Consider the following 57115-nt stretch of genomic DNA (forward strand, 5'->3'; position numbering starts at 1 on the left):
GGCTTGCGGAGCTGCTACGGTCACTGCGATCGGACCATCTCACCATCCTGATCGTCGAGCATGACATGGAGTTCGTGATGTCGCTGGTCGACCGCATCGTGGTGCTCGATTTCGGCTCCAAGCTTTGCGAAGGCGCGCCCGCCGCGATCCGCAGCGACGCGCGGGTGCAAGAGGCCTATCTCGGAGGCGTCGCGTGAGCGAGATGTTTTCGATGCGCGATGTGACCGTCTGCTACGACAATGTCGAAGCGGTCCGCAACGTCACGCTGTCGGTCGAGGAAGGACAGATCGTCACCGTGATCGGCCCGAACGGCGCCGGCAAGACCACGCTGCTGATGGCTGCGATCGGCCTGCTCGCTTCGCGCGGCCGCCTCGTCTTTCAGGGCAACGACATCGGCAGGATGTCGGTTGAGGACCGCGTCGAGCGCCGGCTCTGCCTCGTCCCGGAAAAGCGCGAGCTGTTCTCCGACATGTCGGTCGCCGACAATCTCCTGCTCGGCTCCTACAGCCTGCGCGACCGCTCCGGCGTGCAGAAGACGCTGGACGAAGTCTACGACCGCTTCCCCCGCCTGAAGGAGCGGCAGCGCCAGGCCGCCGGCACCCTCTCCGGCGGCGAGCGCCAGATGCTGGCGCTCGGCCGCGCGCTGATGGCGAAGCCGAAATTGCTGATGCTCGATGAACCCAGCCTCGGCCTCGCACCGCTGATCGTGCGCGAAATCTTTCGCACCATCGCCTCGCTGCGCGAGCTCGGCGTCTCGATCCTGCTGGTCGAGCAGAACGCCCGCGCCGCGCTGGAGACCGCCGACTACGGCTATGTGCTCGAGACCGGCGAGATCGTGCAGTCCGGCCCCGCCAGGGATCTGATCCACGATAAGAGGCTGATCACGGCCTATCTCGGCGGGCATTGAAGCCGGTCCGACCAGACCAGTCGAAAACAACCCCATGCACAGTAGCCTGTGACAGCCATATCAATGGCTTAGTCACCAGCTTACGGATTTTACGAAATTGACTTGCTCCGCCGGGCAAAACAGTGGCATGATGTCATCATCGCCGCTCAGGCTTGTTCGCACGCAACAACGGCGGCTCGACACAGGGGCCATTGTGGCGAGGCTCACATGTTTAGCACATCCTCATCACGCGCTACCTCGACCTATTTTGAACGCCTGACGCGAGCCGGCCAACGGATCAAGGCGGCCGCAAGCTTGGTGGCGTTCGCGCTGGTCGCCGCGCTCGTGGCTGCAAGTTTGAATGCCACGTTTGGAGATACGCCGGCCGCACGAGGCCTTTCGCAACCGGGCCTTCAGCGCATCGGTGACTATCTACGACATGAGATCGCGATCAGTAAAATTCCCGGCGCGATCCTGTTGATCCAGCAGCACGGAAAGCCGGTCTACTACGAAAAATTCGGCCTGCGCGACGTCGCAACCAAGGTGCCGATGACGGATGACACCATCTTTCGGTACTATTCGATGTCGAAACCGATCACATCGGTTGCCGCGCTGATGCTGGTCGACGACGGCAAGCTGTCGTTGGATGACCCCCTCTCCAAGTACATTCCTGCCTTTGCCGATGTAAAGGTCGGCGTGGAAAAGCCCGACGCGACTGGAAAGCCGGTGTTTACGCTGGAACCGCTCAAGCGCCCGATCACCATACGCGATCTGATGCGACAGACTTCCGGTATCACTTACGGGTTTTACGGCGACGGCCCCGTGCAAAAACTCTATCGGCAGGCCGACCTTTACGGCGGCGATTTTGACAACGCCGAGTTCGCTGCGCGCCTGGCGAACCTGCCGCTCGCCGAGCAGCCGGGCACGAGGTGGACCTATAGCCATTCCGTCGATGTGCTCGGGAGGGTGATCGAGGTGGTTTCGGGGCAATCGCTGTTTCAGTTCGAGAAGGAGCGGCTGCTGGATCCCCTTGGCATGAGCCATACCGCGTTCTTTGTCGCGGACGAGGCGAAGCGCCCGCTGGTTGCCCAGTTCCTGCCGGATGACCTGATAGAACCGCCCATTGCCGGAATCAGGGACCCGATGGTGCATAGGCGCTGGGAATCCGGCGGAGCCGGAATGGTCGGGACGACCGGCGACTACGCGCGCTTTGTGCAGATGCTCTTGAATGGCGGCACGGTCGACGGACGACGCTATCTGAAGCCGGAGACGGTGGCCCTGATGACGTCGGACCAAATCGGTCCCGGGAGCGGAATCGCACCCGCCGATATCTATTTTCTGGCAGTCCACGCCGGATTCGGGTTGGGGGTTGCCGTGCTCACATCGCCGCAACCGAAGAGGCCGTGGCCGCCAGGCATCTATGGATGGGACGGCGTGGCCGGCACCTTCTTCTTTGTAGATCCGAACGACGATCTGTTCGCGCTGTGCATGATGCAGTCACCGTCGCAGCGCGGGCGGATCGAGACGGAGTTGGCGCCGCTGATTTTCGACGCGATGGTGAGGTAGGTTTGCCAAAGCTTGATCGACTTCAGGGACTGATTGCGATTGCCGTTAGCCGGCGATGCATCGGCCCTACCTCGGGTTGCCCGTCACTCCTTGGCCGCTCAGGCGAGACGATAGGCATAGGCTTCCCCTTGCATTGAATGAGCGGTATCGGCCATTTGCGAAGTTGCGCCTCGTCTGCCGGAGGTCCGCTAATTGCACCCGAGCGGACCAGATTTGCTCAACCTGAGTTCTTCCCATTTTGACCCCAAGCGGACATGGGAAGAGTCTGCACGGCTCTTCTACCAAGCGCTCGCATACCTAGTGGGCGGAGACGAAGCCCATTGACGCTCCCCTCGTACTCCCCATTAGGCAGACGCAGATCCAACTCAAGTCCGTTTTAAACCGCTCGGAAACCAAACGTTTCGGCCCGCTTGCGCAATACGACCACCGGGCCTGCAGTGAGATCGCCGCAACTTGGGTAGGTCATCGGGATCTACTCGACGCCGTGGCCAAATCGCGACAGGTCAGGTCCAAGCGACAGGCCGTCGGAACGGCCGCAAGAGTGCCTCTGCAATTGGCGCGGCCTGTGCTACAATCACCGGTGGCTACTGAGCAAAATGATCTCGCGATCCGAAAGAATGGGCAGCATGATCGCGCCGCGTAAACTTGTTGCAGTGCTGTCGGCAGACGTCGCCGGATATACCACGCTTATGGAGGCGGCTGAGGAAGACACTCATTCCCGGCTGATGCAGATTCTCTCGGAATTCGTTGAGCCAAAAATTGCCGATCATCGAGGTCGCATCGTTAAGAACACAGGAGATGGCTTTCTCGCGACATTCGATAGTGCAAAAGCAGCCGTGGACTGTGCTGTCGAAATCCAGAAATCAGTCGCTCGGACGTCTGCTACGGTCAGCTCACCACCGATCTTGTTCCGGATGGGCATCAATCTGACCGAAGTCATAGTCGAAGCTAACGATATTTTTGGCGACGGTGTGAATCTCGCTGCCCGGTTGCAGGCGAGTGCTGAACCGGGTGGGATCCTGCTGACTGCTGCCGTTGCCGAACACGTGCGCACCGAGAAGCAGCTAAGCTTGACCGATCTCGGCGAGCTCAAGCTCAAGAACATGAATCGACTGGTACGCGCATTCGGAATCGCTGCTGCCGGTCGCGTCCAGTCTCCTGTTGCGAAACTGACGGCGCTCCCCGATGATCGTCCGTCTCTGATTGTATTACCTTTTCAACTCGAACCCAACAGCGCCGAAGATGCCTGGTTTGCCGAGGGCATCATTGAAGGCATCATTCATATCCTGTCCGGCATCGAAAATCTGTTTGTGATCTCGCGCGGCACTAGCCTGGCGTATGCCGGAATGGCTGTCGATCCACGTGCAGTCGGACGACAGCTCGGCGTGCGCTATGCGCTGAGCGGAGTCGTGCAGCGCGCCAAGGGTCGGCTACGGGTCTTCACTGAGCTCTCTGACGCGTCAACCGGCAGGCTTGTGCGCTCGGATCGTAGGGACGGCATGCTGGGCGATATGTTCGAGATGCAGGATCGCATTGCGAGCGAGGTCGTCACTGCCATCGCACCGGCGGTGCGCGGACGCGAGCTCGCGCGCGCGATGCGCAAGCCTCCGGACAGCCTTACCGCTTATGACCTGCTGCTGCGAGCGCTTGACCTGCTATACCGACTGCAACCCGAAACCTTTGATCGCGCCCGTGGATTTTTGCAGCAGGCCATGGCGGACGATCCCGGCTATGGCCCCGCCTACTCCCATGCCGCCACATGGCACATGTTTCGAATAGGTCAGGGCTGGAGCACCAACAGCGCAGTCGATGCCGAAGAGGCACGCAGATGCGCAGCTGCCGCGCTCGAGCGCGACCCCAATGACCCCGTTGCGTTGGCAATCCACGGCCAGATGCTATCGTTCACCCAGCGCGATTACGCGACTGCACTGAATTTCCTCGACCGGGCAATCGCGGCCAGTCCGAGCTGTCACATGGCCTGGACACTTAGCAGCACGACCGCGGGCTGGATCGCCGATGGAAAACGAGCGGTGGAACACGCCACGCGGGCCATGCAACTGTCGCCGCTCGATCCGTTCGCGTTTTTTACCGAGCACATGCTGTCGCAAGGTCATTACATCAATGGCGACTACCAGCAGGCGATCGCGTGGGGACAGCGGGCAGTCGCCCACAACTCGATGCTCACTTCGAATCTGCGAACTCTCGCAGCCGCGCTAGTCGCGTACGGCGACCTCGATGCCGCGCGGGAGATTGCGCGCCGGATTCTCGCACTCGATCCGAATTTCAGCCTGATGACTTTCGCCGCACGCTCCCCGATGTCGGCGAAGGTTCTGGAGAGCCATGTACCGCGGCTGAGGGCGGCGGGCTTACCCGATTAGGAACGTCAACTCATTTTTCAACCGGAGAAAGGGCAGATCAGATGGCCGGAAATATGGGCGACATGGGCGATATGGGCGACATGGGCGACATGGGCGACACCGGCAATTCAGGTGGCAGCTCCGGCGGCGGCGTTGGTCGACTGCCAGACCGCATCGATCTACCGTTCGTCACTGAAAGAGCGAGCGAAGTATGGGCGTACGACTCGGGAGCGAAGAAATGGACGCAGACCGGAACTGACGTTTCATTGACGGATATCCGGGTCGACATCGCGCAATGGCTTGAAACTGATTGGGCTGCCAAGTGGAAGGCTTGGCTCATCCTCGCTGACTTTGCAAAGACCGGCTGGGCCACAACGATCGATCTCACGGGAGTGCTCTGGTTGCCAGCAAATCAGGCGAGAGAATTGCAGGACCTTATCAGAGCGGCCGAGGACGAACGCGCTGATGCACTGGGCGAAATCCTCGCACAGCACACCTCCTACGCCGATTTTATGGCATACTTCGTTCTGTTGCTGAAGATCACGCCCCGAACCCACCCGAAGACCTTCTTGCTAATGCACATCGCGGGCATAGTCGGCATTCTCGTCTCTATGTATTTCAAACAGAACCCTGGCGGCGGGAGGTATCCACGCGCCCGCCCCTCCCAAATCTGTCCGGCGCTGATGCCGCCGGTCGCCATTCCCGGCCATCCGTCGTTTCCAAGCGGCCACGCCACGCAATCGATGCTGATGGCGCTGTGTCTCAGCGAGGCGAGCAAGAACCGCAAGGATGCCGCAGGAAACAAAGGAGTCTGGGCGCCGCTGTTACAGGGATTGTCGCGCCGGATCGCGCGCAATCGCGAGATCGCGGGTCTGCACTTCGCAAGCGACTCGACTGCGGGATTCGAACTTGCCCGGCAAACCTTTGCCGCGCTCCTGGCCGTTCCATCGTTCAAAAAAGTGCTGGATGATGCCACCACCGATGAATGGAGTTAGGACGATGGCGGTGCAGCCTCCCAAGTTGGAAGTCAAGGAACCAGTAACTTTGCCGCATGCCGGGTTTGATCCGCTGACGGCCACGCCGGCCGAACTGGATTATTACTGGCTGCCGGCAAAGCCGGATCCCGTTACTCAGCCCGAACTCTACGAGCACTGGAGCGAAATGATGTCGCCGGCGCCTGCCTTCGTCGCGGCACAGTCGCAGCCGCCGCCGTTCCCATTCGCCACCTCAGTGCCCGAGCCACTGCACCACAATCGCCTCCGCAGCAGGTTGCAGAACAGCCGCAACTGGTCCGGCGCCTATCTCTCTTCAAATCATGCGAACCGCTTCACACGTGTAGTCGGGCGCTGGACCGTCCCGCAGATCAGACCTGGGGTGCGGGCCAAACAAGAGCCCGCCGGGCTCGCCTTCAAGTGTTCGATCTGGATCGGCCTCGACGGCAAAAAGCGCTGGACAGAGTCGATGCCTCAGGTCGGGTCGGGTCATAAGGTCCAAGATGGGGGAGTTGGCGAGAGCCACGAGCTATGGTGGCAGTGGTGGCATCGCGACTCGCCTGCCGTGAGTGACTATCTGCCTTGGACCATCAAGGGCGTCCCGATCAGCGCCGGGGATCTGATTCTCTGCAGCCTCAACGTTAGTTCGACGGATCCGAAGACTGTCAGGCTGCACGTCGTCAATCGCACCAGCGGGATATTCGCGACGGTGCAGCTCAAGCGGGAACCGGTACTAGGCTCGACGGCAGAATGGGTTGTCGAACGCCCCGGGGATTGGGCGACGCCGATTGGGATCAATAAAGACGGGCCGCTGTTCCCTTTGCCAAATTATGGCGAGGTGATCATCGACCGATGCGCAACTGAGCACGCCTTCCCGCCGGCGCAGCCGGCCTTTTTGCCGAGACTGATCCGCATGAAACAGAAATTTCAGCAGTTCAACCGCGTCGCCGTGATCTCAAATCCATCGGTCCGACGAGAACCGCCAGCGCGAATCCGAGTGAATTATCACGAACCGTAATTGTGAGGTAACCCTTGGTTGCGTACGATTGGCATCTCTCTTAATTGTTCGAGCGCTCCCAGGAACACGGCTACCGCATCGCACGAGCCAGCCGTCCAGCAGCGACCCCTGGGGGACAAAAACCTCGAGGTGGCGCTGTTGTGGGTTGCCGAAGAGATGGTTGTACGGCAGCGCCACAGATATTTCGTCTGCAACTCCCTGGAGTCCGGTTTTGGCCCCTTTCGGACGTGCCGTAACCAGTCAGTAGGGTCTGAAATGGGCGCCAAAGCCGACATCTGGCGATCGATCTGAAGTTTGCCGGACCGCAATTACGCCCCGTAATCCATCATCCCGCGCGTGGGTCACCCGTGGCGGGCAAGCTATCCGCGGACAAGCGTCACGCCCGTGACGAGACATAAAGCGCAAATTCGTCCGAGCATCGTGATTGGCTGTCGCGGCAAGCCGAAAAAGCCGAACTGGTCGAAGGCCAGCGAGCTCCGCAATTGGCCGCCGATGATGAGCGTTGCCCTGAGGTCACGCCAAGCCAAGTGTTGCGGCTAGTTACCCGCAGCTGCCACATCGTGGTAAGTTCGCAGGCGCCGATGCGGCATGCCAGCCCCTTGGAGCGCGCGATGCTTAGTACACGTTTCACCAGACTGGTGGGGTGCACGATCCCGATTCAGCTCGCCGGCATGGGATCGGTCGGCTCGCCTGAACTAGCCGCCGCCGTTTCCGAAGCCGGCGGTTTGGGAATGCTCGGAACCGCGCGTGGGGGCCTCAATCCAACGACGCTCGCCCCGCTTCTTCATCGCACGCAGGAACTGACCAGTCGCCCATTCGGCGTAAACTTCATTATCCGGCCGGGCGGCGCCCCTTCGCAATCCCGCGCGCGCGAGTGCGTCGAGCAAGCTGCCAAGATCAGCCGGGTTGTCGAGTTCTTCTACAGCGATCCGGACGCGGAGTTCGTCCAGATCGTCCATGACCATGGCGCGCTGGCATCGTGGCAAGTCGGGTCGGCCGACGAAGCCCGGAAGGCTGCAGCTGTCGGTTGCGATATGATCGTTGCGCAAGGGGTTGAGGCGGGCGGTCATGTTCGCGGCACGGTGGGGCTCGTGCATCTGTTGTGCGAGGTGCTTGACGCCGTGACCGAGATTCCCGTTCTCGCTGCCGGCGGCATCGGCACCGGCCGCGCCATGGCCGCTGCGCTCGCCGCCGGCGCGGCCGGCGTGCGTGTGGGAACACGCTTTGTCGCTGCCACAGAGGCCGATGTCCATCCCATCTACGTGGACGCACTTATCGCCGCGAGAGCCGAGGACAGCATCTATACGCGCACCTTCCACGTTGGATGGCCGGATGCTCCGCATCGCGTGTTGCGCTCCGCCATTGAAGCAGCTGAAGCGCTACAAGGCGACAGCACTGGAATCGTGACTAACATCGACGGTTCGCCCCGTGCCGTTCCACGCTTTGCCGCAACCGTGGCGGACAGAACCGCAACAGGGCATGTCGGTGCGATGGCCCTCTACGCCGGCCAGTCGGTCGGCGCTGTGAAGCGCATTATGCCGGCACGAGAAATCGTTCGCGAGCTGGCCGAGGAGGCAGGGGAATTTCTGCGCCGTCCCGTTGAACTTCACGGTGCTGAAACAAGCGGTCACTGACCTTTCCCGGCAATCGGACACTTCCGTCTCCGGCGCAGGCGGACGGCCGATCAGCTCGCTCCGGGCCCGGACACCACACCTGGGACAGGGAAGGTGCGGCACATCTCGACGCACTCTGACCTGAGGCGCGCGAGGACCGCATCGTCGCCGTTGGCCCGCAGCGCAGCCGCAATGAACTCGCCGATGCGACGCATTTCGGTCTCTCCCATGCCGCGCGTGGTCGCCGCCGGTGTCCCGAGGCGAACTCCACTCGGCCTGAGCGGCGGGCGCGGATCGTCTGGAATAACCTGCTTGTTCGTGGTGATGGCTATGGCGTCGAGCACCTCCTCGGCGGCTCGCCCGTCGAGTCCGACGGACGCTGCCGTATCGACGACCATCATGTGATTGTCGGTCCCGTCCGTCACCAGCTTCATGCCGCGCTCCATCAGTGTGTCGGCGAGAACCTTCGCGTTGCGCAAGACCTGCCGCGCGTAACCCTGGAAATCCGGGGTCGCCGCCCTTTTGAGCGTCACGGCAATCCCGGCCACGACATTCATGTGAGGTCCGCCCTGGAGACCTGGAAAGACGGACGCATCGATCCGCCCCGCAATTTCCCTCCGGCACAGGACGATCCCGCCTCGGGGGCCGCGCAGCGTCTTGTGCGATGTCGTTGTCATGACGTCGAAGCCGGCATCAAGCGGATTGCGCATGACATCAGCGGCAACCAATCCGCCATAATGGCTGACGTCAGCCATCGTGAGCGCGCCAACTTCGTCGGCAACGCTTTTGAAAGCGACATAGTCGAGGTCGCGCGGATAGGAGCTGTAGCCGCACAACACCATCTTCGGACGCGCTTCACGCGCAATTGCGCGCAATTCGTCGAAATCGATCGCGCCTGATGATGGGGTCGTCTTGTAGCGCATGAAGTTGAACAAACGCCCCATGTGGGACACCGGCGCGCCGTGGGTGAGATGACCGCCATGGGAAAGGTCCATGGCGAGAATGGTGTCGCCGGGGTTCAACAGGCCGAGATAGACGGCCTGATTCATCGGTGATCCCGAAAGCGGCTGAACGTTGGCGTGCTCGGCGCGAAACAGCGAGCAGGCCCGCTGCCGTGCGAGGTTCTCGATTTCGTCCGTATAGTGCTGGCCGCCGTAATATCTGCGTCCAGGATATCCCTCGGAATATTTGTTGGTGAAGACCGATCCGAGCAGTTCGAGCACCTCCGGATAGGTGTAATTCTCCGACGGAATCAGTTCGATGCCGTCCTGTTGACGGCGCTCCTCCCCCGCGAGGGCGGCGGCGATCTCAGAATCGTTGATCGACAGTTCGTTGCGAAATGAAGGCATGCTCGGGCTCCTCAACACGCTGTTGTTCCAGCAGATGGGTTGCCCAGGCGATCGGCGTCGGAACCATTCGCGCTTCACCGTGGTCGTTTCCACGTTAGCTCGCCAGTCGCGCGAACGGACGAATGAGCACGGGGCTCTTCGCAAAGGAAAGTTAGCCGACCTGCGAGCCGTCTGCAACTGCCAGCTCGTGCGGCCGCGGCTCACCCGTGGCGGACAAGCTATCCGCGTACGAGCGTCACGCCGGTGATGAGACACACAACGCCGATCCCTCGCAGAACCGTGATGGGCTGTCGCGGCAAGCCGAAGAAGCCGACCTGGTCGAAGGCCAGTGAGCTCAGCAATTGGCCGACGATGATGAGCGTTGCCACTGACGTGACGCCAAGCCGGGGCACCATGGCGATGCTGGTGGCAATGAACATCGCACCGAAGATGCCGCCCGTCCACGCCCTCCTAACTCGTAGAGGGACTACATCGCGGGAGAGCAGCCCGGCGGAGAAGGAACAAAGCCCAGGCGATCTCATTGGAAATCTACGGCTGAGCAGGATAGCCCCAAAAGCTGGATAAGAAACTATTCCTGGAGGAGCGTCCTCACGACGAAGGGAGCAACCAATGGATCACGAGCGAAAATCATCGGAAGCCGGAAAGCGGGCCGCTGAGGGCTTGCGCGAGGCAGCTGCCAAGGACGAAGCGAAACGCGAGAGCAAGACGGGGCAGGATCTCGCCAAGGGCGCTGATCGCTTCGAAGAACGCTCAAGAAGCTCCGACGGACGAAGCGCAGAAGACAAACAAAAAGGGTAGATGCCAGCGGCGGCCAGACCGCGACCCGTTTCTTTGGATCGTGGGGACTTTGACGCAGTTGTCGTCCCGAGGACGACGGGACGAGCATGGACCAGAAGATGCACAAACCAAGCGCGCGCTCGCAGCAATCGGCTCCGGGATTTGTCAGGGTACGCGGGGCGCGCGAGCACAATCTGAAGAATCTGGACGTCGACATTCCCCGGGACGCGCTGGTCGTGTTCACCGGCGTATCCGGCTCCGGAAAATCGTCTCTGGCATTCGGGACGCTGTATGCCGAGGCGCAACGGCGCTACCTGGAATCCGTGTCGCCCTACGCCCGTCGCTTGTTCCACCAGATGGCTGTGCCTGAGGTGGACGAGGTCGAAGGGCTGCCTCCGGCGGTGGCGCTGCAGCAGCAGCGGGGATCGTCGACCACGAGATCGAGCGTCGGCAGCGTCACGACGCTGTCGAACCTTTTGCGCATGCTCTATTCGCGCGCCGGCGACTATCCGAAGTCGCAACCTATGCTTTATGCCGAGTCGTTCTCGCCCAATTCAGCGGAAGGAGCCTGCCCGAAGTGCCATGGCCTCGGGCGCGTCTACGACGTGACCGAACGCTCGATGGTGCCCGACGATACCCTCACCATTCGCCAGCGCGCCGTCGCGGCGTGGCCGACCGCATGGCACGGCCAGAACCTGCGCGATATCCTGACGACGCTTGGCTACGACGTGGACAGGCCGTGGCGCGAGCTTCCGAAAAAGGACCGTGACTGGATTCTGTTCACGGACGAGCAACCCACGGTGCCGGTTTACGCCGGTTACGACGCCAAGGAGGTTCGGAGAGCGCTCCGGCGCAAGGAGGAGCCGAGCTATCAAGGCACTTTCACCGGCGCCCGTCGCTACGTCATGGAGACATTCGCCAATACGACCAGCGCGATGATGAAGAAGCGCGTGTCGCAATTCATGTTGAGCGCTGAATGCCCGCTTTGCCACGGCAAGCGTCTCAAGGCCGAGGCGCTCTCGGTCAAGTTTGCCGGAATGGATATTGCCGAGATGGCTCGCCTTCCGTTGAAGCAATTGGCGGTGCTGATGCGGCCATATTGCGACGGAAGCGCTGGCCGGCGGGACGACCACCCGGAGAAGGCGATCGTCGTGCAGCGGATTGCGCAGGATCTGAGCGCACGACTTGGCGTGCTGCTCGACCTCGGTCTCGGTTACCTGACCCTCGAGCGCAGTACGCCGACCTTGTCACCGGGCGAACTCCAGCGTCTGCGTCTGGCGACGCAGGTCCGCTCAAACCTGTTTGGGGTGGTCTATGTGCTCGATGAACCGTCCGCCGGGCTGCATCCCTCCGATACGGAAGCGCTGCTCCGGGCGCTCGACAAGTTGAAAGTGGGCGGAAACTCGCTCTTTGTGGTCGAGCATGAGCTGGACGTGGTGCGACACGCCGACTGGATCGTTGACGTTGGGCCCGACGCCGGTCGGCACGGCGGCCATATCCTTTACAGCGGCCCAATCGACGGATTGAAATCCGTCGAGACATCGTACACCGCAAGATACCTGTTTGGCCGAGTCCCACCACCACGGCAAAATCATCGCAATTCGCAGGGCTGGCTCAAGCTGAGCGGTGTCGAGCGCAACAATCTCAGGGGGATCGATGTCGCCTTTCCGCTGGGTGTGCTGACATCAGTCACTGGCGTATCCGGGTCTGGCAAGTCCAGCCTTGTCAGCCAGTTCCTCGTGGAGGCGCTGAGCAGCCACTTCGGGCAGTCCCACGCACCTGACGATGTCGGCGAAGACATCCTTCAGCGCGCGCCTGATGTCGCTTCCGGCGGCAAAATCACCGAAGGGCTTGATCGGTTGAAACGGTTGGTCGTGGTGGACCAGAAGCCGATCGGAAGGACTCCCCGGTCCAATCTGGCGACCTACACCGGACTTTTCGACGAGGTGCGAAAGCTGTTCGCGCAGACGAAAGATGCGCGACGGCATCGCTTCGACGCCGGCCGATTCTCTTTCAACCTTCCGAAAGGGCGTTGTCCGAACTGCCAGGGAGAAGGATTTGTCTGCGTCGAGCTATTGTTCCTGCCCAGCGTCTACGCACCATGTCCGGAGTGCCAGGGCTCGCGGTATAATCCGGATACGCTGAAGATCAAGCTCAAGGGCAAGTCGATCGCGGACGTTCTGGCAATGACCGTCGATGAGGCCCATGCGTTCTTCGTGGGCGACGTCCACATTGCGAGGTCGCTCGATGTGATCCGGCAAGTCGGGCTAGATTATATCCGTCTGGGCCAGCCGGCCACGGAGCTGTCCGGCGGAGAGGCACAACGGGTCAAGCTCGCCACTGAGCTCCAGCGCACCCAGCGAACGGGAAGCATCTATGTCCTGGACGAGCCGACCACCGGCCTGCATCCCTCGGATGTCGAGAAGCTGATTGTTCAGCTGAACGGACTGGTCGACGCCGGCAGCACCGTCATCGTCGTGGAGCACGACATGAGCGTCGTGGCTGCAAGTGATTGGGTGATCGACATCGGGCCAGGCGCCGGGGATGAGGGAGGACAGGTCGTCGCAGCCGGGCAGCCGCTGCAGATCGCGCAGCACCAAGCGAGCCGCACCGCGCCCTATCTGGCGCGAGCGCTGAAAGAATATCGGCTGCGATCACGAGGAGCAGCAGGAGCGACGGTCTCGCCACAATAGCTGACGAGCGCACTCCACGCGCGATCACCAAGAGGGACGGTCTCGACTGGCTCCGGTTGCGGTCCCGGCCCTTCTCGGAAGGTTCATGAGGCCTCACGGCTCACCCCGTGATCAACGGAGCCCGATGCAGCCAGTCATCGCTGTGCACTTGATCCAGCACGAATGTGGCGACGTCCTGTCGCGAGATGCTGCCGCCGTGGAAGCCGGAGAGATCCGTCAGGGCCCGCACCGCGCCGCCGCGGGGCTTGTCGTTCAGGATCGTCGGACGAACGAGGACCCAGTCGAGCCCGCTGTCCCTCACGATGGCCTCCTGCCTGTCCTTGTCGGCATACACCTTCTTCAGTAGCAGCGGGAAGATCACGCGATCGAACAGGAAGCCGCCATGCCCGCGGCTGTCGCCGGCGCCGATCCCCGTGATCGCAACCAGGCGAGCGACGTGCTCGGCCTTCATCGCCTGGACGAGCGCGCGCGTCGCGCTCGAGAGCATCGTCACGTCGCGGAAGGGGCTCGCCGGCGTTCCGAGCGCGCTGACGACGGCGTCCTGTCCCCTCAGGGCTTCGCGAAGCACCTTCGCCTCGCGCACGTCGCCGACGACGAGCCTGACGCCGTTCAGATCGCCGGCCTTCTGCGGTGACCGCACCAGCGCGGTGACCTGATGGCCGCGCGCCAGCGCCTGCGTGACGATCTGGCGTCCGGTGCCGCCGGTTGCGCCAAGAACCAGTATCTTCGTCGGTGACGTGTTCGCGTTGTTGTCGGTGTGGGTCGTCATTGTTGCCTCCAAATGCGGACTGATCGGGATCAAGATTGTTCGACGCGAAGGTGAATTGGTCAGAGCGTGCCGTCGGCGAGCAGCTCGCGGGTGCGCTTGAGCGTCGACAGCAGCGCGGCCCTGTAGCCTCTGTCGCTGTCGAACTGCGCCTGCTCGGCCTGCTCCTCGGGGCCATCAGGCTGCTTTCCGCGCAGGCCGAGATAGCAGTAGAATCTCAGCAGCAGCTCGCCGGCATCGTTCTCGACGATCTCGTTGATGATGGCGCCTTCACGCGGGCCGGTGGCCTGGAAGAACGTGACCTTGCTCTGCGGCTCGAGCGCGATGATCTCGCGCAGATCCGCGCCGGCGATGGTGGCTTCGCGCACGAAGTGCGTCGCGCTCTCCGCGACGACGTCGCAGCGCGTGCAGAGGCCGGGCGGCAGAAACAGGCGGGCGTCGCGCGCCTTGAGCTCCAGCCCTTTCCAGACCTGCTCGCGGCTCAGCCGGGTTTCGCCCTCGGGGTTCACGGCGACGGTGGCGGTCGAATAGATCATGACGATGGTCCTTGTTGCCGTGGTTGGCGTTCGGCGGCGACAGCTGCGCCGGCCGGGTTGGTGACCACGAAACTAGTGATCCAAAAGAATAGCGATAGCCGTTTATTTTGGACGCATCGTCTCACAGGTGGAACGGTCAGATTTCCAGGAGCAGCCGCGACACGGCGTTGCGCGCACGGCGCGTTTCAAGCGCGGCAGTTCGAAGAGAGAGTGCTCGGAAGCTGATCGGCGGCGCTCGGCTCGGAGGAGGTCGAGCCACGCGGCTGTCGCAGCCGGAATTTGACCTGGGTCAACGCCGAGAGCCGCCGATCGGCACATCATTCTCGCGTGGCCGCCGCATGCGATTGCTTGCGGTCGGCAAAGCTCAGTCTGCGATCTCACGGAGGAAACAAAGAGTTCCTCGAATTACTGGATCCAGGCAACGATGCGCTGATCCTCGCGCGCTCCGAGCTGGCCGAGATAGCCGACTTCAAGACCAAACGACAGGAGAACTCCTCATGAACAAGATGCTGGTTGCAGTTTTCGAAACCGAGGCTTCGGCATTCGAGGGCTTGAGCGCCCTGCGGGAGCTTCATCAGGAGGGCGACATCACTCTTTATGCCTCGGCGGTGATCGTCAAGGACAAGGCGGGCAAGAACGAGGTCAAGCGGGCGGCTGACCAGGGTCCGGTGGGCACGGCTGTCGGCCTGGTCACCGGGAGTCTCATCGGGCTTCTCGCCGGCCCCGCCGGACTGCTCGTCGGCGCCTCGCTGGGTGGCCTCGGCGGCCTGGCTTTTGATCTCGACAGCAGCGGCATCAGCGCGGCGTTTCTCGATGAAGTCTCGAAAGAGCTTTCGCCCGGAAAGGCGGCCGTGCTGGCCGACGTCGGGGAAACCTGGATGACGCCCGTGGATACGCGTCTGCACAAGCTTGGCGCGACCGTCTTCCGCCGCCTGCGCTCCGAGGTCATCGAGGATCAACTCATGCGCGAGAGCGCTGCGTTCCAGGCGGAACTGAAGGCATTGCAGGACGATCTCAAGCATACAGCCGCCGAAAACCGCGCGGCGATCCAAAAGGACATGGAGCAGGTCAAACTGCAGATCAACACAGTGCAAGAGCAGGCGAAGAAGCGACTTGATCAGGCTCGGGCCGAGACGGATGCGAGAATTCAGTCGCTGACGGAGCAGGCAAAGCAGGCCAGCGATCGCGCCAAGCGTCGCATCGACAAGCGCATCGCCGAGGTCAAGGCCGATTTCGACGTCCGCGCCAAGAAGCTCAACCAGGCGTGGACGTTGACCAGAGAGGCGCTGGCGGCCTAGGCGTGGGCTCCTCAGCTTGAAGGGCGCTCGGGTCAGACCGGGCGCCCGCAATCCCCTGAGCACCGCCAGGCTCGTCATGGTCCCGCCATGGCGAGGCGGAACTTCGTGCGCCTCTCGGCCGTCTGCCGAATCGCAGCAGTCTCGTTTCGCGATCGAGCACGTGCTAACCAGCACGCCCCGTCTTGCAAACGTGGACAGACGGCTCGCTCAAGGACACGCCATGAAAGCACCCGCAAATCTCGCCGAGAAGCTCGCAACCTTCACTGACCGGTTCTCCCCGCGCACGGTCGCGACCTATAACGACAATGACATCATGGTGGCCAAGCTCGAGGGGCCATTTCATTGGCACAAGCACGAGGATACGGACGACTTTTTTCTCGTGCTCTCAGGGACGCTGGATATCGAGCTGCGGGATCGCACCGTCACGCTCAACCCCGGCGAGGTTTTCGTCGTCCCCAAGGGCGTTGAGCACCGGCCCGTGGCGCGCGGCGAAGTGCACATCCTCCTGATCGAGCCGACGGGGACACCGAATTCCGGCGACAAGGCCACCGCGGCGCCTCGCATCCTGGTCTGATCAAGCCGCGCTCGCGATCAGAGCAATCGCCGCCGCGATCATCAGCGCGGCGGTGAGGCCATGGACGCCCAACGCCCTCGCCGCCGAGCCCCTCGCGGCGAAAATGAGCGACATGTCGCCGACAGGAATGATCGCTTCGATCAGAAGGACCAAACCGACCATTCGCGGGCCGCCCCACGCCATCAAGGCGAGCACGACCAGTCCCGAAACGACATCACGCACGCCCTTGAGACGAAGCCACCAGGCGACGTTCGGCCCTTGCTCGGGGAGCGGCAGGCCGAAACTCTGCGTCGCTCGCTGCGGATTGGCCAGATACATCAACCCGATGGCGATGATCCCGAGGGCTGCCAGCAACGCCACAGCGATTGAAAACCAGTACATCGACGCCTCCTTCTTTCATCGCAAGATAATCTAGCATTGTTAGTTTATCAAGTAACGCTATAATTCGGCGTCATCACGGTTTGGAGATCAGGGTCTTGGGTGTCGCCGAGAGGAAAACCAGAGAGCGGGCCGATCGGGAGCATCGCATCACCGCGGCTGCGCGGCTGATCGCCGAACGCGAGGGATGGAGTGCCGTCACGATCCGCCGTCTCGCCGACGAGATCGAATACAGCCAGCCGGTGGTCTATTCTCACTTCGAGAACAGGGACGCGATCGTGACCGCTGTCGCGCTCGAAGGGTTTGGCGAACTCGCCAAAGCGCTTCGGAAAGCCGCGCAGCGGTCGAGCGATCGTGCAAAAGCAATTGAGAATGTCGCAATCGCGTATCTCGCCTTTGCGCGCCAGCATCCCGCGCTCTACGAGGCGATGTTCACCCTGCCGACCATCCTCCGCTTCGCGGATGCCGACACCAGGCCGGAGTTGAAGGACGGTTTTGCGGCGCTGGCATCCGTCGTGGCGCCATCGAGGAGCGACGTCGAGGTCGCGACCGAGACGTTCTGGGCCGCTCTCCATGGGCTGGCCGAGCTCGAGCGGTCCGGCCGGATCAGAAAGAGTGCACGTGACCAGCGGATAGCGCTGGTCGTCCGCGGACTTCTTGATTCCTGAGCAAGGCAAACGAACCCGCGCAGCCAGGCGCAAGCGGCGGCGCGTAAATTAGTGATCCGGAATCTGGCCAAATACCTTTATCTTTTGGCAGACCGTCTCATGGGTGGACCTATGGATTTGCTTGCGCTTGCCGATTTCAACCTCGTTGCGCGACATGGAGGCTTCGGGAAAGCCGCCCGGGCCTCGGGACGGCCGAAGGCGACACTCTCTCGCCGGGTCTCCGAGTTGGAGAGCAGCCTTGACCTGCGCCTGTTCGAGCGCGGAGCGCGCACGGTGAAGCTCACCCAGGAAGGACGAGCGCTTCACGAGCGTACGGCGGCACTCCTCACCGATCTCGAACAGACGGCGGCGGCAATCGCCTCGGGCGGCGACAAGCCGCGCGGCCGGCTGCGGGTGAGCGCGCCTCTCTTGTTTTCGCAGACCGCGATGGGAAAGCTGGCGGCCGGTTTCGCGCTGAAATATCCTGATGTCCGGCTCGAGATCACGACGGAGGACCGCTCCGTCGACATGGTCGAGGAAGGCTATGATCTCGTGATCAGGGTCAATCCGGATCCGGATGAAACGCTGGTCGGGCGAATCCTGATGCGCGACCACCTGGTGGTGGTGGCGAGCCCCAAGCTGAAGCGCCCGAAGGCCGATCGCGCCGTTCCCACCGTGGTCCGTGGCGCAGGCGATCTGAACCCCGCCTGGGATGTGACTGCCCGAGGCCGGAAAGTTCGGATCACGACCGATCCGGTGCTTCGTCTGTCGTCGCTCATCATGGTGCGCGACGCTGCGCGCGCTGGCGTGGGCGCCGCGCGCCTTCCCGTGTCGCTGGTCAGTCGCGACCTTGGCGCCGGCAAGCTGGTCCATTGGGGCGATGTCGAGGGGCCGCCGATCGCGCTCTGGGCGCTCTATCCGTCGCGCCGATTGCTGAGCGCCCGGGTATCGGCCTTTCTGGATTTCCTCAAGGGCGGCTTCCCCTCGGGCACGCCCGAGGAGCTCGCCGCCTTCATCGATTAGGCGACCGGCCTGTCTTTGCGCACCACCCGCGTCAGCATCGGAAAATGCTTGTTGCCGCCCGCGAACGGCGGAAACTGCACGAAGTCCGCGCGCATGTGCTTGATCACGTCGGAGGCGAGTGCGTGCGCGAGGGCCGCCGGGCTGTCGAACACCAGCTTGTTGCGCTGCATGTGGTCGATGCGCTGCGACGGCAGGCGGTCGACCCAGTCGATGCGGGTGTAGATCTCGATCTGGCGGACATCAGGAAAGGTCCGCATGATCGGGGGGTGGTGCTCGAGATAATGCAGGTTCCAGGCGTTCATGTCCGCGGCCGGGCCGGGATAGTGCACGAGGTAGCTGCACGGCGTTGTCGTGTCCGGCGGATGCTCGGCGACGTCGACGGGAAACGCACGTGTCAGCATCACCTGGTGCGTGACATCGAGGCCAGTGAGGCCGGAGTGTCCGGCGCCTGTCGCGACGCTGGCCAGGATGCCGTCACGGCCCATCGCCGCCTCGCAGGCAAACAGGTCGGGAAAGCGCAGCTGAAGCGCAAACACGGGGCCTGAGCCGTCGGCCTTGTAGGGATGATCGACCGACTGTTCGAGCGGCGTGAACAGCATGGCCTCGGTCATCTCAGGGATCGATTTGACCAACTCCGCTACGGCGTCAACTTCGCGGGGATGAACGCGCCGTTCGCCCGTGGCATCCGAGAAGGTGATGAACAGCGAGATCATGCCGATGTTGCCTCGGCGCCCTCGCCCGCACTCACATGCGACACGAGCGCAGCTCTGATGTCATCGGGCCAAGGGATCGCATGATGGTCGACCAGGGAGGTCGCGGCAAGGATCTGCCGGGCGCGCCAGCGCGGGCCGTTCGCGCCCGATATGACGTGCTCCAGATGGAGCGACGATCCACCGACCTTGATGATGCGCAGGTTGAACGTCAGGAGATCGCCGAACATCGACGGCCGGGAGAAGTCGCAGGCGAGGTGCACCGTGGGCGTTCCGATCTTCCTGACCGTGATCAGCTCCGGCCATGGAAAACCGATTCTTGCCCAGAAATCCTCGACGACGCCGTTGAGCATGTTCAGGTAGGACGGGAAGTACGCGATCCCAGAGGGATCGCAGTCTCCGAACCTGAGCTCGCGCTCGAACGCAAAATTCGTCATCAGATCGCGACAACGGGATGCCTGAGGACACCGACGCCGTCGACCCCGGCCTCGACCACGTCGCCCGGCCACAGCCATTCCTGCGGGGTCATGCCGGCGCCGACGCCTTCCGGCGTCCCTGTTGCGATGATGTCGCCCGGCTCGAGCGTCATGCCCGACGAGATGTCCGAGATCAGCACCGGAATGTCGAAGATCATGTATTTGGTGTTGGAGTCCTGCTTCATCACGCCGTTCTTGGTCAGCCACAACCTGAGATCATGCGGATCGGCAATCTCGTCCGCGGTGACGATGCAGGGGCCGAACGGCGCATAGGTGTCCATGCCCTTGGAGAAGATCCACTGTCCGGCGCGGCGGTTATCGCGCGCGGAAATGTCGATCATCACGGAATAGCCGAACACGTGATCCATCGCCTTGTCGGTGGAGATGCGCGTTGCGGTCTTGCCGATGATGACGGCGAGCTCGACCTCCCAGTCGAGCTGCTGCGTCATCCTGGCATTATGCTGGATCGCACCGCCCGGACCGATCACAGAGGTCGGCGGCTTGGAGAAGACGACCGGCTGTTTCGGCAGGTCTTTGTCGGTGTCGAGTCTCTCTGCGGATTCGGCGACATGGGCCCGGTAGTTCAGCCCGATGCCAAAAATATTTTTCCGTGGGCGCGGGATCGGCGCCAGCAGCTTGACGTCCTCGACTGCAACCGCCGAGCCGGCCGGGAAGCGGCCATTGGCCACCTCCAGTGCATCCCGGAGCGCCGGCAGCAGCGTCACGCTGTTGTCGATGAACGCCAGCATATCGCTCGGCCACGTCACGCCGCCGGACGCACCGAGTTGCTCGACATCGACGACCAATCCGTTGACCAGCGCGCCGAGGCGCGCACCGCTGGAGCCCAAAGTGTAGGTGACGAGGCGCATGAAGGATTCGATCCGGCTGTTGTGGTTGAATTCTGCAAGGAGGTGTCAGGCCGCGACCGATTGGTAACCGCCATTGTCGCCATAGGCTTCTTCCCGGTAGAGCCCGAGGCCTTCGATCACGGGCAGATCGTTGAAGCAGAACAGGCAGGCATCCTCGCTCGCGGAGCCATTGCCGTGCTCGTGCCAGGCCCAGGAGGGAACGCAGAAGATGTCGCGCTCCTCCCATTCGAGCCGCTTGCCGCCGATGATGGAATAGCCGCGCCCCTTGGCGACCTGGTAGAGGAAGCTGCCGGTGTGCCGGTGCGACTTGGTTTTTTCGCCGGGCCGCAGCAGTTGCATGCTGGCTCCGATGGTCTGCATCACATGGCCGCCGGTGATCGGGTTGACGTAGTTCATGAGAGTGCCGTCGAAGGGCGAGCCGTCGGTCGCGGCGGCATATTTCTGCAAGGACTCGTAGGTCGGCTCCCACTCATATTTGAACATGGGCGAATAGCCCTTCGACCATGTCGAGCCGGCCGGGCGCAGGCCCGGATTGCCCCAGGTCTTGGTCATGTCGTCGACGGGATAGCCTGACGGCTCCTGCTGGATCTTGGGATGCACGACGAAGAAATTGGCTTCCAGCGCATTGACGAGCGGAATGTCGAGGCCGTCCTGCCAGATGCAGACCGAGCCGCCCGCTTCGACGCCATGCTCGTGCCAGGTGCCGTTCGGCGTCAGCACGAAATCCCGCGCGCCCAGCGTCATCTTGTGACCGTCGACGATGGTATAGGCACCCGCGCCTTCCATGATGAAGCGCAGCGCCGAGGCGGAATGGGCATGAGCGGTGGCGACCTCGCCGGGATGCATCACCTGCAATCCCGAATAGAGCCAGCCGACCGCAGCCGACACGTCGCGCCTTCCGGGATTGTTCAGGTAGATCACCCTCCGCCCGGCCTTCTCCGGCGAGACCAGTTCGACCGAGCGCAGCACGTGCTCGCGCAGATCCTTGTAGCGCCACAGCACCGGGACCGAGGCCGATTGCGGCGCCCACGGCTCGATCTTGTTGGCGACCGTCCACAGCGCGCCGGCTTCATACTTTTCGAGGTCCTTGTAATAGGCCTTCAGCTCGGGCGTATCCTCGACATTGGCCCGGCCGACCACGTTCTCGCGCATGCTGTCCTCCAAGTCCTATTCCGATCGCAGTGGGATCGGCACGAAACCCTGCGCCGCGGCGTCGCCCTCGCCGTCTGCGAGGCCCAGCGGCGCCAAAGGACGACGATTGACCCGCAGATCGAATACATCGAACCGGTTGTAGTGGCCGACGATGTCGTGCATCTGCTTCGGCTGGATGCAGCGATCGAGGTCGATGTCGGCGTAGACGATGCCCTCGTCGTCGATCAGCGGCGTGCCGACCACGCGGCCGTCAGGGCCGATGATGCCGGAGAATGCGCTGGACTTCCGCTGCAAACGCGCGCGCGCGTCGGGAACGACTGATACCATCGCGGCGATGATCTCCTCCGACACGGTCGAGCAGGAGACGATGGTAAAGATCTTGCCTTCGAAGGAATGAGCGATGGCGCGCAGCTTGATCGCCTCCGCCATGTCGTAGTCAGGCGGTGCGACCGGAAGCGAGATGTAGCTGGCGACGTGCACGAGCTCACCCTGGCCGAGCAGCGCAAAACGCGCGAGCGTGTTGGTGTTCTCGCCGCAGGCAAGGCCGCCGAGACGCCCGATCTCGGTATCATAGACGCGCAGGCTCGAGCCGTCACCGCCGGTCCAGGTCAGCTTCTCTGCCCAGGTCGGCACCAGCTTGCGATGCTTGCCAAGCAACGCGCCATCGGGCCCGATGAACACCAGAGTGTTATAGATCGCGCCGAGCGAGACCGGGCTGCGCTCGTTGACGCCGAGGACAACGTAGCAGCCGGTGTCGCGCGCGGCCTTCCGGACGATGTCGACCTCGGGCCCCGGCACCAGCACCGAGGCCTTGGCGAGCTTCTCGAACCACGCGCTGCCGGTGACGGGATCGGTGATCCAGTTCCAATAGGGATAGCCGGGCACAAACACTTCGGGGAACGCGACCAGCCTGGCGCCGTTGGCCGCCGCCTCACGCACCAGTGAGGCTGCCTTGTCGACGGTGGCGCTGGCATTGAGATAGACTGGTGAAGCCTGCACGGCGGCAGCTTTAAAGCGCGGCAGCTTCAGCATCGGCCCACCCCTGTCGCTGGCTCATGACCGCCTTGCCGGAAGAGCAGATACGCAGGCGTGGTCGCATGGCGCGCGTTGACTTACTTCACATGTAAACGTATGCTATCGCATATTTCTGGAGGGTGCAATGGCTGAACGTTCCTTTGCTCGCGAAGTCGAGGATCTCCGGCTCGGCGATGGCGACACCTTTCGCGGCGAAGGCATCCTCGCCATCACCAAGGCGCTGCTGCAATCGGGCGTCGCCTATGTCGGCGGCTACCAGGGCTCGCCGATCTCGCATCTGATGGACGTGCTCGCCGACGCCAAGGACGTGCTCGACGATCTCGGCGTGGTGTTCCAGAGTTCCGCCAATGAAGCCGCCGCCGCGGCGATGCTGTCCGCTTCGGTGATGTATCCGCTGCGCGGCGCGGTGGCGTGGAAATCCACCGTCGGCACCAACGTCGCCTCGGACGCGCTCGCCAATCTCGCCTCGGGCGGCGTCACCGGCGGCACCATGATCATCGTCGGCGAGGACTATGGCGAGGGCTCCTCCATCATGCAGGAGCGCACGCACGCGTTTGCGATGAAGTCGCAGATGTGGCTGCTCGATCCCCGCCCCGACCACGAATGCATCGTCAACCTGATCGAGAAGGGCTTTGAGCTCTCGGAGTTCTCGAACACGCCCGTGATGCTGGAGGTGCGCGTCCGCGCCTGTCACATGCACGGCAGCTTCGCCTGCAAGGACAATGTCCGGCCGGCGCATACCATCAAGGACGCGCTCAACAATCCCAAGCGCGACGTCAATCGTATCGTGCTGCCGCCGGCGGCCTATGAGCACGAGCAGGAGAAGATCAAGACGCGGATGCCCGCGGCGATCGGCTTCATCAGGGACAACAAGCTCAATGAATGGATGGGGCCGACGCAGGGCAAGGTCGGCATCATCATGCAGGGCGGCATGTACAACAATGTCATCCGCGCGCTGCAATATCTCGGCCTGTCGGACGCCTACGGCAATACGCAGGTGCCGCTCTACGTCATGAACGTCACCTACCCCGTGATCGACACGGAGGTCGCGGAATTCTGCACCGGCAAGGATGCGGTGCTGGTCGTCGAAGAGGGCCAGCCGGAATATCTGGAGCAGGCCATCAACACCGTGCTGCGGCGCAGGGACATCCAGGCGCGCGTCCATGGCAAGGACGTGCTGCCGATGGGCGGCGATTACACGGCGCAGGTGCTGCTCGGCGGCGTCAGGGAGTTCCTCGACAAGACCGAGCCGCGGCTGCTCGGCAACCGGCCGCCGGCGCCGGATGCCGCGCCCGTGCTCAGTCACCCCGCGGTCGAAAAGCTCAAGCAGGTGGTGCCGGCGCGCCCGCCCGGGCTCTGCACCGGCTGCCCGGAGCGGCCGATCTTCGCCGCGATGAAGCTGGTCGAGGAAGAGCTCGGCCAGCATCACGTCTCCGCCGATATCGGCTGCCATCTGTTCTCGATCCTGCCGCCGTTCAACATCGGCGCGACCACCATGGGCTTCGGCCTCGGCCCGGCCTCGACCTCGGCCTTCAACGTCAAGGCCGACAAGCGCTCGATCGCCGTGATGGGCGACGGCGGCTTCTGGCACAACGGGCTGACCAGCGGCATCGGCAATGCCGTGTTCAACAAGCATGAGGGCGTCTTCGTCATCGTCGACAACTACTACACCTCGGCGACCGGCGGTCAGGACATCCTGTCCTCGCGCGCGGTCAACAAGCGGCGCAAGACCAACAATTCGATCGTGCAGGCGGTGAAGGGCATCGGCGGCCAATGGGTGCGCCAGCTCGATCGCACCTATGATGTCGGCAAGATGCGCGACACGCTGAAGGAGGCGCTGACCACCAAGGAGGAAGGTCCCAAGGTCATCGTCGCCTCCTCCGAATGCATGCTGAACAAGCAGCGCCGCGTCAAGCCGCAGATCAGCAAGGCGATCAAGGACGGCGTGCGCATCGTCAAGGAGCGCTTCGGCGTCGACGAGGACGTCTGCACCGGCGACCATGCCTGCATCCGGCTCTCCGGCTGCCCGTCGCTGTCGGTGAAGCAGCTCGACGATCCCTTGCGCGATGATCCGGTCGCTGCGATCGACAATTCCTGCGTCGGCTGCGGCAATTGCGGCGAGGTCTCCGAGGCCGCCGTGCTCTGCCCGTCGTTCTATCGCGCCGATGTGATTCACAATCCGACCGGCTGGGACAAGTTCAAGTCGAAGGTCGCGATGAGCGTGATCAGCTGGCTGCAGCGACGGCGTAACCGCCGGCGGCCGGCGCTCGAGGCACTGGCATGAGGGACGAGACGGTCCGGCTGGCCCTGCCCGCTTCAGGCGAAGCGACCGAGCGGCCGATCTCGATCGCCATCGTCGCGATGGGCGGCCAGGGCGGCGGCGTGCTGACCGACTGGATCGTGCAGCTTGCCGAGAACCATGGCTGGGTCGCGCAATCGACCTCGGTGCCCGGCGTCGCCCAGCGCACCGGCGCCACGATCTACTATATCGAGGCGATGCCGCCGCTCGATGGCCGCAAGCCGATCCTGTCGCTGATGCCGACCCCCGGCGATGTCGACGTGGTGATGGCGGCGGAGTTCATGGAGGCGGGCCGGTCGATCCTGCGCGGCCTGGTGACGCCTGACCGTACCACGCTGATCGCGTCCAACCACCGCTCGTTCGCGGTCGGCGAGAAGATCGCGCCGGGCAACGGCATCGCCGACAGCGGCGCCGTCACCGGCGCCATCGGGATTGCGGCGAAGACCGAGATCATCTTCGACCTCAATGCGCTGGCGATCACCCATGGCAGCGTCATCTCGGCGGCGATGTTCGGCGCGCTCGCCGCGGCCGATGTGCTGCCGTTCAGCCGCGACAGCTATCTCGACGTGATCCGCGCCGGCGGCAAGGGCGCCAGGGCCAGCGTCGAGACCTTCGAGGCCGCCTTCGAGCGCGTCAAGACCGGCCCGGCCGAGCTAGCAGCACCGGCGCAAGCCAAGCCGGCCAATAAGACGACCTCCTCCGCAATATCCGATCCGCAACTCGGCGCGCTCATTGCGAGATTGAACCAGGAACTGCCAGAGCCTGCGCTTCCCATGGCACGCGCGGGATTGCGGAAGGTCGTCGACTTCCAGGACGTCGCCTATGGCGCCGAATATCTCGACATCCTCAAGGAGCTGCACGCGGCCGACCGCAACGCCGGCGGCGGCGCGCACGCCTATGCCTTCACGGAGACCGCGGCAAAGTATCTCGCCAACGCGATGGGCTATGACGACGTGATCCGCGTCGCAGACCTCAAGACCCGCGCCGGCCGCCGCGCGCGCATCGAGAGCGAGCTCGAGATGACGGACGGACAGGTGCTCCACACCACCGAGTTCATGCATCCCCGCATGGAGGAAGTGATGGGCATGCTGCCTGCCGGCTTTGGCCGCTGGCTCGGCACGCGGCCGCGCCTCGTCGGCTGGCTCGATCGCCGCGTCAACAAAGGGCGGCGGGTGCGGACCTATTCGTTGCCCTGGTTCCTGGTGCTCTATGTCGTCGGCGGCATGCGCGGCCTGCGCCGCCGCTCGCTGCGTCACGTCATCGAGACGGCGCACCGGGATGCATGGCTGAAGGCTGCGCGAGAGGCGGTCGGCAGCAACTACCAGCTCGGCGTCGAGATCCTGCAATGCCGCCGCTTGGTCAAAGGCTATTCAGATACCCATAGCCGGGGCCTGTCGAAGTTCGACAAGACGCTGGCTGCGATCAAGCTGATCGAGCGCCGCGAGGATGCGGCCGACTGGGCCCGCCGCCTGCGCGAGGCCGCGCTGAAGGACAGCGCCGGCACGGCGCTCGACGGCGTGATCCAGACCATCAAGACCTTTGCATGATTCAAACCGCGCAGGATGCAGGATTGGATTGCCGTTCGCCCGCGGGGACGTCAGGATCAGGCGGCTTGACTACGATTCTCAAGTCGTTCATCGGAGCGACAAACCAGCGATAATCCCCTTAAGCTCGACGAGACATTCTGTCCTCGATGGTCATGCGATGCCGGCAGCACTCAAAGAGAACATTGTTCCCGTCCCTGGGCAGATCGAGACCCGGCTCTGGCTGCAATTGCTGTCGTTGCATGGCGAGCTGTTTGCCTCGCTCAATTCGATGCTGAACGCCGAGTTCGGCCTGTCGCTGGCGAAGTTCGACGTGCTGGCCCAGCTGGATCGCTACCGCGATGGCCTTGCGCTCGGGCAGCTGTCGCAGAATTTGAAGGTCACCGGCGGCAATGTCTCCGGCCTGGTGCAGCGCCTGCTCGCGGACGATCTCATCAGCCGGGAAATGTCCAGCGAGGACCGGCGCTCCTTCATCGTGCGCCTGACGCCGAAGGGCGAAGCGCTGTTCAGGAAGGCGGCCGACGTGCACAAGAAGCTTCTCGCCAAACGGTTCGAGAACATGTCGGCCCGGGAGCTCGACAACGCGCTGTCGGTGCTGAAATCGCTTTCTTCGAAACTTGATACCGAGAGCAAGAAGCAAAGTCGCAAGAGATAATGGCCAGAGAATCCAAGAGCCGATGGAAGTCGGGCCCGCCGCGGACGCGGGACCAGCTGCAAACCTACATCCCCTATTTGTTCAACCGGCTCGCCAATCGCTGGAACCTCGACCAGAACCGCGACCTCAGCGAGTACGGCATCAACAACGTCGTGTTCCGGACGCTGTCGGTGCTGTTCATCTACAAGACCCTGACGGTCAACGAGGTCGCCGTGCTTGCGGTGACCGAGCAGTCGACCGCGAGCCGCATGGTCGAGTCCATGGTGTCGTCGGGCCTCGTCAAGCGCGAGATCGCCGAAGAAGACCAGCGCCGTCGCGTCGTCGGGCTGACGCCCGAAGGCGAGGCGCTGCTGCGCAAGATCTGGCCGATCATGGCGAACAATTACGACAGGCTGATCGAGGGCATCGACCCTGACGACATCGAGGTCTGCGCGCGCGTGCTGGCCAAGATGGTCGAGAATATCAAGCAGAACCAGATTTGATTTGTGCGTAGCTGCAGGTGACGGCGGCGTTGACGAAAAGCGCCGTGCGGGCGCGGCGACCACCGGCCGCGCCCACTGGGCAATGTTCAGTTCTGCATTAGCTGCTTCGCGTTGTCGGGCGTAATCGCGGTGGTCGGCACGGTCACCACGGTCGGCACCTTCTCGGCGCAATCGAGCAGGATTGACTTTGCCATCTCGATCGCCTCAGGGCCTCCGGTCGGATAGGTGAAGGTGGCCGCCCACTCGCCTTCCGCAACCGCGCGGATGCCGCCAGCAGGTCCGGGCAAGCCGTCGGTGCCGAGGATCTTCACCTGATCGAGCTTGCCGGCGCCCTTGGCCGCGAGGCGCGCACCGGCGGCCATCATGTCGTTGCTCGCATAGACCGCCTTGATGTTCGGATGGGCCTGGAGCATCGCGGCGAACGCGGTCTGCGCCTTGTCCGGCAACCAGTCGGCGGCCTGCTCGGCGACGACCTGAACCTTCGGATTGTCCTTCACGCCGGACTTGAAGCCGTTGAGCCGTTCGACGGCGGGCGTCGAGCTCGGCAGGCCCTGGAGCACAGCCACTTCGCCGCCCTGCGGAAGGAGCTTGTCGGCGACGTATTTGCCCGCCTCCTCGGCGATCTTGAAATTATCGCCGCCGATGAAGGCCGTATAATCCTTGCCGGGCTCGCCGACCGTCTTGCGGTCGAGTTCGATGACGGGAATGCCGGCCTTCATGGCCCGCGCGACGACCGGCGTCAGCGGCGCGGCCTCGAACGGCGAGATCAGGATCAGGTCGACCTTCTGGGTGATGAAATTGTCCATCTGCGAGGTCTGCGTGTTCACGTTGCCGGCGCCGTCGGCGATCTGCAGCTTGAATTGCGGCACTTTCTTTGCCGCAGCGGTGAGCTGATCGTTGACATGCTGGCGATAGGGCTCGGCATTGTTGGCCTGCGAGAAGCCGATGACAAACTCCCCGGTCTTGCCGCACTCCTTGACCAGCGGTGCGGCCTGCGCTGCACCGGCGACGAGCGCCGCGGTGCCGGCGCCCAGCATCAGATTGGACCATAACCTCGACTTGGTAGATGCGCGTCGCATGATTCACTCCCCTGTTTTGCCTTGAACATTCCGCCACTACGGGCGGTCGCTTGCCGGCGGCCGCTGGCCACCGCCGGATCTTTACGTCCCAGCCTTTGCGTCGCCATTGGGGTCAACGACCCAATCCCTCGCGGCGACGAACGAGAGATTGAAGAACCGCGGCCACGACGATGATCGCGCCGGTCGCGAGCAGCTGCAGCGCCGCATTGATGTTGTTGAGCTGAAGGATGTTGGCCAATGCACCGAGCATGATCGCACCTGCGATCGTGCCGATCATCGAGCCGGCGCCGCCGAACAGGCTGGTGCCGCCGATCACCACCGCCGCGATCGCGGTCAATTCGTAACCTGTACCATCATTGGCGCTGCCGAAATTGAACTGGCCGGCGTGGACGATGCCGGCGATGGCCGACACCAGACCCGTAATCGCATAGACCGAGATCTTGACCAGCGTGACTGGCACGCCGGAAAGCCGCGCCGCCCGCTCATTGCCGCCGACCGCGAAGACATAGCGGCCAAAGCGCGTGAAGTTCAGCACGAAAATGGCCACGATCGCGACGACGAGAAAGACCAAGGTTGCGACCGGAACCGTGTTGTCGAACAGACGATCGCCCAGCACCGAGAAAATCGGCGGCGCAAGACCCGGACCATTGCCGTAGGAGATATTGATGTACTGGTTGTTGGAGATCACCAGCGCCAGGCCGCGTGCGACCTGCAGGCCCGCCAGCGTCACGATGAAGGCCTCGAGGCGGAAGCGGGTCGAGATCGCGCCCTGCGCGCAACCGAACAGGGCGCCGCAGATCATGACGAACAGCAGGGTCGGAACAAGTCCCCAGCCCCAGGTCGTCATGATCGTGGCGGTGAGCACACTGCACAGGCTGAGCAGCGCGCCGACCGACAGATCGATGCCTGCGGTGATGATGACGAAGGTCATGCCGACGGCGATGATGCCGGTCTCGGAAATCGCCCGCACGATGTTCGCGATGTTATCAGGCGCCAGGAACAGGATGGAGCCGTGCCGCCGCGGCGAGAAGATGACGCCGCCGATCGCAACGAGGATGAGGCCGATGACACTCTGAAAGCGGACCGCGATCGCGAAGAAATCAAGACGGCGCCTCGGCGTGGACCGTGCGGGTGCGGATTTCAAGAGTGTTGCGGCGTCATTCATCGCTATCCTCCTGACTGGATTCGGCCACCGCGAGGATGTCGTCCTCCGCGGCGCCGGCGGGAAATTCGGCAACCGTACGCCCACCCCTCAGCACGACGATACGATCGCACAGGCCGATCAGTTCGGGCATTTCGCTTGAGGCGACGAGAATGCCGACGCCCTCGGCCGCGAGCTCGCGAATGCGGGCATAGATTTCGCCCTTTGCGCCGACATCCACGCCGCGCGTCGGCTCGTCGAGCAGAAGCAGGCGCGGCTCGCCAAGCACCTCCTTGGCAAGCGCGACTTTCTGCTGGTTGCCTCCGGAGAGGGCGCCGACCGCAAGCTCAGGCCGCGGCGGCCGCACGTCGAACGCCTTGATCGCCTGACGGGCGAGTCTCGCCTGGCGTACCTGCGACATCAGAAAGAACGGCGACACGCGCCGCAGCACCGAGGCGACGAGATTGCGTTCGACGCTGTCGCGCAACATCAAGCCAGCGCCGCGGCGATCATCGCTGACAAAGGCGACGCCGGCGCGGCGCGCCTCCGGTATGGAGGTCAGCCTGGCCGGCCTCTCCCCGACCTCGACGCGGCCCGACCAGGCGCCGGGACCGCCCGCGCCGTAGAGTGCAGAGAGCAGCTCGGTCCGTCCCGCTCCCATGATGCCGGCCAAGCCGACGACCTCGCCGGCGCGCACCTCGAGCGAGACCTCGCGCGGCGCACGCCAACCGGCCTTGGGCCGGCGCGGGCGATAGGCGGCCCGCTCCAGATGCAGCACACGGCGATCGAATGCGCCGCTGCGGCGCGGATAGAGCTCTGCGAGCGGCCGTCCGACGAGCAACGCCACGAGATCGGATTGCGGAGCGGTCGGCGGCGCCGTCCCTGCGATCCTGCCATCGCGCAAGATCGTCACGCGGTCGGCGACGCGCGGCACCTCTTCGAGCCGATGCGAGATATAGACGATGCCGACCCCGCGCCGTGCGATCTCGCGCATCACATGAAACAACCGCTGCACCTCCGCAGCGGTCAACGCGGCCGTCGGCTCGTCCATCACGAGAATTCGCGACGCGTAGGTCAGGGCCTTGGCGATCGCGACGATCTGCCGCCTGCCGACCGACAATTCACCGACCGGCTGATCGACATCCACATCGAAGCCGATCTCATCAAGCCGCGCCCGCGCCGCGCGACGCATCGCGCCGCCGTCGAGCACGCCGGCCCGCGTTAGCTCTCGGCCGAGGAACAGGTTGGCGGTTACGTCGAGGCTCGGGACGAGATCGAGCTCCTGGAAGATCGTCGCAACCCCCGCGGCCTGCGCGGCGCGTGGATCGGTGAAGCGGACGGCGGCCCCGTCGACGCGGATCTCGCCCTGATCCGGTGCGATCACGCCGGAGAGAACATTCATCAGGGTCGACTTGCCCGCGCCGTTCTCGCCAAGCAGCGCGTGGATTTCCCCGCTTTCGAGATCGAAATCGACGCCGCGCAGCGCCTGCGCGCCGCCAAAGCTCTTGACGATGCCGCGCATGGCGAGCAACGGGGTGTGTGAGCCCGTGTTCATTTGGGCCTCCCGCAAGATTCGCGCTCGATGATAACAGCGTCGAGTTGAATGGAACGCCGCGCCCCTTGCGGCGCGGCGATGCGCTCCATGAGCAGGAAGGCAGCGCGTCGGCCGATCTCGGCGCAGGGCTGCGCGACCAGCGTCAGGCGCGGCTCAAAGCAATCGGCCCATTCGAAATCGTCGAAGCCGACGATCGAGATATCCTTCGGCACCCGCAATCCGCGCCTATGGATGGCCTTCATGATGCCGATCGTCGCGAGATTGTTGCCACCGACCAAGGCGGTCGGCGGCTGATCGAGATCAAGGAGCCGCTCCGCCGCCTGCATCGCGCTGTTCGTCGTCGCACTGCCGGTCACCAGAAGGCGTTCGTCGATCGCGCCGCCGGCGCCGGCCAGGCCCTCGCGATAGCCGGCAATGCGCGCGAGCGTGGTCGCGAAGCCGGGATTGCCGCCGACATAGCCGATGCGGCGGTGACCGTGCGCGGCGACCCGCGCGACGAGATTGCGCATCGCCTCGCGGTTGTTGATGCCGACTTGATCGAAGGTCGGGTCGGGCATGCGATCGACAAGCACACAGGGCAGCCCGACGTCGCGCAGATAGGCGAGCGCGCGGCGATCGGGATCGGGACTCGGCGCGAGGATGATGCCGTCGACGCGCCGTTGATGCAGCGCCATGACGACCTCCAGCTCACGGTCCGGGTCGTCCTCGGTATCGGACAGAAACACCATCATGCCGAGGCGCGCACACTCGGTTTCGATCGCGCAGATGATGTCGCTGAAATAGGGATTGGAGATCGAAGAGATGGCGATGCCGACCGAGCGGGTCGACGCGGCCTTCAGGCTGCGCGCCATGATGTTGGGGCGGTAGCTCAAGGAGGCGATCGCCGCTTCCACGGCGCGTGCCGTGTCCGGCGCAACCCGCCGCGTACCGTTCACGACATGTGAAACGGTCGAGACCGAAACGCCCGCTTTGCGGGCTACATCGGCGATGGTCGCCACCGTCCCCCTCCCGTGCCTGGGCTTTGTTGAACAACCCAAGTTTTGTTGGATTATGGCAGACGAAAACGTTTGCGCAATCGTTTTTATGTCATCGCGGCAACGATCGAGCCTGGACGGCCTTTTACGGCCCGAGCCCAACGAGGCTGGTGCCGCCGCAGACATAGAGCACCTGGCCGGTGACGAAATCCGAACGCTCGTCGAGGAAGAACGAGATGGCGTGCGCGACATCCTCGCGCGAGCCGAGCCGCCCGACCGGGACGTTGCGCGCCATCCGCTCCTGCTGCTCGGAGTCCTTCGGGATGATGCCCCAGAAATTGTCGGTGAGGATCGGCCCCGGCGCCACCACATTCACGGTGATGCCACTCGCAGCGAGCTCGAGCGCCCAGGTCCGGGCCATGCCGTGCACGCCGGCCTTGGTGGCCGAATAGGCCGAGCGGGTCGCGGCGCCCATCGCCGCGCGCGACGAAACGAACACGATGCGGCCGAAGCGGCGCGCCAGCATCCCCTCCAGCGCCGCCTGGGTCAGCAGCATCGGCGCGCCCAGATGCAGCTGCGCCAGCATCAAAATGTCTTCCGGCCTCGCATCGGGCAGCAGGTTCGGCAGGATCACGCCGGCATTGTGCACAAGGCGATCGATGGCGTGATCGCGGCAAATCTCTTGCGCGATCGCGCGCGTCTCCTCGAGATTGGAGAGATCGGCGCGGTAGGCCGCGAGCAGCTCATGCGTCCATGTCGGCTGCTCCAGCCCGACCGAGACCACGCGCTCGCCGCGCGCGACCAGCTTCTTCGCCAGCGCCTCGCCGATTCCGGAATTGCCACCGGTGATGAGTGTGGTGCGCTGCTCGCCCATGATCAGATCTGCCGCTTCTTGAGGTCGCGAAGGTCGAAGAACGCGCCCTCACGCATCAGCTTCGTGACAAAATCCTTCAGGCCGCCGCGCTGGATTTTCTCGGTTGCCGTCAGCGGCAGGCTATCGACGAAAGCGATCCAGCCCGGCGCCTTGTAATAGGCCATCTGCTCCAGGCTCCAGCGCACGATCTGTTCGGCGAGCGCACGGTCGGCGCCGCTGTGTTCCGCGATGATCACCGCCGCGACCTCGTCGCCGCGCACCTGATCGGGCGCCGCCGCAACGGCGGCCTGCCGGATCGCGGGATGGCGGTTGAGCACGGATTCGACCTCGACCGCGGCGATGTTCTCGCCGGAGCGGCGGATCACGTTCTTCTTGCGATCGACGAAGTGCAGGTCACCGTCCGCATCGCGCGACACGATATCTCCGGTGTGCAGCCAGCCGCCGGCCCATGCCTCAGCAGTGGCTTCCGGATTCTTCAGATATTCGCGGAAGAAGCCGTAACGTGGATCGGCGCCGGCCCGCCGCACCAGGAGCTCGCCGGGGACGTCGTTGGGAGCATCGTTGCCGGCATCATCTACGATCCGAACCTCCACCTCGGCGGCCGGACGACCAAAGCAGCTGGTGCCAATCTTGCGCGGCTCGACATTGGCGGCGATGACGCCGCCGCTGCCGGTCTCGGTCATCGCCCAGGCCTCCAGCAGCGGAAAGCCGAAGCGTTGCTCGAACGGTGCATGCAGCAGCTTGTCGACGCCGGCGCCAAAGCCGAAGCGCACGCTATGCGCCCGGTCCTGGTCCGATGGCGGTGCGCTCATCAGCATCGAGGGCATGACGCCGAGATAATGCAGGCAGGTGGCGCGGCTGTCGCGCACCGCGGCCCACCAGGAACGCGGATGAAAGCGATCGAGCATGGTCAGGCAGCCGCCGACCGAGAGCATCGCCATCAGCGACACCGCCATCGCATTCATGTGGAACAGCGGCAGCGGCGTGATCATGCGCTCGCCATCGTCCCTGATGTCGATCAGCCCGCCGACGTCGCGATACCAGTTGCCGGAGTGCAGGAAATAGGTGTTGGCGAGCACGCAGCCCTTGGGCTGCCCCGTCGTGCCTGATGTATAGAGCAGCGCACATTCGCTCGAGCCGTCGCCCGCGCTGGCTGGCCGCGCGCCGCCGAAGGGCGCGGGAACGTCGTCCTGATCGGTCACGACAGGAATTGGCCGGCCGGCCTGGCGTGCCGCCGCCCCGACCTCTTCGCGTCGCTCGGAGAGGACGAAGGCCGCGTTCATCTCGGAATGCGCGATGATGTATTCGAGCTCACTGAGGCGCAGGTCCGGATTGATCGGCACCACGGAGACACCGAGCGCATTGAGCGCGAACCACAGCTCGATGAAGACGGGCCGGTTCTGCAGCAGCAGCCCGACCCGGTGACCTTCGCCGTAACCGCGCTCTGCAAAGGCCGCGCGCCGGCGTTCGACCCGGTCGAGCATGGCGCGGTAGGAGATCTCGCCCGCGGCGATGCCGTAGATCTCGGCGGTCTCCGGCAGCACGTTGAGGAAGCCCGCCTCACCCCGGCGCAGCGCGGTCTCGCGAAAGCGGTCATAGACTGTGGTCGCAGGGGTCAAAGCAGTCTCACATGAAAAGCTGGATATTGCCGAACGGCGCATCGAAATTGACGAGATCGATCCGCTTGAGCTTGATCTTCAGGGCATCGCCGACCTCTACGAGATCGTGCGAGGCCCATCCCGAATAACGCTCCAGCGTATCACCGCGGGTCTCGGTGTAGATGTAGGACGTCCGCGCCTTGAACACGCCGGCTCCAGGATCGCACGCCACGATGCTGGGCGCCTGGAGCAGATGATGACAGCGGCTCTTCGGCTTCTGGCTGAAGGTGCGCTCGCCGGCCAGCCGCTCGACGCGAACCTTCAGCAGCAGCAGGTCCTCGTACATCAATGACGGCTGCAGCACCGGATCCTGCTGCTGCCATTCCAGCGGCATCCAGTAGCGCCCCTCGGGATGAAACAGTTCGAGCCAGGCCTGCCACTGCATGGTGTCGAGCAGCTCGGCCTCGCGGTAGATGAAGTCAGTGATATCCTTCTCGCTGATCATTCCGCGGCCTCGATGCGCTTGTCCATGTCCTTGTCCATGTCCATGGTCATGAATTTCGCCCAGGCATGGAACTGGTTTCGCATCTGCCGCTCCGACGTGCCGTTGATGACGGCCGTGACATCAGGCTCCTCATGATCGTCGTAGAGCCGCCGCAGATTGACCCATTGATTGCCGTTCGACTTCAGCCCTTCCTGCGCCCGCTCGTACATTTCGAGATCGTCGTGGCCGACGATCGAAGTGGGCGCGTTGATGAAGCGGTTGTACATCAGGGCCCGCTCGTAGAGCTTGTCGGGCGCGCCGACCAGGCGATAGACCCAGCTCTCGACCAGCGTCTTGTCGACCGCTATGGGGATGAAGTTGCGCAGGATCTGCACCGCGCCCTTGACCATGATGTTCGGGAAATAGACGGTGTTGTGTCTGACCTCGCCGAGGATCTCGTGCGCCCGCTGCTCGCCATAGGCCGCAACCATCTGGTCGAGATAGCCGGGGACATCCTGATAGTTCGAATGGATGGAGTTGGCGACGCCGGTGTGACCGTGGCCGTTCGGCCAGATCCTGATGCCGCTCTGCTCGTAGAACTCGTACGGGCTCATGAAGGGCCCGTAGAGCTGCACCGCCATCGGCGTCTCCGTGGCATCCCCCTGCTCGCGCTTCCAGACCTTGACCGCGGTGCCGGCCGAGCTCTCATGCGCCACCATGGGATGGCAGGTGTCGGTCTGGTTCTCGACCAGCATCTTCCAGTTGCAGCTGTGCATGTAGCGGATCGGCGTCGCCTGGACTGCGAGCTTTCCCTCCGGCGAGCGGTCGACCATGTTGTCGATGGTCGAGAGGCTCTCGCCGAAATAATCCTCGAACGACACGCCATTATCGCTGAGGCGGGCAAAGATGAAATCGCGGTAGATGACGACGTTTTTGACCTTCGACAGCCCCGCATTGGCCTGGGTGTCGCCGAAGCCGGTGCCCTCGTAGCCCTTCTTCAAGGGAATCGCGAGCAGCGAGCCATCGGTCTTGAAGGACCAGGCATGATAGGGACAGCGAAAGAATTTTCCGGTGTTGCCGCAGGGCTCAGAGGCGATCTTCACGCCTTTGTGGGGACAGCGATTGTAGAAGACGTGGATGGAGCCGTCGCTGTGGCGGCTGGCCATGACCGGCTGCCGGCCGATGGTGGCAGTGATGAAATCGCCGGATTTGGCCAGCTGGCTGGCATGGCCGACATAGATCCAGCTGTTCGGAAACAGGTGCTCCATCTCGAGCTCGAAGATTTCAGGGTCGACATAGACGTCGCGGTGCACCTCGGCCTCGCGCACCAGCGCGGCAATCGCTTGGGCATTCCTTCCGTATTTCGTCATGGCTCCCCTCACAAATCCAGCACCAGACGTTCGGACTTGGCGCGCGACACACAGATCTGCATGACCTTGTTGGACGCCCTCTCCTCGTCGCTGAGAATGACGTCGCGGTGATCGGGCACGCCATCGATCACGCCGCATTGGCAGATGCCGCAATCGCCGCGCTGGCAGTCGTAGAGAACCTCTAACCCGGCCGCCTCCAGCGCCTGGATGATGCTCTGCCCCACCGCGACGCCGACGACCTGCCCGGTCGATTTGATCTCGACCTCGAACGGGCGGTCCGGCGAGGACAGCTGCTCGGCTTTGAACAGCTCGTAATGGATGCGGTCGGCTGATACGCCGGCGGCGAGCGCGCCGGCCTTGACCGCCTCGATCATGCCTGAGGGACCGCAGACATAGATGTGCGCGTTTGCACCTGAAGCGCCGAGCGCTGCTGCAATGTCGAGGCGGGTCTCATCGCTGTCGTAGTGAACGGACAGATTCCTGGCGCAGATCTCCTGCAATTGCGGCAGGAACGCCAGCAGTCCTTGCTTGCGGCCGGCATAATGCAGGCGATACGGACTTCCTCGCGCCGCCAGCTCCGCCGCCATCGACAGTACAGGCGTGATGCCGATGCCGCCGGCAAACAGCAGCGCCGGCGCGCTGCCCTCGTGCAGGCGAAAATTGTTGACCGGCGCGCTCGCCTTCACGACATCGCCGACCTTCAGCGCATGCATGAATTGCGAGCCGCCGCTCGAGGCCTCTTCGCGCAGGACACCGAGCGCCAGCGCATCCCCGGGCAGGCCCGGCAACGCCATCAGCGAATACGGCCGGTCCCTTCCATCGGGGAGCGCCACGCGGAGATGCGCGCCGGCCTGCCAGCGCGGCACGGCCCCGTCCTCCACGCCAAACACAAGGCTCCGTATGAACGGCGTCTCCGCGGCATACGACCTGACCTTGAGCTTGAGCGGATGCGCGTCCATTCAGGCGGCCCGTGAATTATATGAATTTGCATATTTTTAGACATGTAATAATTGCCTGTCAATCGTCCGCGCGGGCCAGGCCCGGCGGGGCGCACATCGCGCCTCTAACTATTTGGGAAGATGTAGCTCTTGGTGTGTTGCGGGCGTGCCGGCCTGAATCGCCCCGGACGATGCGAAGCATCGTCCCGAGCGCTCCGCCGACATCATCAGGCCGTTACGGCAGATTGTCGCGCAGGAAGATGTCGATGCGGATGCGCTCCTGATCGGGGCTGATTGGCTCTTCCATGCAATGCGCCAGCAGCACCCGTGCGGCGGAGCGCGCCTCGTGGCCGGGATCCTGGTTGATGATCGCATCGAGCGTGCCGCGCACCAGGAAGCGCCGCGTATGCTGGGTCAGCTCATGGGTGATCCAGACCACGTCGCGCGCGCGGCCGGAGGCCTCGAGTGCCTCGGCAATGCCGCGATTGCCGGCGCCGCAGCAATAGATGCCGCGCAGGTCCGCATGGCGTTTGAGCAGCGCGGTGGTCAGCTCCCGCGTCCGCTCGCTGTCGTCGCGGCCCTCGATGACAGGCAATGTCGCCAGATTCGGATACTCGCTGGACAAGATCTGGTGGAAGCCGAACTGTCGCTCGCTGTGATCGCGCAGCGACAACGATCCCGCGATGACCGCAACCTTGCCGTCGCGAGCGGCGAGAAAGCGCCCCATCAGCGTTGCCGCGGTCCGTCCCGCGGCCGGATTGTCGATACCGACATAGTGCAGACGGCGCGAGCTCGGCGCGTCCGACACAAGGGTCACCACGACGACCCCGCGCGCGGTGAGCCCGTCGATCGCGTCGCGGACCTTCGGATGGTCGAGCGCAACCACGGCGACCCCCTGATAGACCGGCGACAAATCTTCCAGCGCGCCGGCGAGAACTTCCGGATCGAACACGTCGACGTGGCGGATGTCGATGAAGCCGCGCTGGCCCGCGAGCCAGCCGGCGGTACGCTGGACCTGCTCGGACAGATTGGTCATGAAGCTGTTGCTGCCGGTCGGCAGCACGAAGGCGAAACGAAACGACTGCCCGCGGGCGAGACGCGCAGCGGCGACGTCGGCACGATAGCCGAGCTTTGCCACCGCTGCCTCGACACGCGCGACAGTCTTGGCGCGCACGCCCTCGCGCCGGTTGACGACGCGATCGACGGTGGCGAGCGAAACCCCCGCCGCGCGCGCAACATCCTCGAGCGTGGCGCGAACCATGGGCTGGGTCGCGCTCTCAGTCATTCGCGCGCCGCCCACAGCATGCCGCGGGTCATCAATGTCCGGATCTCCGGTACGTCGAGCTCATAGGCGCGATGACCGAGCGAGGAATAGAACACCCTGCCCGCGCCATATTGCTTCTTCCACACCACCGGCATCACCACGCCGTCGATCCAGGGCGCGTGCTCGCCGGTAAAGGTCGTCGTCGCCAGCACCTCGATAGCGGGATCGACATGCATGTAATACTGCTCGGAACGATGCTCAAAACTCTTCAGGCCCTTCATGATGGGATCGTCGGGCTTGGTCACGTCGACCTTGTAGTCGATGATGTTGCCGGGATGCGCGACCCATTGCCCGCCGCACATGAACTGGTAGTCCACAGAATCGCGGAAGGCATCGCACATACCGCCATGATGACCGGCGAGCCCGACGCCGCTGCGCACGGCCGCGCAGAGATTGAGCGCGTCCGCCTTCTCGATCTTCGACATGGTGTAGATCGGGATGATCAGCGAGAGATCGTGGATCTTGGGATCGCCGAACGCCTCGGTCGTGGTCTCGATCCGGACTTCGAAGCCTTCCGCCTTCAACCAGCCGCGGATCATCGAGGCACAGAGATCGGGATCGTGTCCCGGCCAGCCGCCCCATACAATCAATGCCTTGCGCATGCTCATGTCCTCAGTCGATCTGTCCGGTTTCACATCCGGCCGGCAGCATCGCCGGCCGCTCGACGCGGTTTTCGATCTTGACGCGCCGCCCTTCGTCCGCCGAGGTCTGGAACGCCTCCATCACTTCCAGCACATGGAAGGCGAGCGCGCCGCTGGCGCGGTGCGGCCGGTTGTTCAGGATCGCGGACGCCATGTCGGCGACGCCGATCGAGCGGAACTCGCCTTCGACATGACCATGCGTCAGCGGCATCGTCTCGAATTCGCCGCCGGTCTTGGCGACCTGCACTTCGCCGCCGAAGCGGTTCGGGTCCGGCACCAGCATGCTGCCCTTGTCGCCATAGATCTCGATCGGCGCGTGGCGGTGCTTAGGCACATCGAAGCTCATCGTGATCGAGACGACGGCCCCGCTTTCGAATTCGAGTGTGCCCGCGACGTGGGTCGCCACCTCGACCGGGATGAAGCTGCCGTTCATCGGCTGGCTGGTGACGAGGCGCTCGGATCTCGAGCGCGCGGTCGAGCCCATCACACTGGCAACGGGCCCCAGCAGTTGCACGAGATCGGTGATGTAATACGGGCCCATGTCCAACATCGGCCCGCCGCCCCGCAAATAGTAAAATCCCGGAGCCGGATGCCAGCGCTCATGGCCGGGGCAGCCGAAGAAGGCGCTGCCCGCCACAGGCGTGCCGATCGCGCCGTCATCGATCAGCTTGCGCGCGGTCTGGTGCCCGCCGCCGAGGAACGTGTCGGGTGCGCAGCCGACACGAAGGTTCTTCTGCGCGGCGAGATCCATCACCTTGCGGGCTTCCGCAACGTTGATGCCGAGCGGCTTCTCGGAATGGACGTGCTTGCCCGCGTTCAGCACCGCGAGGCTGACATCGGTGTGGGCGAGCGGGACGGTGAGATTGACGACGATCTCGACGTCGTCGCGCTTGAGCAGCTGGTCGACCCGCATCGCCGGCAAGTTGAAGGCGGCGCCCTGGCGCTCGGCGACATCGCTGCGCATGTCGGCGAGTGCCCTCACCTCCATGACTGGAAAGCGCTGCGCTGCCTTGAGGTAAGCAGTGCTGATGACACCGCAGCCGATGATTCCGACGCCGACTTTTCTCATTGTTGTCTCCGTGAAGTCTTGCTTATCCCTTGACCGCGCCCGCCGTGAGGCCGGCAACGATGTGCTTTTGCGCCAGCAGGAACAGAATGATCGTCGGCAGGATGGTGAGCGTGATGAAGGCGAGGATCAGGTGCCACTCGGACGAATATTCGCCCTGGTAAACCATGATGCCGAGCGGCCAGGGATAGAGCGCATCGGTGTTGAGCATCACCAGCGGCAGCAGATAGGCGTTCCAGCTGTTGACGAAGGTGATGGTGCCGACAGTGGCCAGGATCGGCCGCGACAACGGCAGCGTCACATAACGAAAGAACTTGACGTAGCTGCAGCCGTCGACCAGCGCGGCCTCCAGCAGCTCATAGGGAATGTCCTTGAAGAAGCGGCGCAGCAGCAGCACGCTCATGGCGAGGCTGAAGGCCACTTGCGGCAGCGCCACGCCGAAATAGGTATCGAGCAGGCCGAGATCGCGCACCTTGATGAACAGCGGCAGCACCGCGGTCGCCGCCGGAAACAACAGGCCGAGCGTCAAATAGCTCAGCAGCATCGACGAGCCGAAGAACCTGACATGGGCAAAGGTGAAAGCCGCCATCGAGGCGACGATCAGGGTCAATGTCACGGTGAGGGTCGAGATGATCAGCGAATTGCGCAGGAGCTGCCAGTAGCGGGCAGAGAACAGGATATCCGCATAGTTCTGCCACTCCCAATGCTGTGGCAGGCCGAACGGATTGATGCGCAATTCGCCGAGCGATTTGAAGCCGCCGAGCACGGTTGCGAGCAGCGGCACCAGCACGAAGATGGCAACGATGCCGAGAAATGCCGCCTTGAACAGCATTGCGGGGTCGAACGGCGCGCGGGCGGTCTCGGCATTATTCATCGCGCATGAACCATCGCTTGTAGGTGAAGGCAAAGGTCACGCAGATCGCGAACAGGATGACGCCGATGGCGCTGCCATAGCCGACCCGCATGCGCGAGATGCCGTTGTTGTAAAGGAAACTCACCATGGTGTTGGAGGAATCCGCAGGTCCCCCGCGCGTCAGCGGCATGACGAGATCGAACAGTTGCAGCGAGCCGACGATGGCGAAGAACACCGAGAGGCGTATGGTCGGGTAGAGCAAGGGGATCACGACATGGCGCAGCGCCTGCGATCGCGTTGCGCCGTCGATCCGCGCCGCCTCGACCAGACTCTTGTCGAGGCTCTGCAGCGCCGCAATGAACAGCATCATATGAAAACCGAAATACTTCCACACGATGACGATCAGCACCGCCAGCATCGCCGTATCGGTCGAGGCCAGGAGGTACGGCGGCTCGGCGCCGAAGCTGCGCCAGATCGATGCGACGAGACCGTAGTCACCGTCATAGACGAAACTGAAGATCAAGCCGGTCGCGATCTCCGCCAGGATGTAGGGCATGAAGAACAGCATGCGCAGCGCCACCGCCCCGCGAAACTTCTCGGCCAGCATCAGGGCCAGTGTCAGGGCGAGCGGCAGCTGGATCGCGAGCGAGACCGCGATGATGAGCCCGTTGTTGCGCAGCGCGAGCCAGAACGCGCGGGTTTCCAGCACGAAACGATAATTGTCGAAGCCGATCCAGTTGGTCGGCCTGCCGAAACCATTCCAGTTGAAGCCCGAGTACCACGCCGCCTCGCCGATCGGCAGCACCACGAACAGCGTGAACAGCAGCAGCGCCGGCGGCAGAAACAGGATCAGGACGGTGAAGCGGCCGTCCCAGCCCGGGCCACGTACCGCAACCTGAGGGGCCGCCTCACCGGCAACGCTGATCGGCGAGGTGATCGCGATCCGTCGCGCCACAGTCAGTTACCTTGCTTGTACGCCGCTTCGATTGCCTTCGCAGCGTCCTGCGGGCTCATGCTGCCACCTGCGATCTCCGCCGTGACGTCGTTGACGACGCGCCCGACCGACGGGCCGAGGCTCTGGTCATAGAAGTTCTGGTGATACTGCGACCTCGCCAGATTGGCCGCGATCTGCTTCATGAAGTCGCTCTTGAGGCCCGCCTCGCCGCCCTTGACGACGGGAACGATGAAGTTGCCGGCGGCAAGCCGCGCCTGCACGTCCTTGGAGATAAAGAACTTGAGGAAGTCGGTGGCTTCCTTGGGCGCGCCCTTGGTGATCAGCCAGCCGGTGATGCCGCCGAGCGTGTCTGACGGCTCACCCTTGCCGCCGGGTACGACCGGAAAATCGAACCAGCCAAGCTTGTCGTCGCTGAGACCGACCTTGTCGGCGGCAAGCGCGCGCTGGGTGTGATAGAAGGAGGAGATGGCCAGGATCATCGCGGCCTTTCCGTCACCGAAATAGCCGACGGCCTGCGGGTTCTTGAAGCCGAGGAAGCCGTTCTGGAACGGCTGCAGATCGACCAGCTGCTTGAACAGCTCGCCGGATTTCTGGAAGGTCTCGCCGGCGAAGCCGCCATTCTCGCCCTTCAGCGCTGCATCGAAGGCCGGCTTGCCGCCGATGCGCACAGCGAGATGCGTCCAGTAGAAATGCAGCGGCCATTTGTCGGCACCGCCAACCACGATCGGCGTAACACCCGCGGCCTTCAGCGTTTTCACCGCGCCGAGCAGATCGTCCCATGTCTTGATCTTGCTTGGATCGACATTACCCTTGGCCATCAAATCCTTGTTGTAGAGGAAGCCGACCTGCGAGAGCGAAATCGGAAGTCCGAAGACGCGGCCGTTCTGGGTGAAGGCGGCGAGCGCCGCCGGTGCGATCGTGTCGCTGTAGCCGTCGCTCTTCACGGAATCGGTGATGTCTTCCAGCACGCCCGCATCGACCTGCGTCTTCAAGACGCCGCCGGCCCAGCTATAGATGATGTGCGGCCGGTCCTTCGATTGCAGGATGGTCGGCAGCTTGGCCTTGTAGGCCTCGTTCTCGAGGAACTGCATCTCGACCTTCACACCGGGGTGCGAGGCCTCATAGCTGCGTGCGACCTCCTCCCAGATCTTCACCTGGGCGGGATTGACCTCGATGTGGAGCCATTTCACGGTGGTGTCGGCTGCCGCGACATTTGCGCCAAGCAGGCATGCGGCAACGGCGAGTCCCAGCTTCCCGAGCAATCTCATCACAACCTCCCAACGGCTTTTATTCTTTGGACGCAATCCTGCCTTCGGTTTTTGAGGTACGCAACTAAAATTCTGACATATGGACCTCACAAGAGGAACGGCTAAGTTCCTGCGAAAGAATCAGGGCGGGCTTCGCCGCCCATAACAAGCTGAAAGGTTCCCCATGGCTGCCATCTATTCCGACCTCGCCGGCAAGGTTGTGCTCATCACCGGAGGTGCAGCGGGAATTGGTGCCGCGATCGTGCGGCGCTTCGCGGAGCAGAAATCCAGGGTCGTGTTCTTCGACATCAAGGTCGACGAAGGTCAGCGCCTGGCCCGCGAGCTGTCGGATCAAGGGCTGGCCGCGCATTTCCAGCGCGTCGACCTGACCGACATCCCGGCCCTGCGCGACGGCGTCGAAGAGGCCCGCAAGGCACACGGGCCGGTCAACATCCTGATCAACAACGCCGCGCATGACGAGCGGCACAAGACCGAGGAGATGACGCCGGAATATTGGGATGACCGCATCGCGGTGAACCTGAAGCACCAGTTCTTTGCGTCACAGGCCGTGTTGCCGGACATGAAGGCGGCCAAGTCGGGCGCCATCATCAATTTCGGCTCGGTGTCGTGGATCGCCGGACAGGGCGGCATGGCCGCCTACACCGCCAGCAAATCAGGCGTGATCGGGCTCACGCGCTCGCTGGCGCGTGACTACGGTCCCTTCAACATCCGCGTCAACGCGATTGCACCGGGATGGATCATGACGGAGCGCCAGCTCGAGAAATGGATGACGCCCGCAGGCGAAGCCGAACTGCAGCAGCGCCAGTGCCTGAAGCGCCGGCTCGTGCCTGATGAAGTCGCGAAATTCACCCTCTTCCTCGCCTCAGACGAAGCCTCTGCCTGCACCGCCCAGCACTACATCGTCGACGGCGGCTGGGTCTGAGGCGCTTGCCGCTGAAGGCGAGCACCTCTCTCTCGGACGTCGTTGCGAGCGCGGCGAAGCAATCCAGAATCGCTCCGCGGAACGACTTTGGATTGCTTCGCTGCGCTCGCAATGACGGAGCATGAGGCAGCATCGCGGCCTCTCATTGTGCAGCTTTCGCAGGACGGGGTGCGCTTTCAGAACGTCAGAGATCTGCAATCAGGCCAGCCCAGCCGCCTTCAGGCTCTGCTTCAGATGGGCAACACCCTTCTTGGCATAGGTCAGCGGGTGTGCCTTCTGCGGGTCCTGCTCAGCCTCGACGACGATCCAGCCGGAATAGCCCGGCAGTTCGCGGAAGACGGCGGGGTAATCGACCATGCCGTCGCCGGGCACGGTGTAGACACCGAGCGCGCTGCCCTGCCCCAGCACCGCGTCGAGGAAGCTCCAGTCCTCGCGGCGCGCCTGCTCCATCACCGCCCGGCGCACATCCTTGGCGTGGACGTGGCTGATGCGGGCGCGATATTTTCGCGCCAGCGCGGCCGGATCGACACCGCCCCAGGTGGCGTGGCCGGTGTCGAGCAGGAGATGCGCGGCCTCGCCGGTCGCCGTCATGAAGGCGTCGATGTCATCAGCGCTTTCGACGATGGTGCCGATGTGATGATGGTAGACCAGCCTGACGCCTTCTGCGAGCGTGCGCTCGGCGACTTCGGTGATGCGGCGGCCGAACTGCGCCCAGTCGCCTGCCTTCATGACCGGCCGCTGCGACAGCGGCTTGCTGCGATCGCCGTGGATCGCATTCGAGGTCTCGGCGAAAACGAGGACTGATGATCCCATCGCCTTGAGGAGATCGAGATGCGGGCGCAGATGCTGCATCTCCGCGTCGGCATCGCGCTTCAAGAGCTCCGCCGAATACCAGCCGGAGATGCAGGCCATGCCGAAGGGCGCGAGCGCGGCCTTCAGGGCCTGCGGCTCACGGGGAAATTTGTGGCCGAGCTCCATGCCCTCGAAGCCGGCTTCGCGCGCCTCGGCGAGGCAGGTCTCGAGCGGTGTGTCGCCGCCGATCTCCTGGAGATCGTCGTTCGACCAGCCGATGGGGTTGGCGCCGATACGGATAGGCATGTCGTCCTCACTCGATCAGATATTGCGACGCGCAAGCGCCTCGATGTAGCCGCGCCTTGCGGCTTCGACCTCGGTGCGCTCGGAGACCTCCGGCACCGCCACCTCCCACCAATGGCCGCCGGCGTCGGTCGAGCGCAGCGGGTCGGTGTCGATCACGACGACACTGGTCCGGTCGTGACCTCGCGCCTGCTCAAGCGCCGCTTCCAGCTCCGCGATACCGGCGACCTTGCGCGCGATCGCTCCCATCGATGCGGCGTGGGCCGCGAAGTCGATCTTGGGCAGCGTCTCGTGGCGGGCGTCGCGCAAGAGGTTGTTGAAAGGGGCGCCCCCGGTCGCGTTCTGGAGCCGGTTGATGCAGCCGAAGCCTCTGTTATCGAGCACGACGATGATGAGTTTTGCCCCTAACATCACCGACGTGGCGATCTCGGAATTCATCATCAGATAGGAGCCATCGCCGACCATCACGACGACTTCGCGCGAGGGATCGGCGAGCTTGACGCCGAGCCCGCCGGCGATTTCGTAGCCCATGCAGGAATAGCCGTATTCCATGTGGTAGCCGCCGGGCGCGCCCGGCTGCCACAGCTTGTGCAGCTCGCCGGGCAAGCCGCCGGCCGCGCACAGCACGACATCGCTTGGCCGGCTGCGGCGCTGGACGGCGCCGACGACCTGGGCATCGCTCGGCAAGGTTTCGTTGCCTGACGCGGTGTAGCGCGCGGCCGTTTCCAGCCAGGCCGTGCGGCCACTCCTGGCCTGCCCGGTCCAGACGGCAGGTGCAGTCCAGCCCTGAAGGGCGGTGCCGAGCTCGGCCAAGCCGACCTTGGCATCGGCGACGAGCGGCTGCGCGCGATGCTTGCCGGCATCGAAGCTCTGCGTATTGAGGCCGATGATCCGGCAGGCAGGATCGGCGAACAGCGAGCGCGAGCCGGTGGTGAAATCCTGCAAGCGGGTGCCGATCGCCAGCACGAGATCGGCCTGCCGTGCCGCATCATTGGCGGCGCCGGTGCCGGTGACGCCGATCGCGCCGAGATTAAGAGGATGGTCGTGCGGCAGCGCGCTCTTGCCGGCCTGCGTTTCTGCCGCCGGAATGCCGTGCGCGGTGCAGAAGGCCGCAAGATCGGCTTCCGCCTCGCTGTAGAGAACGCCGCCGCCGGCGACGACGAGCGGGCGCTTGGCGGCCTTGAGCAGCGCTGCGGCCTGCGCCATCTGCGTCGCGTCGGCGCGCGGGCGGCGCGGCTGCCAGACGCGCTCGGCGAAGAACCAGCGGGGATAGTCGAAGGCTTCCGTTTGCACGTCCTGGCAGAGCGCAAGCGTCACGGGTCCACATTCGGCCGCGTCGGTCAGAACCTGCATCGCCCGCTCGAAAGCGGGCATGATCTGCTCGGGCCTGGTGATGCGATCGAAATAGCGCGAGACGGGCCTGAAGCAATCATTGGCGGAGACAGTGCCGTCGCCGAAATCCTCGATCTGCTGCAGCACGGGATCGGGACGGCGTCCGGCGAAGACATCGCCCGGCAGCAGCAACACCGGCAGGCGATTGACGTGAGCGACGGCTGCCGCCGTCACCATATTGGTCGCGCCGGGGCCGATCGAGCTCGTCACCGCCATCATGCGCCGGCGGCGCGAGGTTTTCGCGAAGGCAATCGCGGCATGCGCCATCGCCTGCTCATTATGCGCGCGCAACGTCGGCAGGCGGTCGCGCGCGGCATACAGCGCCTCGCCGAGGCCTGCGACATTGCCATGCCCGAAGATCGCCCAGACGCCGGCGAACAGCGGCTGATCCTTCCCGTCGATGACAGTCCGTTGCGCGGCCATCGCGGCGACAAGCGCCTGGGCCATCGTGAGCCTGATCGTCGCCATCACTCGCTCCCACTCAACCCCGTCGCGCGGACCGGCCCGTCAAGATATTCCGCCATCGCGCCGACCGAGCGCTTGTGCTCGCGCAACTGTGTCGCGAATGTGTCGTCGCTCGATCCGATACGATGTTGCGTGGCGGTTGATGACATCGAGAAGTGCAAGCTCCGACCTTGACTGGGCGGCGCAGAGAATGGAATGCTTATTCGAATAGTCAAGCAGTGATGATGGCAATGCGGGTTGGACTTCTCGGCGCCGGCAGGATCGGGCGCATTCACGGTCTCAATGTAGCGGCGCGCAGCGATGCACGGCTCGTCGCGGTGGCCGACGCCTCGAACGAGGCTGCGTCCTCGCTGGCGCAGGCGACGGGCGCGAAAGTGGCCGATGCGGATGCGATCATCGGCGATTCAGCCATCGACGCCATCCTGATCTGCACGCCGACCGACACGCATGCCGATCTGATCGAAGCCGCCGTCTCGGCCGGCAAGGCGGTGTTCTGCGAGAAGCCGGTGGATCTCGATTCGGACCGTATTCGCCGCTGCCTCGCCACGGTTGAAAAATCCGGCAAGCCCCTGATGATCGGCTTCAACCGCCGCTTCGATCCGAACTTTGCGGCGCTGGAGAAGCGGCTGCGCAGCGGCGAGGCCGGCGAGATCGAGATCGTCAGCGTGATCTCGCGCGATCCCGGACCGCCGCCGGTCGACTATGTGAAACGCTCGGGCGGCCTGTTCCGCGACATGATGATTCACGATTTCGACATGGCGCGCTTCCTGCTGGCCGAGGAGCCGGTCGTCATCTTCGCAGTCGGATCGGCCCTGGTGGACAAGGCGATCGGCGAAGCCGGCGACGTCGACACCGCCGCTGTTGTCATGAAGACGGCGAGCGGCCGCATCGCGCAGATCTCGAATTCGCGCCGTGCCACTTACGGCTACGACCAGCGCGTCGAGGTGCATGGCGCGAAGGGCATGCTGCGGGCCGGCAACGTCCACGAGACGACTCTGGAGATCGCGACCCGCCAGGGCTTCCGTGCCGATCCGGTGCAGAACTTCTTTCTCGAACGCTATGCCGCCGCCTATCGCGCCGAGCTTGCAGCCTTCATCGACGCCTGCACCGGCAAGGTTGCGCCCTCGCCCACCGGTCTCGACGGGCTGCGCGCCCAGATGCTGGCCGACGCGGCGACCGAGTCGGCCCGCACCGGCCGCCCTGTCGCGATCAAGGCTGCCTGAGCGTGACGCCGGCCGACCTCATGCTGCGCCGTTACGCGGCCCAGGGCCTCGCCACTGAAGCGGGGCGCATCGCGCTCGGCTATTTCAGCCGGCAGGAGAGCCTCGGCGTCACGATGAAAGGCGCGCAGGATTGGCTCACCGTCGCCGACGGTGCCGTCGAGGACTTCTTGCGCGCGCGGCTGACGGAGCTTTTCCCCGGCGACACTGTCATCGGCGAGGAAGGCGGCGGCGAGGCGAGTGATGCGGTCTGGATCCTCGATCCGATCGACGGCACCGCGAACTTCGCCCATGGCGATCGCACCTGGTGCATCTCCGTTGGCTTCCTTGTGAACCGCGAACCGACGATCGGGATCGTCGCGGCACCGGCGCTGGATGAGCTCTATGTCGCGCAACGCGGCCAGGGCGTCACGCTAAACGGGCAAAAAATCGCCGTCTCCGGCGTCGACGATATCGGACGTGCCTATGTCGAACTGGGCTGGTCGCCCCGTGTACCCTCGCAGCACTATGTCGACATGATCGGCCGCGTTTATGCCGCTGGCGGCGCGATGAAGCGCTCGGGCTCCGGCGCTTTGGGCCTCTGCCATGTGGCGAACGCCCGCACCGACGCCTATGCCGAGTTGCACATCAACGCCTGGGACATCGCCGCCGGCGTTGTGATCGCCCGCGAGGCCGGCGGCTGGGTCAGCGACTTCTTCGCCGGCGACGGCATCAGCAAGGGCAACCCGATCCTGTGCTGCACGCCGGCGCTGGCATCGCAGCTCAGCGAAATCACCGGGATTTCCTAGTCGACTTAATAGTTATTGCTTTGGAACTGAAGAGACGCCACCGTCCCAGCCAATGACAGAGAATATCAAGTTCTCGTTCTCGGGAGGTGGACCATGGTTTGGAAATCCCTTGTCGTCAGGGCGCTGTTCAGCGCCGGTATCCTGGCCGCGGGCGCAGCCTCGGCGTCGGCCGAGGGGTCGCTGGTCATGTATTGCGGCGTGCAGGAGGAATGGTGCCGCGCGATGTCCACCACCTTCGAGAAGGAGACCGGCATCAAGGTTTCGATGACGCGGAAATCCGCCGGCGAAACCTATGCGCAGCTCAGGGCCGAGGCCTCGAACCCGCGCGCCGACATCTGGTGGGGCGGCACCGGCGACCCGCATCTTCAGGCCGCCGATGAGGGGCTGACGCTCGAATACGAATCCCCGGCCAACAAGGATCTGCACGACTGGGCGCTGAACCAGTGGAAAGCGGCGAAGCAACGCTCGATCGGCATCTATGCCGGCGCGCTCGGCTTCGGCTACAACACCGAGCAGATCAAGGCCAAGGGCATTCCGGAGCCGAAATGCTGGGCCGACCTGCTCAATCCCAAGCTCAGGGATGACGTGCAGGTCGCCGACCCGAACTCGTCCGGCACCGCCTATACCCTGCTTGCCACGGTCGTGCAGTTGATGGGCGAGGACAAGGGCTTCGATTATCTCAAGGCCCTGCACAAGAATGTCAGCCAATACACCAAATCAGGCGCAGCGCCAGCCAAGGCTGCGAGCCTCGGCGAGACCGCCGTCGGCATCGTCTTCATCCACGATGCCGTCGTCTTCGCGGTACAGGGTGACCCGATCAAGGCCGTCGCGCCGTGCGAAGGCACAGGCTACGAGATCGGCTCGATGTCGATCGTCAAGGGCGCACGCAATCTGGAGAACGCCAAGAAGTTCTACGATTGGGCGCTGAGCCCCGCCGCACAGGCCCTCGCCGCCCCCGCGAAGTCGTATCAGGTGCCGTCCAACAAGAACGCTCCGGTGCCGCCGCAGGCGCCGAAGATGAGCGAGATGAAGCTGATCAACTACGACTTCGTCAAATACGGCTCNGTCCGCGGAGCGCTCGCGGCTGCTGACAAAGTGGGACAAGGAGGTCAAGGCGCTGCCGAAATAGCCGTCAGCTGCGGAGATCCCGGATGCGCCTTTCGACACGGCTTGCTGTCCTGCTCGGTTGGTTGGGCTATATGCTCGTGCCCTGGTACCTGCCGGAAGGCTCCGACCTTGCGGGCTATCCGTTCGGGCGGGCCGGCACCGCACTCCTGCTTGCGACATCAGGCGCAGCGCCATGGCTGTGGCCGATCGGCATCGCGCTCCTTGCGGCGACGCTCCTCGCCGTCCGTGCCGAGACCACCCTTAGTGGGCCCGCGTTGATCGTCACCGGGCTGCTCGGCCTGGTCGCGTTCTTCGCACAAGGCTTTGCGATCACGCTGCCCGGGCAAGGCATTCCCTGGCTCGCCGCGCTGCTGGGCGGCGCAGGCGCCGCGCAGCCGGGCATGGGTTTCGGCGCGCTGCTGACGCTGTTCTCGCTCCTCTTGCTGCACTGCCACGGCCTCGCCTATCGCGGGTTCTGTCGGGGCGATCTCTTCACCACGTCCACCATCGGTGTCGTGGTGCTGCTGATCGGCCTCTTCATCTTCCTGCCGGTGGCGACGATCCTGCGCAGTGCGCTGGTCGACGCCAACGGCAGCTGGGCGCTGGGGGAATTCGCAGGCCACCTGCTCTCCTCGACGATCTGGGGACTGGGATGCGTCGGCGGCGGTATCGCCTGCGGCGTTGCCTGGAATACGCTGATCCTCGGCGTGCTGACCGGCCTCATCACCACGCTGCTGGGCCTCGCCTGCGCCCTGCTGGTGTTGCGCACTGCGATGCCAGGCAAGCGGCTGATGCGCGCGATGACGGTGCTGCCGATCATCACACCGCCCTTCGTCATCGGCCTTGCGCTCATCCTGTTGTTCGGCCGTTCCGGTGTCGTCACCGGCCTGATGTCCGAATGGTTCGGCATCCCCCGCTCGCGCTGGATCTACGGCCTGCCGGGCGTGCTGCTGGCGCAGGTGCTGGCCTTCGCACCGATCGCCTTCCTCGTGCTGATGGGCGTGGTCCAGGGCATCGCACCGAGCCTCGAAGAGGCCTCCCAGACGCTTGGTGCCAGGCATTGGCAGACGTTCCGCTCCGTGACCTGGCCGCTGCTGCGGCCGGGGCTCGCCAACGCCTTTCTGCTCGGCTTCGTCGAGAGCCTGGCCGATTTCGGCAACCCGCTCGTGCTCGGCGGCAATTTCGAAGTGCTTTCGACCAAGATCTTCTTTGCCGTGGTCGGCGCCGCCCATAACCAGGGTCTGGCCGCAGTGCTCGCGATGGTGCTGCTCGTCTTCACGCTCGGTGCGTTCGGGCTGCAGCAGAGCTGGCTCGGCGGCAAGAGCTACACCACGGTCTCCGGCAAGGGCGATGCCGGCATTCCGGCGAAGCTGCCGACCTCCGTCACCGTGCTCTCCGCCGTGGTGATCGTACCCTGGGTCGTGCTGACGGCGGTGATCTACGCGGTGATCCTGATCGGCGGCTTCGTCAAGACGATGGGCCGCGACCATACGCCGACGCTGGAGCATTACCGCACCGGCTTCGCCGTCGATTTCAGCCACGGCCTGTTCTTCGAGGGCGCAGCCTGGCCCTCTTTGTTCACGACGCTGAAAGTGGCTGCGATCTCGGCACCACTGACGGCGCTGATCGGCCTGCTCACCGCCTATCTGCTCACGCGGCAACGCTTCGTCGGCCGCCAGCTGCTCGAATTCACGACCATGCTGAGCTTCGCCATTCCCGGCACCGTGCTCGGGGTCGCCTATATCCTCGCCTTCAACGTGCCGCCGATCGAGATCACCGGGACCGGCCTCATCCTCGTGCTCGCCTTCGTCTTCCGCAACATGCCCGTCGGCATACGCTCGGGCATTGCGGGACTGGCCCAGATCGACAAGAGCCTCGACGAGGCCTCGACGACTTTGCGGGCGCGCAGCTTCACGACATTGCGCCGCGTGGTGCTGCCGTTGCTCAAGCCGGCGCTCGCCGCGGCGCTGATCTACAGCTTCGTGCGCAGCATCACCTCGGTCAGTGCCGTGATCTTTCTGGTGTCGGCCGAATACAATCTCGCGACCGCCTACATCGTCGGGCGAGTCGAGGCCGGCGAGTTCGGCCTCGCCATCGCCTATTCCTCGGTGCTGATCGTCGTCATGGCGGCGGGCATCGCGCTCATTCAGTTCGGCGTGGGCGAGCGAAAGCTTGGCCGCAGGCCCGTCACGCTCGCGACCTCGGCCGCCGAGCCGGCCAGATAGGACTTGCAGATAGGACTTGCAGATAGGACTTGCCATGCCCAAATCAGGCCCCGCCTCCGTCGAGTTCAGACATGTCAGCATGCGCTACGGCAATGTGACGGCCGTGGACGATGTCAGCTTCAGGATCCACGCGGGCGAACTCGTGACGCTGCTTGGCCCCTCCGGCTGCGGCAAGACCACGACCTTGCGCATGATCGCCGGCCTCGAAATCGCGAGCGACGGGCAGATCCTGATTGGCGGCAAGGATGTGACACGGCTCTCGGCCACGGACCGCGACGTCAGCATGGTGTTCCAGTCCTACGCGCTGTTTCCGCATATGAACGTGCTGGAGAACGCGGCGTATGGACCGACGGTGAAGGGGCTGGGAAAGGCGCGGGCCGAGGCGATGGCGCTGGAGAAGCTCGCTTTGGTCGGTCTCAAGGGCTTCGAGAAGCGCTATCCGGCCGAGCTGTCCGGCGGTCAGCAGCAGCGCGTCGCCGTGGCGCGCGCCCTCGTGCTGGAGCCGCAGGTGCTGCTGTTCGACGAGCCGCTCTCCAATCTCGATGCCAAGCTCAGGCGCCGGGTGCGGCAGGAGATCCGCGAGCTCCAGCAGTCGCTGAAGCTCACCGTCGCCTATGTCACGCATGACCAGGAGGAGGCCCTCGCCGTCTCCGACCGCATCATCGTGATGTCGAATGCGAAGATCGCGCAGCAGGGCTCGCCGCGCGAGCTTTATGAAGCCCCGGCGAACAGCTTCGTCGCCGATTTCATCGGCGATGCCAATCTCGTGGAGGTGTCGATCGAAGCCGTGCATGACGGGCAAGCGCAGGTCATGCTGGGACCTCTCCGCCTGACGCTTGCCGCGCGCGGCCTCACGCCCGGGCCGGCCAAAGCGGCCATCCGGCCCCACGGCATCATGTTCGGCGATGGCCTCGCAGGAACCGTCAGGAAATCCTCTTACCTCGGCGATCACGTCGAGATGATGGTCTCGACGCCGATCGGCGAGCTTTTCGTCGTCAGCCGCCAAACCGATGAGATCCCGGCTGAAGGCGCGGCGATCAAGCTGTCATTCGTCCAGCAAAATATCGCTCTCGTGCGGTGACGGGCTCGAATCCGCATACTCGCTCGCGATTCCCGCGGCCCGATTGTATCATCCCGGCATGAGCTATTCCGACGCCGCGGCCGACGACCCGACACGCGTTCGCAAGATCCTCCATATCGACATGGATGCCTTCTACGCATCCGTGGAACAGCGCGACAATCCCGAGCTGCGCGGCAAGCCCGTCGCGGTCGGTGGTTCGGCCGAGCGCGGCGTGGTCGCTGCCGCGAGCTATGAAGCGCGCAAATTCGGCGTTCGTTCCGCGATGCCGTCGGTCACCGCGAAGCGGCAATGTCCCGACCTGATTTTCGTAAAGCCCCGCTTTGAGGTCTACAAGGCGATCAGCCGGCAGATCCGTGAGATCTTTGCCGAGCACACCGACATCATCGAGCCGCTGTCGCTCGACGAGGCCTATCTCGACGTGACGGAAAACCTGCAAGGCATCCCGCTTGCCCGTGACGTGGCGCTGCGGATCCGCGAGAAGATCAAGGCCGAGACCGGCCTCAACGCCTCGGCGGGCATCTCCTACAACAAGTTCCTGGCAAAGCTCGCCTCCGACCATCGCAAGCCCAATGGGCAGTTCGTGATCTCGCCCGAAATGGGGCCCGCTTTCGTGGAGACGCTGCCGGTGGGCAAGTTCCACGGGATCGGACCGGCAACGAGCGCAAAGATGAACGCGCTCGGCCTGTTCACCGGCCTCGACATCCGCAACCAGACGCTTGAATTCATGAACGCGAATTTCGGCAAGTCAGGCGCCTATTATTACTGGATCTCGCGCGGCGTCGACGAACGGCCGGTGCGGGCCAACCGGATCCGCAAGTCGATCGGCGCGGAGACCACGTTCTCGACCGACCTCGCCGAATTCGACGCACTCGTCGTCGAGCTGCGCCCGCTCGTCGACAAGGTCTGGCGCCATTGCGAGGCATCAGGCAGCCGGGGCCGGACCGTGACCTTGAAGATCAAGTTCGCCGACTTCGAGATCATCACGCGCAGCAGGTCCGTGGCTGCGCCGGTCCCTGGCCGGGACGAGCTGGAGCGCCTCGCCTGCGGCCTGCTCGAGGCGGAGATGCCCCTGCCCAAGCGCGTCAGGCTCCTGGGAGTCTCGCTGTCATCGCTCCAGGTCGGCGACGATGCGGCGCCGCAACTGACGTTCGAAATTTGATCCGGACGCCGGGGATTCGAATGATCAGGCCGCGATCTCTTCCGCCCTGCTCCCGACCTCGTCGCGCTTCGCATTGATCAAATTGAGCAGATGCGCGGCCGCGCGGGCATCGCACAACGCGCGGTGGTGGTCCTTCAGCTCGATATTGTAGGCCCTTGTGAGCTTGCCGAGCCCGTAGGATTTGTGGCCGGGGTAGTGCCGGCGCATGCTCGCGCAGGTGCAGAGCTTTGGAAAGCGGAAACGGCGTTCGAGGCGTTCGTATTCCGCGGCGATGAAGCCGTAATCGAAATTGACATTGTGAGCGACGAAGACGCCGTCACGCATGAACTGCATGAAGCTATCGGCGACTTCCGCGAACAATGGCGCACCCCGTACCATCTCATTGCTGATGCCGGTCAACGCGACGATCTTGGCCGGGATCGACCGCTGCGGGTTGATCAGCGAATGCCACTCCGCCACGACCTCGTGATTGCGGATCTTGACGGCGCCGATTTCAGTGATGCGATCCCCGCCGGTCCAGCCGCCGGTGGTCTCGATGTCCACGACGACATAGTCCTGGTCCGGATCGAAACGGAAATCGGCGCGGCCGATCTCCGAAGGGATTCCAGCGTTGCCGAGCTGGCGAAGCCGCGTCAGCTGGTTGCGCCTGATGACGTCGCCCTCGGCCTTCACTTCCATGAACGAGACGGCGCCATCAGCCACAAGCATGAGATCGGGGAAGCCATCGCGCATCGCGCGATAGTCCTCGCACATCAGGCGAAGGATCGCGGCGAGGCCGTCAGCACTGGCCCCCGCAAGCAACGCGCGGAGCGCGTCCATATCAACATGGTCCCAGGCGAACACGCCGTTCGGCTTGCCCCATTTCGCAGCAACGATCCGCAGGATCTGGGGCAGCGCGGAGCGCGAGGCGATCGTCCCCAGCTTCGCCTCGATCTGAGACGAGAACATCCGGGCAAAGGTTCTGTCCTTCAGGCAGTGCGGCATCCAATCGAAGCCGCTGTGCAGCTGTCCGGATTCGAACAGCTCATCCCAGAACAGCAAGCCGAACAGGCAGTGCCAGAGTGTGTTTTCGGCGTGGAAGACCTCAAGGCCCTGCCGGCGCAGAACGCCTGCGATCCCGGCCTCCGGGCTGCCGCGCCAGGTGTCGTCGACCCGGAGCGTTCGTCCTGCCCGCAACAGCTCGGTGCAGAGTCCCGTCCGGCGCCCATCGAACTTCCGGGCATAGAAGTCGCGCGCAAAGACGCATTCGTCATCGCTGGCGGGATCATCGATCATGCGCCGCAGCAGGTCCTCCGCGGCGTCCTTGTCGCCCTCCGCATAAAGCAGCCGGGCGAGGCGCTCATTGCATTCGGCCGAAGCGCCGGCACGATAGAGCTGCGCCGCGAGCGCGGCCTCACCCTTCTTCTCGAAGTGCAGACCCGCTTTGTGGGCCGCACGGCTGCGCAGATCGAGGGCGTAATCCGTCGGGCAGGCAGGACCACCGAGAATGTCGGCAACGGACCTGCGATACACCTCGTCGGATTTGGCCTCGAGCTGGCGCAGCAGGCGCGCATAGTGGAAGCAGGCCCTCGCCTCGTCCGCATCGGCAAACCGCGCGCTGAAATCCGCTTGGCCGTTGGTGCGCAGGATGCCGAGATCGCGCAGCGCGAAATTCTTCAGGTTGTTCTCTGTCTTGCCGAAATAGAGATAGAGCAGGAACTCGAGCGGTTCGGTCTCAGCGAGCGCGATGAAGGCCTCTCCACCGCAGTGCCGGAATGCCGTGCCGAACGACAGATTGGCGAGGCAATACTCCGACAGCTTGGCCTTGGGCCACGAGGCCCTGACGTCGCTCATGCCGGCCGCCTTT

The 57115-nt window shown here is 63.9% G+C and carries 52 protein-coding genes, 1 pseudogene and 1 riboswitch (1 of these 54 cut by a window edge); of the genes and pseudogenes, 24 read left to right on the forward strand and 29 right to left on the reverse strand.

Annotated elements, in window-relative coordinates:
* From AOQ71_RS49365 to AOQ71_RS39260, 6 genes are all read left to right on the forward strand, one after another.
* Window positions 1-197: ABC transporter ATP-binding protein C-terminal domain-containing protein (locus tag AOQ71_RS49365; protein ID WP_488226158.1), on the forward strand; the 197-nt coding region annotated here is incomplete at its 5' end.
* A complete protein-coding gene (locus AOQ71_RS39240; protein ID WP_057758671.1) occupies window positions 194-907 on the forward strand; it encodes an ABC transporter ATP-binding protein in 714 nt (237 codons plus the stop codon). The genes AOQ71_RS49365 and AOQ71_RS39240, both read left to right, overlap by 4 nt.
* 207 nt (window positions 908-1114) lie before the next feature.
* Window positions 1115-2452, forward strand: a complete 1338-nt coding sequence (locus AOQ71_RS39245) for a serine hydrolase domain-containing protein (protein WP_083514806.1) — start codon at window positions 1115-1117, stop codon at window positions 2450-2452.
* A 617-nt stretch (window positions 2453-3069) separates the two neighbouring features.
* The gene (locus tag AOQ71_RS39250) at window positions 3070-4830 is read left to right on the forward strand and encodes an adenylate/guanylate cyclase domain-containing protein (protein WP_162268462.1); all 1761 of its coding nucleotides are present in this window, start codon (window positions 3070-3072) and stop codon (window positions 4828-4830) included.
* Between the two features lie 41 nt (window positions 4831-4871).
* On the forward strand, window positions 4872-5804 hold the full coding sequence (locus tag AOQ71_RS39255; RefSeq protein WP_057758675.1) for a phosphatase PAP2 family protein: 933 nt from the start codon (window positions 4872-4874) through the stop codon (window positions 5802-5804).
* Window positions 5805-5808: 4 nt separating this feature from the next.
* Window positions 5809-6819 (forward strand): G1 family glutamic endopeptidase, encoded by a 1011-nt coding sequence (locus AOQ71_RS39260; protein WP_057758677.1) that lies wholly within the window; start codon window positions 5809-5811, stop codon window positions 6817-6819.
* A gap of 359 nt (window positions 6820-7178) precedes the next feature.
* Here AOQ71_RS39260 and AOQ71_RS50505 read toward each other — a convergent pair whose 3' ends face one another.
* Window positions 7179-7346, reverse strand: a complete 168-nt coding sequence (locus AOQ71_RS50505; protein WP_083514808.1) for a DMT family transporter — start codon at window positions 7344-7346, stop codon at window positions 7179-7181.
* 84 nt (window positions 7347-7430) lie between these two features.
* Here AOQ71_RS50505 and AOQ71_RS39265 point away from each other — a divergent pair, with 84 nt between their 5' ends.
* On the forward strand, window positions 7431-8453 hold the full coding sequence (locus tag AOQ71_RS39265; RefSeq protein WP_063958356.1) for an NAD(P)H-dependent flavin oxidoreductase: 1023 nt from the start codon (window positions 7431-7433) through the stop codon (window positions 8451-8453).
* 50 nt (window positions 8454-8503) lie between these two features.
* Here the strand turns inward: AOQ71_RS39265 and AOQ71_RS39270 are convergent, their stop codons facing one another.
* Together AOQ71_RS39270 and AOQ71_RS39275 are read right to left on the reverse strand one after the other, a co-directional pair.
* Entirely contained in the window at window positions 8504-9781 is a 1278-nt protein-coding gene (locus AOQ71_RS39270) for a serine hydroxymethyltransferase (protein WP_057758681.1), read from the reverse strand.
* 34 nt (window positions 9782-9815) lie between these two features.
* Window positions 9816-9901: riboswitch (ZMP/ZTP riboswitch) on the reverse strand.
* 98 nt (window positions 9902-9999) lie between these two features.
* Window positions 10000-10302 (reverse strand): DMT family transporter, encoded by a 303-nt coding sequence (locus tag AOQ71_RS39275; protein ID WP_083514811.1) that lies wholly within the window; start codon window positions 10300-10302, stop codon window positions 10000-10002.
* Between the two features lie 88 nt (window positions 10303-10390).
* On the opposite strand from AOQ71_RS39275, the gene AOQ71_RS49370 reads away from it, so the two are divergent.
* Complete coding sequence (locus AOQ71_RS49370; protein WP_057758684.1) at window positions 10391-10579, forward strand: hypothetical protein; 189 nt, start codon at window positions 10391-10393, stop codon at window positions 10577-10579.
* Between the two features lie 98 nt (window positions 10580-10677).
* Complete coding sequence (locus AOQ71_RS39285; protein ID WP_083514841.1) at window positions 10678-13251, forward strand: excinuclease ABC subunit UvrA; 2574 nt, start codon at window positions 10678-10680, stop codon at window positions 13249-13251.
* A gap of 100 nt (window positions 13252-13351) precedes the next feature.
* Here the strand turns inward: AOQ71_RS39285 and AOQ71_RS39290 are convergent, their stop codons facing one another.
* Both AOQ71_RS39290 and AOQ71_RS39295 read right to left on the reverse strand, forming a co-directional pair.
* On the reverse strand, window positions 13352-14020 hold the full coding sequence (locus AOQ71_RS39290) for an NAD(P)-dependent oxidoreductase (RefSeq protein WP_057758688.1): 669 nt from the start codon (window positions 14018-14020) through the stop codon (window positions 13352-13354).
* A 59-nt stretch (window positions 14021-14079) separates the two neighbouring features.
* Window positions 14080-14553 carry an AtaL-like protein gene (locus AOQ71_RS39295; protein WP_057758690.1) on the reverse strand — a complete coding sequence of 158 codons (474 nt, stop codon included), beginning with the start codon at window positions 14551-14553 and terminating at the stop codon, window positions 14080-14082.
* A gap of 497 nt (window positions 14554-15050) precedes the next feature.
* Between AOQ71_RS39295 and AOQ71_RS39300 the strand changes: the two genes are divergently transcribed.
* Together AOQ71_RS39300 and AOQ71_RS39305 are read left to right on the forward strand one after the other, a co-directional pair.
* Complete coding sequence (locus tag AOQ71_RS39300) at window positions 15051-15851, forward strand: DUF1269 domain-containing protein (RefSeq protein ID WP_057758692.1); 801 nt, start codon at window positions 15051-15053, stop codon at window positions 15849-15851.
* Window positions 15852-16071: 220 nt separating this feature from the next.
* Entirely contained in the window at window positions 16072-16425 is a 354-nt protein-coding gene (locus AOQ71_RS39305) for a cupin domain-containing protein (RefSeq protein WP_036024830.1), read from the forward strand.
* Here the strand turns inward: AOQ71_RS39305 and AOQ71_RS39310 are convergent, their stop codons facing one another.
* Window positions 16426-16806, reverse strand: a complete 381-nt coding sequence (locus AOQ71_RS39310; RefSeq protein ID WP_057758693.1) for a DUF4267 domain-containing protein — start codon at window positions 16804-16806, stop codon at window positions 16426-16428.
* 95 nt (window positions 16807-16901) lie between these two features.
* Between AOQ71_RS39310 and AOQ71_RS39315 the strand changes: the two genes are divergently transcribed.
* Window positions 16902-17471, forward strand: a complete 570-nt coding sequence (locus AOQ71_RS39315; RefSeq protein ID WP_057759101.1) for a TetR/AcrR family transcriptional regulator — start codon at window positions 16902-16904, stop codon at window positions 17469-17471.
* Window positions 17472-17582: 111 nt separating this feature from the next.
* Window positions 17583-18473, forward strand: coding sequence for a LysR family transcriptional regulator (locus tag AOQ71_RS39320; protein WP_057758695.1), 891 nt, complete (start codon window positions 17583-17585; stop codon window positions 18471-18473).
* Here the strand turns inward: AOQ71_RS39320 and AOQ71_RS39325 are convergent.
* The 5 genes from AOQ71_RS39325 to AOQ71_RS39345 are packed head-to-tail and all read right to left on the reverse strand — an operon-like array spanning window position 18470 to window position 22712.
* Window positions 18470-19186 carry a hypothetical protein gene (locus AOQ71_RS39325; protein ID WP_057758697.1) on the reverse strand — a complete coding sequence of 239 codons (717 nt, stop codon included), beginning with the start codon at window positions 19184-19186 and terminating at the stop codon, window positions 18470-18472. The genes AOQ71_RS39320 and AOQ71_RS39325 overlap by 4 nt on opposite strands.
* On the reverse strand, window positions 19183-19620 hold the full coding sequence (locus AOQ71_RS39330) for an acyl-CoA thioesterase (RefSeq protein WP_057758699.1): 438 nt from the start codon (window positions 19618-19620) through the stop codon (window positions 19183-19185). Before AOQ71_RS39330 ends, AOQ71_RS39325 begins: the two co-directional genes overlap by 4 nt.
* Complete coding sequence (locus AOQ71_RS39335) at window positions 19620-20528, reverse strand: fumarylacetoacetate hydrolase family protein (protein ID WP_057758701.1); 909 nt, start codon at window positions 20526-20528, stop codon at window positions 19620-19622. Before AOQ71_RS39335 ends, AOQ71_RS39330 begins: the two co-directional genes overlap by 1 nt.
* 45 nt (window positions 20529-20573) lie before the next feature.
* Window positions 20574-21680, reverse strand: a complete 1107-nt coding sequence (locus AOQ71_RS39340) for a cupin domain-containing protein (RefSeq protein ID WP_057758703.1) — start codon at window positions 21678-21680, stop codon at window positions 20574-20576.
* Between the two features lie 15 nt (window positions 21681-21695).
* The gene (locus AOQ71_RS39345) at window positions 21696-22712 is read right to left on the reverse strand and encodes a carbon-nitrogen hydrolase family protein (RefSeq protein WP_057758705.1); all 1017 of its coding nucleotides are present in this window, start codon (window positions 22710-22712) and stop codon (window positions 21696-21698) included.
* A 127-nt stretch (window positions 22713-22839) separates the two neighbouring features.
* Between AOQ71_RS39345 and AOQ71_RS39350 the strand changes: the two genes are divergently transcribed.
* The 4 genes from AOQ71_RS39350 (at window position 22840) to AOQ71_RS39365 (ending at window position 27695) form a co-directional block, all read left to right on the forward strand.
* Window positions 22840-24999 (forward strand): thiamine pyrophosphate-dependent enzyme, encoded by a 2160-nt coding sequence (locus AOQ71_RS39350; RefSeq protein WP_057758707.1) that lies wholly within the window; start codon window positions 22840-22842, stop codon window positions 24997-24999.
* Complete coding sequence (locus AOQ71_RS39355) at window positions 24996-26561, forward strand: indolepyruvate oxidoreductase subunit beta family protein (RefSeq protein ID WP_057758709.1); 1566 nt, start codon at window positions 24996-24998, stop codon at window positions 26559-26561. The genes AOQ71_RS39350 and AOQ71_RS39355 overlap by 4 nt, the downstream gene beginning before the upstream one ends.
* Before the next feature lie 157 nt (window positions 26562-26718).
* Window positions 26719-27213, forward strand: a complete 495-nt coding sequence (locus AOQ71_RS39360; protein ID WP_057758711.1) for a MarR family winged helix-turn-helix transcriptional regulator — start codon at window positions 26719-26721, stop codon at window positions 27211-27213.
* Complete coding sequence (locus tag AOQ71_RS39365; RefSeq protein ID WP_057758712.1) at window positions 27213-27695, forward strand: MarR family winged helix-turn-helix transcriptional regulator; 483 nt, start codon at window positions 27213-27215, stop codon at window positions 27693-27695. The genes AOQ71_RS39360 and AOQ71_RS39365 overlap by 1 nt, the downstream gene beginning before the upstream one ends.
* An 86-nt stretch (window positions 27696-27781) precedes the next feature.
* Here the strand turns inward: AOQ71_RS39365 and AOQ71_RS39370 are convergent, their stop codons facing one another.
* The 15 genes from AOQ71_RS39370 to AOQ71_RS39440 form a co-directional block, all read right to left on the reverse strand.
* Window positions 27782-28732 carry a substrate-binding domain-containing protein gene (locus AOQ71_RS39370; RefSeq protein WP_430648682.1) on the reverse strand — a complete coding sequence of 317 codons (951 nt, stop codon included), beginning with the start codon at window positions 28730-28732 and terminating at the stop codon, window positions 27782-27784.
* 154 nt (window positions 28733-28886) lie between these two features.
* Window positions 28887-29939 carry an ABC transporter permease gene (locus tag AOQ71_RS39375; RefSeq protein ID WP_057758715.1) on the reverse strand — a complete coding sequence of 351 codons (1053 nt, stop codon included), beginning with the start codon at window positions 29937-29939 and terminating at the stop codon, window positions 28887-28889.
* Window positions 29932-31470: a sugar ABC transporter ATP-binding protein gene (locus AOQ71_RS39380; protein ID WP_057758717.1), complete on the reverse strand. Its 1539-nt coding sequence runs from the start codon at window positions 31468-31470 to the stop codon at window positions 29932-29934. The genes AOQ71_RS39375 and AOQ71_RS39380 overlap by 8 nt, the downstream gene beginning before the upstream one ends.
* Window positions 31467-32468, reverse strand: a complete 1002-nt coding sequence (locus AOQ71_RS39385) for a LacI family DNA-binding transcriptional regulator (protein ID WP_057758720.1) — start codon at window positions 32466-32468, stop codon at window positions 31467-31469. Before AOQ71_RS39385 ends, AOQ71_RS39380 begins: the two co-directional genes overlap by 4 nt.
* 121 nt (window positions 32469-32589) lie before the next feature.
* Entirely contained in the window at window positions 32590-33318 is a 729-nt protein-coding gene (locus AOQ71_RS39390; protein WP_057758722.1) for an SDR family NAD(P)-dependent oxidoreductase, read from the reverse strand.
* Between the two features lie 2 nt (window positions 33319-33320).
* Complete coding sequence (locus tag AOQ71_RS39395; protein ID WP_430648679.1) at window positions 33321-34979, reverse strand: ATP-dependent acyl-CoA ligase; 1659 nt, start codon at window positions 34977-34979, stop codon at window positions 33321-33323.
* A complete protein-coding gene (locus AOQ71_RS39400) occupies window positions 34945-35421 on the reverse strand; it encodes an aromatic-ring-hydroxylating dioxygenase subunit beta (RefSeq protein WP_057758726.1) in 477 nt (158 codons plus the stop codon). The genes AOQ71_RS39395 and AOQ71_RS39400 overlap by 35 nt, the downstream gene beginning before the upstream one ends.
* Window positions 35418-36770 (reverse strand): aromatic ring-hydroxylating dioxygenase subunit alpha, encoded by a 1353-nt coding sequence (locus AOQ71_RS39405; protein WP_057758728.1) that lies wholly within the window; start codon window positions 36768-36770, stop codon window positions 35418-35420. The genes AOQ71_RS39400 and AOQ71_RS39405 overlap by 4 nt, the downstream gene beginning before the upstream one ends.
* A gap of 8 nt (window positions 36771-36778) precedes the next feature.
* Entirely contained in the window at window positions 36779-37729 is a 951-nt protein-coding gene (locus AOQ71_RS39410) for a PDR/VanB family oxidoreductase (RefSeq protein ID WP_057758730.1), read from the reverse strand.
* 214 nt (window positions 37730-37943) lie between these two features.
* A complete protein-coding gene (locus AOQ71_RS39415) occupies window positions 37944-38993 on the reverse strand; it encodes a LacI family DNA-binding transcriptional regulator (RefSeq protein WP_057759102.1) in 1050 nt (349 codons plus the stop codon).
* A complete protein-coding gene (locus tag AOQ71_RS39420; protein ID WP_057759104.1) occupies window positions 38990-39634 on the reverse strand; it encodes a ThuA domain-containing protein in 645 nt (214 codons plus the stop codon). The genes AOQ71_RS39415 and AOQ71_RS39420 overlap by 4 nt, the downstream gene beginning before the upstream one ends.
* Window positions 39635-39644: 10 nt before the next feature.
* The gene (locus AOQ71_RS39425) at window positions 39645-40742 is read right to left on the reverse strand and encodes a Gfo/Idh/MocA family protein (RefSeq protein WP_057758732.1); all 1098 of its coding nucleotides are present in this window, start codon (window positions 40740-40742) and stop codon (window positions 39645-39647) included.
* 22 nt (window positions 40743-40764) lie between these two features.
* Window positions 40765-41613, reverse strand: coding sequence for a carbohydrate ABC transporter permease (locus tag AOQ71_RS39430; RefSeq protein WP_057758734.1), 849 nt, complete (start codon window positions 41611-41613; stop codon window positions 40765-40767).
* Window positions 41606-42547: a carbohydrate ABC transporter permease gene (locus tag AOQ71_RS39435; protein WP_057758736.1), complete on the reverse strand. Its 942-nt coding sequence runs from the start codon at window positions 42545-42547 to the stop codon at window positions 41606-41608. Before AOQ71_RS39435 ends, AOQ71_RS39430 begins: the two co-directional genes overlap by 8 nt.
* Window positions 42548-42549: 2 nt before the next feature.
* A complete protein-coding gene (locus AOQ71_RS39440) occupies window positions 42550-43815 on the reverse strand; it encodes an extracellular solute-binding protein (protein ID WP_057758739.1) in 1266 nt (421 codons plus the stop codon).
* A 163-nt stretch (window positions 43816-43978) separates the two neighbouring features.
* Here AOQ71_RS39440 and AOQ71_RS39445 point away from each other — a divergent pair, with 163 nt between their 5' ends.
* Window positions 43979-44737, forward strand: a complete 759-nt coding sequence (locus AOQ71_RS39445; protein ID WP_057758741.1) for an SDR family NAD(P)-dependent oxidoreductase — start codon at window positions 43979-43981, stop codon at window positions 44735-44737.
* 198 nt (window positions 44738-44935) lie between these two features.
* Here the strand turns inward: AOQ71_RS39445 and iolE are convergent, their stop codons facing one another.
* The gene (iolE, locus tag AOQ71_RS39450) at window positions 44936-45835 is read right to left on the reverse strand and encodes a myo-inosose-2 dehydratase (protein WP_057758742.1); all 900 of its coding nucleotides are present in this window, start codon (window positions 45833-45835) and stop codon (window positions 44936-44938) included.
* 15 nt (window positions 45836-45850) lie between these two features.
* Window positions 45851-47692 (reverse strand): 3D-(3,5/4)-trihydroxycyclohexane-1,2-dione acylhydrolase (decyclizing), encoded by a 1842-nt coding sequence (gene iolD / locus AOQ71_RS39455; protein ID WP_057758744.1) that lies wholly within the window; start codon window positions 47690-47692, stop codon window positions 45851-45853.
* A 227-nt stretch (window positions 47693-47919) separates the two neighbouring features.
* Here iolD and iolG point away from each other — a divergent pair, with 227 nt between their 5' ends.
* The 6 genes and pseudogenes from iolG to dinB all read left to right on the forward strand — a co-directional run bounded on the left by iolG (window position 47920) and on the right by dinB (window position 55269).
* The gene (gene iolG, locus AOQ71_RS39460) at window positions 47920-48912 is read left to right on the forward strand and encodes an inositol 2-dehydrogenase (RefSeq protein ID WP_057759107.1); all 993 of its coding nucleotides are present in this window, start codon (window positions 47920-47922) and stop codon (window positions 48910-48912) included.
* A gap of 2 nt (window positions 48913-48914) precedes the next feature.
* Complete coding sequence (locus AOQ71_RS39465; RefSeq protein WP_083514813.1) at window positions 48915-49697, forward strand: inositol monophosphatase family protein; 783 nt, start codon at window positions 48915-48917, stop codon at window positions 49695-49697.
* A 186-nt stretch (window positions 49698-49883) separates the two neighbouring features.
* Window positions 49884-50761, forward strand: a pseudogene (locus AOQ71_RS39470) (ABC transporter substrate-binding protein); the annotation flags it as partial.
* Between the two features lie 87 nt (window positions 50762-50848).
* Window positions 50849-53029 (forward strand): ABC transporter permease, encoded by a 2181-nt coding sequence (locus tag AOQ71_RS39475; protein ID WP_057758749.1) that lies wholly within the window; start codon window positions 50849-50851, stop codon window positions 53027-53029.
* 34 nt (window positions 53030-53063) lie between these two features.
* Window positions 53064-54110: an ABC transporter ATP-binding protein gene (locus AOQ71_RS39480; RefSeq protein WP_057758751.1), complete on the forward strand. Its 1047-nt coding sequence runs from the start codon at window positions 53064-53066 to the stop codon at window positions 54108-54110.
* A 58-nt stretch (window positions 54111-54168) separates the two neighbouring features.
* Window positions 54169-55269 carry a DNA polymerase IV gene (gene dinB, locus AOQ71_RS39485; RefSeq protein WP_057758753.1) on the forward strand — a complete coding sequence of 367 codons (1101 nt, stop codon included), beginning with the start codon at window positions 54169-54171 and terminating at the stop codon, window positions 55267-55269.
* Window positions 55270-55293: 24 nt separating this feature from the next.
* Here dinB and AOQ71_RS39490 read toward each other — a convergent pair whose 3' ends face one another.
* Window positions 55294-57115 carry the 3' portion of an exonuclease domain-containing protein gene (locus AOQ71_RS39490; protein WP_057758755.1) on the reverse strand. Its footprint extends 338 nt past the window's final position, so the window shows 1822 of its 2160 coding nt (coding positions 339-2160); its start codon lies off the right edge, out of view; its stop codon occupies window positions 55294-55296.

Source organism: Bradyrhizobium manausense (genome assembly GCF_001440035.1).
Taxonomy (GTDB): domain Bacteria; phylum Pseudomonadota; class Alphaproteobacteria; order Rhizobiales; family Xanthobacteraceae; genus Bradyrhizobium; species Bradyrhizobium manausense.

Bases quoted from the DNA above. Each gene is read 5' to 3' on its own strand.
- AOQ71_RS39360 (WP_057758711.1), top strand. From the start codon at position 26,719: ATGCCGGCAGCACTCAAAGAGAACATTGTTCCCGTCCCTGGGCAGATC.
- AOQ71_RS39425 (WP_057758732.1), bottom strand. From the start codon at position 40,742: ATGAGAAAAGTCGGCGTCGGAATCATCGGCTGCGGTGTCATCAGCACT.
- AOQ71_RS39375 (WP_057758715.1), bottom strand. From the start codon at position 29,939: ATGAATGACGCCGCAACACTCTTGAAATCCGCACCCGCACGGTCCACG.
- AOQ71_RS39255 (WP_057758675.1), top strand. From the start codon at position 4,872: ATGGCCGGAAATATGGGCGACATGGGCGATATGGGCGACATGGGCGAC.
- AOQ71_RS39320 (WP_057758695.1), top strand. From the start codon at position 17,583: ATGGATTTGCTTGCGCTTGCCGATTTCAACCTCGTTGCGCGACATGGA.
- iolD (WP_057758744.1), bottom strand. From the start codon at position 47,692: ATGGCGACGATCAGGCTCACGATGGCCCAGGCGCTTGTCGCCGCGATG.
- AOQ71_RS39245 (WP_083514806.1), top strand. From the start codon at position 1,115: ATGTTTAGCACATCCTCATCACGCGCTACCTCGACCTATTTTGAACGC.
- AOQ71_RS39365 (WP_057758712.1), top strand. From the start codon at position 27,213: ATGGCCAGAGAATCCAAGAGCCGATGGAAGTCGGGCCCGCCGCGGACG.
- AOQ71_RS39400 (WP_057758726.1), bottom strand. From the start codon at position 35,421: ATGATCAGCGAGAAGGATATCACTGACTTCATCTACCGCGAGGCCGAG.
- AOQ71_RS39300 (WP_057758692.1), top strand. From the start codon at position 15,051: ATGAACAAGATGCTGGTTGCAGTTTTCGAAACCGAGGCTTCGGCATTC.
- AOQ71_RS39390 (WP_057758722.1), bottom strand. From the start codon at position 33,318: ATGGGCGAGCAGCGCACCACACTCATCACCGGTGGCAATTCCGGAATC.
- AOQ71_RS39410 (WP_057758730.1), bottom strand. From the start codon at position 37,729: ATGGACGCGCATCCGCTCAAGCTCAAGGTCAGGTCGTATGCCGCGGAG.
- AOQ71_RS39335 (WP_057758701.1), bottom strand. From the start codon at position 20,528: ATGCGCCTCGTCACCTACACTTTGGGCTCCAGCGGTGCGCGCCTCGGC.
- AOQ71_RS39415 (WP_057759102.1), bottom strand. From the start codon at position 38,993: ATGACTGAGAGCGCGACCCAGCCCATGGTTCGCGCCACGCTCGAGGAT.
- AOQ71_RS39380 (WP_057758717.1), bottom strand. From the start codon at position 31,470: ATGAACACGGGCTCACACACCCCGTTGCTCGCCATGCGCGGCATCGTC.
- AOQ71_RS39250 (WP_162268462.1), top strand. From the start codon at position 3,070: ATGGGCAGCATGATCGCGCCGCGTAAACTTGTTGCAGTGCTGTCGGCA.
- AOQ71_RS39270 (WP_057758681.1), bottom strand. From the start codon at position 9,781: ATGCCTTCATTTCGCAACGAACTGTCGATCAACGATTCTGAGATCGCC.
- AOQ71_RS39350 (WP_057758707.1), top strand. From the start codon at position 22,840: ATGGCTGAACGTTCCTTTGCTCGCGAAGTCGAGGATCTCCGGCTCGGC.
- dinB (WP_057758753.1), top strand. From the start codon at position 54,169: ATGAGCTATTCCGACGCCGCGGCCGACGACCCGACACGCGTTCGCAAG.
- AOQ71_RS39310 (WP_057758693.1), bottom strand. From the start codon at position 16,806: ATGTACTGGTTTTCAATCGCTGTGGCGTTGCTGGCAGCCCTCGGGATC.
- AOQ71_RS39430 (WP_057758734.1), bottom strand. From the start codon at position 41,613: ATGAATAATGCCGAGACCGCCCGCGCGCCGTTCGACCCCGCAATGCTG.
- AOQ71_RS39395 (WP_430648679.1), bottom strand. From the start codon at position 34,979: ATGCGCCGTTCGGCAATATCCAGCTTTTCATGTGAGACTGCTTTGACC.
- AOQ71_RS39330 (WP_057758699.1), bottom strand. From the start codon at position 19,620: ATGACGAATTTTGCGTTCGAGCGCGAGCTCAGGTTCGGAGACTGCGAT.
- AOQ71_RS39295 (WP_057758690.1), bottom strand. From the start codon at position 14,553: ATGATCTATTCGACCGCCACCGTCGCCGTGAACCCCGAGGGCGAAACC.
- iolG (WP_057759107.1), top strand. From the start codon at position 47,920: ATGCGGGTTGGACTTCTCGGCGCCGGCAGGATCGGGCGCATTCACGGT.
- AOQ71_RS39345 (WP_057758705.1), bottom strand. From the start codon at position 22,712: ATGCTGAAGCTGCCGCGCTTTAAAGCTGCCGCCGTGCAGGCTTCACCA.
- AOQ71_RS39475 (WP_057758749.1), top strand. From the start codon at position 50,849: ATGCGCCTTTCGACACGGCTTGCTGTCCTGCTCGGTTGGTTGGGCTAT.
- AOQ71_RS39445 (WP_057758741.1), top strand. From the start codon at position 43,979: ATGGCTGCCATCTATTCCGACCTCGCCGGCAAGGTTGTGCTCATCACC.
- AOQ71_RS39285 (WP_083514841.1), top strand. From the start codon at position 10,678: ATGCACAAACCAAGCGCGCGCTCGCAGCAATCGGCTCCGGGATTTGTC.
- AOQ71_RS39440 (WP_057758739.1), bottom strand. From the start codon at position 43,815: ATGAGATTGCTCGGGAAGCTGGGACTCGCCGTTGCCGCATGCCTGCTT.
- AOQ71_RS39325 (WP_057758697.1), bottom strand. From the start codon at position 19,186: ATGATCTCGCTGTTCATCACCTTCTCGGATGCCACGGGCGAACGGCGC.
- AOQ71_RS39305 (WP_036024830.1), top strand. From the start codon at position 16,072: ATGAAAGCACCCGCAAATCTCGCCGAGAAGCTCGCAACCTTCACTGAC.
- AOQ71_RS39355 (WP_057758709.1), top strand. From the start codon at position 24,996: ATGAGGGACGAGACGGTCCGGCTGGCCCTGCCCGCTTCAGGCGAAGCG.
- AOQ71_RS39480 (WP_057758751.1), top strand. From the start codon at position 53,064: ATGCCCAAATCAGGCCCCGCCTCCGTCGAGTTCAGACATGTCAGCATG.
- AOQ71_RS39265 (WP_063958356.1), top strand. From the start codon at position 7,431: ATGCTTAGTACACGTTTCACCAGACTGGTGGGGTGCACGATCCCGATT.
- AOQ71_RS39290 (WP_057758688.1), bottom strand. From the start codon at position 14,020: ATGACGACCCACACCGACAACAACGCGAACACGTCACCGACGAAGATA.
- AOQ71_RS39370 (WP_430648682.1), bottom strand. From the start codon at position 28,732: ATGCTGGGCGCCGGCACCGCGGCGCTCGTCGCCGGTGCAGCGCAGGCC.
- AOQ71_RS39260 (WP_057758677.1), top strand. From the start codon at position 5,809: ATGGCGGTGCAGCCTCCCAAGTTGGAAGTCAAGGAACCAGTAACTTTG.
- AOQ71_RS49370 (WP_057758684.1), top strand. From the start codon at position 10,391: ATGGATCACGAGCGAAAATCATCGGAAGCCGGAAAGCGGGCCGCTGAG.
- iolE (WP_057758742.1), bottom strand. From the start codon at position 45,835: ATGCCTATCCGTATCGGCGCCAACCCCATCGGCTGGTCGAACGACGAT.
- AOQ71_RS39275 (WP_083514811.1), bottom strand. From the start codon at position 10,302: ATGAGATCGCCTGGGCTTTGTTCCTTCTCCGCCGGGCTGCTCTCCCGC.
- AOQ71_RS39340 (WP_057758703.1), bottom strand. From the start codon at position 21,680: ATGCGCGAGAACGTGGTCGGCCGGGCCAATGTCGAGGATACGCCCGAG.
- AOQ71_RS39420 (WP_057759104.1), bottom strand. From the start codon at position 39,634: ATGCGCAAGGCATTGATTGTATGGGGCGGCTGGCCGGGACACGATCCC.
- AOQ71_RS39405 (WP_057758728.1), bottom strand. From the start codon at position 36,770: ATGACGAAATACGGAAGGAATGCCCAAGCGATTGCCGCGCTGGTGCGC.